Origin of the sequence: Paenibacillus sp. (genome assembly GCF_048976745.1) — a bacterium.
In the GTDB taxonomy this organism is placed as follows: domain Bacteria; phylum Bacillota; class Bacilli; order Paenibacillales; family Paenibacillaceae; genus Paenibacillus.
Genome location: NZ_JBHGUU010000011.1, coordinates 230686 through 288356 on the forward strand (window position 1 = coordinate 230686; position 57671 = coordinate 288356).

General features: G+C 47.5%; 49 protein-coding genes (2 of these 49 only partly in view). 19 read left to right on the plus strand and 30 right to left on the minus strand.

The annotated features are described in order from the left end of the window. The 4 genes from ACE3K2_RS18865 to ACE3K2_RS18880 form a co-directional block, all read right to left on the minus strand. Positions 1-1453, minus strand: partial view of a sensor histidine kinase gene (locus ACE3K2_RS18865; protein WP_421893507.1) — the 5' portion only. The gene continues 371 nt to the left of window position 1, outside the view; only the first 1453 of its 1824 coding nucleotides appear in the window; the start codon lies at positions 1451-1453; its stop codon lies off the left edge, out of view. A gap of 283 nt (positions 1454-1736) precedes the next feature. Then, the gene (locus ACE3K2_RS18870) at positions 1737-1925 is read right to left on the minus strand and encodes an aspartyl-phosphate phosphatase Spo0E family protein (RefSeq protein ID WP_282319606.1); all 189 of its coding nucleotides are present in this window, start codon (positions 1923-1925) and stop codon (positions 1737-1739) included. Between the two features lie 310 nt (positions 1926-2235). Further along, positions 2236-2760 (minus strand): pyruvate kinase, encoded by a 525-nt coding sequence (locus ACE3K2_RS18875; protein ID WP_421893511.1) that lies wholly within the window; start codon positions 2758-2760, stop codon positions 2236-2238. 212 nt (positions 2761-2972) lie between these two features. Further along, positions 2973-4364 (minus strand): helix-turn-helix domain-containing protein, encoded by a 1392-nt coding sequence (locus ACE3K2_RS18880; protein ID WP_421893514.1) that lies wholly within the window; start codon positions 4362-4364, stop codon positions 2973-2975. Between the two features lie 267 nt (positions 4365-4631). Between ACE3K2_RS18880 and ACE3K2_RS18885 the strand changes: the two genes are divergently transcribed. Continuing rightward, the gene (locus tag ACE3K2_RS18885; RefSeq protein WP_421893517.1) at positions 4632-5756 is read left to right on the plus strand and encodes an LLM class flavin-dependent oxidoreductase; all 1125 of its coding nucleotides are present in this window, start codon (positions 4632-4634) and stop codon (positions 5754-5756) included. A 109-nt stretch (positions 5757-5865) separates the two neighbouring features. Here ACE3K2_RS18885 and ACE3K2_RS18890 read toward each other — a convergent pair whose 3' ends face one another. Further along, positions 5866-6447 carry a TetR/AcrR family transcriptional regulator gene (locus tag ACE3K2_RS18890; RefSeq protein WP_421893520.1) on the minus strand — a complete coding sequence of 194 codons (582 nt, stop codon included), beginning with the start codon at positions 6445-6447 and terminating at the stop codon, positions 5866-5868. Between the two features lie 269 nt (positions 6448-6716). On the opposite strand from ACE3K2_RS18890, the gene ACE3K2_RS18895 reads away from it, so the two are divergent. After that, entirely contained in the window at positions 6717-7928 is a 1212-nt protein-coding gene (locus tag ACE3K2_RS18895; RefSeq protein ID WP_421893523.1) for an MFS transporter, read from the plus strand. 109 nt (positions 7929-8037) lie between these two features. On the opposite strand, the gene ACE3K2_RS18900 is transcribed toward ACE3K2_RS18895, so the two are convergent. After that, positions 8038-8448, minus strand: coding sequence for a DUF2000 family protein (locus tag ACE3K2_RS18900; RefSeq protein ID WP_047840412.1), 411 nt, complete (start codon positions 8446-8448; stop codon positions 8038-8040). Next, complete coding sequence (locus ACE3K2_RS18905) at positions 8445-9008, minus strand: hypothetical protein (protein ID WP_421893526.1); 564 nt, start codon at positions 9006-9008, stop codon at positions 8445-8447. Before ACE3K2_RS18905 ends, ACE3K2_RS18900 begins: the two co-directional genes overlap by 4 nt. 217 nt (positions 9009-9225) lie before the next feature. On the opposite strand from ACE3K2_RS18905, the gene ACE3K2_RS18910 reads away from it, so the two are divergent. Together ACE3K2_RS18910 and ACE3K2_RS18915 are read left to right on the plus strand one after the other, a co-directional pair. After that, on the plus strand, positions 9226-10467 hold the full coding sequence (locus tag ACE3K2_RS18910; RefSeq protein ID WP_421893529.1) for an ATP-grasp domain-containing protein: 1242 nt from the start codon (positions 9226-9228) through the stop codon (positions 10465-10467). A gap of 66 nt (positions 10468-10533) precedes the next feature. Then, positions 10534-11820: an MFS transporter gene (locus tag ACE3K2_RS18915; protein ID WP_421893532.1), complete on the plus strand. Its 1287-nt coding sequence runs from the start codon at positions 10534-10536 to the stop codon at positions 11818-11820. A gap of 41 nt (positions 11821-11861) precedes the next feature. Here the strand turns inward: ACE3K2_RS18915 and ACE3K2_RS18920 are convergent, their stop codons facing one another. Next, entirely contained in the window at positions 11862-12923 is a 1062-nt protein-coding gene (locus tag ACE3K2_RS18920) for an alkene reductase (protein ID WP_421893534.1), read from the minus strand. Between the two features lie 156 nt (positions 12924-13079). Between ACE3K2_RS18920 and ACE3K2_RS18925 the strand changes: the two genes are divergently transcribed. After that, positions 13080-13943 carry a LysR family transcriptional regulator gene (locus ACE3K2_RS18925; protein WP_421893537.1) on the plus strand — a complete coding sequence of 288 codons (864 nt, stop codon included), beginning with the start codon at positions 13080-13082 and terminating at the stop codon, positions 13941-13943. A 153-nt stretch (positions 13944-14096) separates the two neighbouring features. On the opposite strand, the gene ACE3K2_RS18930 is transcribed toward ACE3K2_RS18925, so the two are convergent. The 4 genes from ACE3K2_RS18930 to ACE3K2_RS18945 all read right to left on the minus strand — a co-directional run bounded on the left by ACE3K2_RS18930 (position 14097) and on the right by ACE3K2_RS18945 (position 20139). Next, positions 14097-16163 carry a methyl-accepting chemotaxis protein gene (locus tag ACE3K2_RS18930; RefSeq protein ID WP_421893540.1) on the minus strand — a complete coding sequence of 689 codons (2067 nt, stop codon included), beginning with the start codon at positions 16161-16163 and terminating at the stop codon, positions 14097-14099. Positions 16164-16388: 225 nt separating this feature from the next. Next, positions 16389-17495 (minus strand): Glu/Leu/Phe/Val family dehydrogenase, encoded by a 1107-nt coding sequence (locus ACE3K2_RS18935; protein ID WP_421893543.1) that lies wholly within the window; start codon positions 17493-17495, stop codon positions 16389-16391. Between the two features lie 286 nt (positions 17496-17781). Continuing rightward, positions 17782-18411 (minus strand): sporulation-specific diadenylate cyclase CdaS, encoded by a 630-nt coding sequence (gene cdaS, locus ACE3K2_RS18940; protein ID WP_421893546.1) that lies wholly within the window; start codon positions 18409-18411, stop codon positions 17782-17784. A 213-nt stretch (positions 18412-18624) separates the two neighbouring features. Next, entirely contained in the window at positions 18625-20139 is a 1515-nt protein-coding gene (locus ACE3K2_RS18945) for a DUF6359 domain-containing protein (RefSeq protein WP_421893697.1), read from the minus strand. A gap of 223 nt (positions 20140-20362) precedes the next feature. Between ACE3K2_RS18945 and ACE3K2_RS18950 the strand changes: the two genes are divergently transcribed. The 3 genes from ACE3K2_RS18950 (at position 20363) to ACE3K2_RS18960 (ending at position 21644) form a co-directional block, all read left to right on the plus strand. Continuing rightward, on the plus strand, positions 20363-20656 hold the full coding sequence (locus tag ACE3K2_RS18950) for a hypothetical protein (RefSeq protein ID WP_421893549.1): 294 nt from the start codon (positions 20363-20365) through the stop codon (positions 20654-20656). 153 nt (positions 20657-20809) lie between these two features. Beyond that, entirely contained in the window at positions 20810-20965 is a 156-nt protein-coding gene (locus tag ACE3K2_RS18955) for a hypothetical protein (protein ID WP_017691064.1), read from the plus strand. Between the two features lie 124 nt (positions 20966-21089). Next, positions 21090-21644, plus strand: coding sequence for a GNAT family N-acetyltransferase (locus ACE3K2_RS18960; RefSeq protein WP_421893554.1), 555 nt, complete (start codon positions 21090-21092; stop codon positions 21642-21644). 89 nt (positions 21645-21733) lie between these two features. Here ACE3K2_RS18960 and ACE3K2_RS18965 read toward each other — a convergent pair whose 3' ends face one another. After that, positions 21734-22510 carry a Crp/Fnr family transcriptional regulator gene (locus ACE3K2_RS18965; RefSeq protein WP_421893557.1) on the minus strand — a complete coding sequence of 259 codons (777 nt, stop codon included), beginning with the start codon at positions 22508-22510 and terminating at the stop codon, positions 21734-21736. A gap of 367 nt (positions 22511-22877) precedes the next feature. Between ACE3K2_RS18965 and ACE3K2_RS18970 the strand changes: the two genes are divergently transcribed. The 8 genes from ACE3K2_RS18970 (at position 22878) to ACE3K2_RS19005 (ending at position 30039) form a co-directional block, all read left to right on the plus strand. Then, entirely contained in the window at positions 22878-23309 is a 432-nt protein-coding gene (locus ACE3K2_RS18970; RefSeq protein ID WP_421893560.1) for a GAF domain-containing protein, read from the plus strand. A gap of 214 nt (positions 23310-23523) precedes the next feature. After that, entirely contained in the window at positions 23524-25134 is a 1611-nt protein-coding gene (locus tag ACE3K2_RS18975) for a helix-turn-helix domain-containing protein (RefSeq protein WP_421893563.1), read from the plus strand. Positions 25135-25251: 117 nt separating this feature from the next. Next, complete coding sequence (locus ACE3K2_RS18980; RefSeq protein ID WP_421893566.1) at positions 25252-26250, plus strand: ABC transporter substrate-binding protein; 999 nt, start codon at positions 25252-25254, stop codon at positions 26248-26250. Positions 26251-26369: 119 nt separating this feature from the next. Continuing rightward, entirely contained in the window at positions 26370-27020 is a 651-nt protein-coding gene (locus ACE3K2_RS18985; protein WP_017691068.1) for a response regulator, read from the plus strand. Continuing rightward, on the plus strand, positions 27013-28128 hold the full coding sequence (locus ACE3K2_RS18990) for a PAS domain-containing sensor histidine kinase (RefSeq protein WP_421893569.1): 1116 nt from the start codon (positions 27013-27015) through the stop codon (positions 28126-28128). The genes ACE3K2_RS18985 and ACE3K2_RS18990 overlap by 8 nt, the downstream gene beginning before the upstream one ends. Positions 28129-28396: 268 nt before the next feature. Then, the gene (locus tag ACE3K2_RS18995; protein WP_062837151.1) at positions 28397-28891 is read left to right on the plus strand and encodes an Lrp/AsnC family transcriptional regulator; all 495 of its coding nucleotides are present in this window, start codon (positions 28397-28399) and stop codon (positions 28889-28891) included. Between the two features lie 12 nt (positions 28892-28903). Then, the gene (locus tag ACE3K2_RS19000) at positions 28904-29491 is read left to right on the plus strand and encodes a chromate transporter (RefSeq protein WP_421893573.1); all 588 of its coding nucleotides are present in this window, start codon (positions 28904-28906) and stop codon (positions 29489-29491) included. A 2-nt stretch (positions 29492-29493) separates the two neighbouring features. Then, positions 29494-30039 carry a chromate transporter gene (locus ACE3K2_RS19005; protein WP_339239185.1) on the plus strand — a complete coding sequence of 182 codons (546 nt, stop codon included), beginning with the start codon at positions 29494-29496 and terminating at the stop codon, positions 30037-30039. Positions 30040-30200: 161 nt separating this feature from the next. Here the strand turns inward: ACE3K2_RS19005 and ACE3K2_RS19010 are convergent, their stop codons facing one another. Continuing rightward, on the minus strand, positions 30201-32576 hold the full coding sequence (locus ACE3K2_RS19010) for an Ig-like domain-containing protein (protein ID WP_421893577.1): 2376 nt from the start codon (positions 32574-32576) through the stop codon (positions 30201-30203). A gap of 208 nt (positions 32577-32784) precedes the next feature. On the opposite strand from ACE3K2_RS19010, the gene ACE3K2_RS19015 reads away from it, so the two are divergent. Further along, entirely contained in the window at positions 32785-33396 is a 612-nt protein-coding gene (locus ACE3K2_RS19015; RefSeq protein ID WP_421893580.1) for a methyltransferase, read from the plus strand. 133 nt (positions 33397-33529) lie between these two features. On the opposite strand, the gene ACE3K2_RS19020 is transcribed toward ACE3K2_RS19015, so the two are convergent. The 7 genes from ACE3K2_RS19020 to ACE3K2_RS19050 all read right to left on the minus strand — a co-directional run bounded on the left by ACE3K2_RS19020 (position 33530) and on the right by ACE3K2_RS19050 (position 41792). Beyond that, the gene (locus ACE3K2_RS19020) at positions 33530-34666 is read right to left on the minus strand and encodes a glycosyl hydrolase (protein ID WP_421893583.1); all 1137 of its coding nucleotides are present in this window, start codon (positions 34664-34666) and stop codon (positions 33530-33532) included. Between the two features lie 33 nt (positions 34667-34699). Next, on the minus strand, positions 34700-36688 hold the full coding sequence (locus ACE3K2_RS19025) for a glycosyl hydrolase (protein ID WP_421893585.1): 1989 nt from the start codon (positions 36686-36688) through the stop codon (positions 34700-34702). Continuing rightward, complete coding sequence (locus tag ACE3K2_RS19030; RefSeq protein WP_421893588.1) at positions 36681-38672, minus strand: hypothetical protein; 1992 nt, start codon at positions 38670-38672, stop codon at positions 36681-36683. The genes ACE3K2_RS19025 and ACE3K2_RS19030 overlap by 8 nt, the downstream gene beginning before the upstream one ends. A 230-nt stretch (positions 38673-38902) precedes the next feature. Next, positions 38903-39559, minus strand: a complete 657-nt coding sequence (locus ACE3K2_RS19035; RefSeq protein ID WP_421893591.1) for an SGNH/GDSL hydrolase family protein — start codon at positions 39557-39559, stop codon at positions 38903-38905. A 302-nt stretch (positions 39560-39861) separates the two neighbouring features. After that, on the minus strand, positions 39862-40659 hold the full coding sequence (locus tag ACE3K2_RS19040) for an NAD-dependent epimerase/dehydratase family protein (RefSeq protein ID WP_421893700.1): 798 nt from the start codon (positions 40657-40659) through the stop codon (positions 39862-39864). Between the two features lie 108 nt (positions 40660-40767). Further along, positions 40768-41097, minus strand: a complete 330-nt coding sequence (locus ACE3K2_RS19045) for an AzlD domain-containing protein (RefSeq protein ID WP_062837141.1) — start codon at positions 41095-41097, stop codon at positions 40768-40770. Next, positions 41088-41792 carry an AzlC family ABC transporter permease gene (locus ACE3K2_RS19050; protein WP_421893703.1) on the minus strand — a complete coding sequence of 235 codons (705 nt, stop codon included), beginning with the start codon at positions 41790-41792 and terminating at the stop codon, positions 41088-41090. Before ACE3K2_RS19050 ends, ACE3K2_RS19045 begins: the two co-directional genes overlap by 10 nt. A gap of 446 nt (positions 41793-42238) precedes the next feature. Between ACE3K2_RS19050 and ACE3K2_RS19055 the strand changes: the two genes are divergently transcribed. Beyond that, positions 42239-44239 (plus strand): methyl-accepting chemotaxis protein, encoded by a 2001-nt coding sequence (locus tag ACE3K2_RS19055; protein ID WP_421893593.1) that lies wholly within the window; start codon positions 42239-42241, stop codon positions 44237-44239. A gap of 191 nt (positions 44240-44430) precedes the next feature. Here the strand turns inward: ACE3K2_RS19055 and ACE3K2_RS19060 are convergent, their stop codons facing one another. Both ACE3K2_RS19060 and ACE3K2_RS19065 read right to left on the minus strand, forming a co-directional pair. Beyond that, positions 44431-45627 (minus strand): DUF2087 domain-containing protein, encoded by a 1197-nt coding sequence (locus ACE3K2_RS19060; RefSeq protein ID WP_421893595.1) that lies wholly within the window; start codon positions 45625-45627, stop codon positions 44431-44433. A 268-nt stretch (positions 45628-45895) separates the two neighbouring features. Beyond that, on the minus strand, positions 45896-47869 hold the full coding sequence (locus ACE3K2_RS19065) for a methyl-accepting chemotaxis protein (protein WP_421893597.1): 1974 nt from the start codon (positions 47867-47869) through the stop codon (positions 45896-45898). A gap of 233 nt (positions 47870-48102) precedes the next feature. Between ACE3K2_RS19065 and ACE3K2_RS19070 the strand changes: the two genes are divergently transcribed. Then, positions 48103-49536 carry a serine hydrolase gene (locus ACE3K2_RS19070; protein WP_421893600.1) on the plus strand — a complete coding sequence of 478 codons (1434 nt, stop codon included), beginning with the start codon at positions 48103-48105 and terminating at the stop codon, positions 49534-49536. A gap of 199 nt (positions 49537-49735) precedes the next feature. Here the strand turns inward: ACE3K2_RS19070 and nagZ are convergent, their stop codons facing one another. The 7 genes in view from nagZ to ACE3K2_RS19105 are tightly spaced (at most 54 nt apart) and all read right to left on the minus strand, a layout consistent with a single transcriptional unit that may run on beyond the window. After that, the gene (gene nagZ / locus ACE3K2_RS19075; RefSeq protein ID WP_421893603.1) at positions 49736-51424 is read right to left on the minus strand and encodes a beta-N-acetylhexosaminidase; all 1689 of its coding nucleotides are present in this window, start codon (positions 51422-51424) and stop codon (positions 49736-49738) included. Between the two features lie 31 nt (positions 51425-51455). Beyond that, positions 51456-52652: an exo-beta-N-acetylmuramidase NamZ family protein gene (locus ACE3K2_RS19080; protein ID WP_421893606.1), complete on the minus strand. Its 1197-nt coding sequence runs from the start codon at positions 52650-52652 to the stop codon at positions 51456-51458. Then, the gene (locus ACE3K2_RS19085; protein WP_421893609.1) at positions 52652-53365 is read right to left on the minus strand and encodes a hypothetical protein; all 714 of its coding nucleotides are present in this window, start codon (positions 53363-53365) and stop codon (positions 52652-52654) included. Before ACE3K2_RS19085 ends, ACE3K2_RS19080 begins: the two co-directional genes overlap by 1 nt. Positions 53366-53410: 45 nt before the next feature. Next, positions 53411-54520: an ABC transporter ATP-binding protein gene (locus ACE3K2_RS19090; RefSeq protein WP_421893612.1), complete on the minus strand. Its 1110-nt coding sequence runs from the start codon at positions 54518-54520 to the stop codon at positions 53411-53413. Positions 54521-54563: 43 nt separating this feature from the next. Further along, positions 54564-55397 carry a carbohydrate ABC transporter permease gene (locus ACE3K2_RS19095; protein ID WP_017691096.1) on the minus strand — a complete coding sequence of 278 codons (834 nt, stop codon included), beginning with the start codon at positions 55395-55397 and terminating at the stop codon, positions 54564-54566. 38 nt (positions 55398-55435) lie between these two features. Further along, positions 55436-56359, minus strand: coding sequence for a carbohydrate ABC transporter permease (locus ACE3K2_RS19100; RefSeq protein ID WP_421893615.1), 924 nt, complete (start codon positions 56357-56359; stop codon positions 55436-55438). A 54-nt stretch (positions 56360-56413) separates the two neighbouring features. Then, positions 56414-57671, minus strand: partial view of an ABC transporter substrate-binding protein gene (locus ACE3K2_RS19105; RefSeq protein ID WP_421893618.1) — the 3' portion only. It continues 95 nt past the right edge of the window; 1258 of the gene's 1353 nt are visible here — the last part of the coding sequence; its start codon lies off the right edge, out of view; it ends in the stop codon at positions 56414-56416.

The following is a 57671-nucleotide window of genomic DNA, read 5'->3' on the forward strand; positions in this document are numbered from 1 at the left end:
CCGTTATCCCTTCTTCGATGTCATAGATCATCTCCAACTTGCCATCGTAACGTACCTGCTGAATGCGTACATAGGATTGTACAAAAGCAAGTTCTTCTCCAAGTGGAACCATCCGGTCCACCTTATCAATCGTATAACGCAACAGCTTGCCAAGCGCCGTCACCATGTCCGATACCTCAGCATGCTTCTGTCGGATGGCCATCATGTTAATGGACTCCAGCGTGTTGTATATAAAATGGGGATTCATCTGGCTCTGTAATGCCGACAACTCTGCCTCCCGCTCTTGAATACCAAGCAGGAACACCTCATTGAACAGTCGATGAATCTCTTCCATCATGCGGTTAAAACCCCGGCTCATCTGTCCGAATTCATCACTGCTGATGTGTGCTACCCGCTGGCTGAAATCACCCTGCTCTACCCGAATCATGTGGTGCTTTAGTCGAATCAGTGGCCGAGTGATACGATAGGATAACAGAACCGCCAGAATCGCTATAGCCGCCATACACAACACAGCGAACCACATTGTGAAGGTGAGCATCTCACCCGACTCCTTTTGAATCACGGCAATAGGTGTTAGGCTGATCACCGAAAGCCCGGAATAGCTGGAATAGTGTTGCACATAGAGATAGGACTGCCCATCCAGAACAACTTTTTGGTTTCCCTCATAACTTTGAAGCTGTCCATGCAATAGCAACTGGTCGTACACAGACATCCCTCCGGTTGAGGTCCGTTCGAACAGAAGACGCTGCTTGCTGTCTACAATCATCAGGCTTGCCTCTTGCTCAACATTCAGATTGGATAACAGTTGGCCGAAAGCTTCCAGACGGATGTCAATCAGGATGTACCCCAATCGCCGGAGTGTACCCGGATCACGAAGCACTCTGCCCACCGATATATATGACTCTTTCTGTCCGCCCGTGTAATAGCCGGGTTCATGCGGAGGAAGCAGGCGCCATGTGCCTTCCGAGTCTTCGAGCTCTGCAAACCAGTCGTCCTGCCTGCTGTCCCATAGCGGCTTGACCGCCAGTGAATCGAGATTGGAGAACAGGATGCCGCTGTTGCTGATCAGATGAATTCCTCGAATTTCAGGTCGGTCATACGCTTGACCAGAGGTATACAGCTTCATTTTCAGATAATCCTCAGACCTCGCCCATGCGCCCGACCCCATTGACGCGTTGTATTTATCCAGAATGCCAAGCACCATCTGATCGTATAGCGGCAAGAGCGACAAACGCTCATAGTCCTTCAGCAGCCGGTTCAGATTGGCGTTAATCTGGCGAACCAGTTCAATGGTGAACTGCTCGGTCTTGCGATCCATCGTCTGCGAGAAATGCCTGTAATTCATCACTCCCTGCAAGCTTAGTGGCAGTAACGTTAGCCCAAGAAACAACAGGAGCAACTTGGTGCGCAGGTTTACATTTTTCCTTAAATAGCCTTGTACCTTGTCCATCATTGCCGTTCATCCCTCCCTCTCCCGATCATTGTATGAGCCCCCTTCACAGATCAATCTGGATATAACTGGGGTCATCATATCCAGTTTTAAGGATCATTCGCTATCCTGCCAACTCTGGAATGGGTACGGAATTTCAAGTTATCCGCATGGGTTTCAGGCTGAACGCAAAAAAGCCGACTGTATCGCTACAGTCGACTACGCTTTTTCTATAGAACACATCTGCCGAGTTAATCTAGCAACACAATCGGACAATCGGTTGAATAGGACCAAAAAACCGACTGCATTATGCAATCGGTTGTCTGTTCCTGAGATGGCTTTTATATTTGAATCGATTATATTCATTAATTAACTCGTCCAGTACCATGGACTGTCGGAGGACTTTGTTGTCCTGCATGCCATGATTCTCCGCCAAACGACTTAACTCATGCCTATTTCGTTCGATTTTATCTTTGATCTGCTTCGGTTCACTCATAGCATGCACCCCCTCTTTGTATAACATTTTAGGATACATTGCCAAAAAATTCATATTATATTCCTTTGCAGAATAAAATATTTATTTACATTGAGATACTTTCAACATCAAGCATTTTGCATAGAGATATGATGTCTCTCTTTTTCTACAAGATGTGGGCAAAGATATATGTAGCATATCTACATATCGTATTCTAGAATTTTCGAATCCTTAAGGTTAAAACTGATTCATGGACATATTATGCATTTTACCCCAAGTATTTTTGCACCTTTTTCCCGTAAAAAGTTAATAACCTTATCCGACAGCATATTTATTCGTATAGATAATTATCATCACCATTCTGCATGCCAAAATAACGAAGTCTGTAACCCTCTCGATAACGAGCACATAATGGACCAATGAAGGAGTCATTCTCAAATTCAATGTAACCTGTTAAATAAAGTAGGATCAGATATTCCTCAAAACGTGGATTGCCAAGAGTTATCTCACTCTCTTCCATTCCGTAAAATACTTCGATTTCCAGAATTAACAGAAGCGAAAATCCTCGCACCGTGGAATTGATGATCCATGCAAACTCCAATGGCTCATGGATATCCTCAGCCTTATTCAAGCTAATTAATTGCTTGGTTCCTCTCTCATCATTGAATACATAAGCGGCAATCGCCTGATCAAACCCTGCATGGGGGTCGTTGCGCAAGTCGGAAAACTCCTCTAAATCTACCTTCTCAGCGTAGAATTTCTGTGTTAGTCGATCATGAATCTGCTCTAAAGTAAATGGATTAGGAATGTCCAATGTTATATATTTGTCGTAAAGCTTCTGAATATCAATCTGCAATGATAAATCCTCTTTTCGTTATGATTAAACTAATTTTCAGCTACGTTATTAATACAAAAAGGCTTACTTCCAACTAGGAAATAAACCATTTTAAACTCAGTATACTTCAATTCTGAATCAATTAGACTCCACCGCCGCCATGTGTATGTGTACTATACAACACTGGAGTGTCTGCACTAGGTTGAGGGTACAGAGTAAACAATAAAACAGCACTAAACAATACTACTATTAAAGCTGCTTTTTTTCTCATAATTACTATAGACCTCCTCGATTAAGTTACTATAATTGTTCTTCATTTCAATTGAAGCTCTATCTCTAAATCGCTCAAATAAGCCTACACATTGTATAACCACAGATTCGCTTTTCATATTTTTAGCAGAAGCTAAACAATGTAATAAATGCTGAAACCCTTGCTCAAATCTGCCTTTATCTAATTGATAGATCGTTAATTCTTTAAGAAATTGAATGTATCTGCCATTCGTTATAAGTTCATTATAACTACCAACATAACCATAAGTATTAGAATACATCATTATATATGGATCAAATCTATCAAGAACAAAATCAACATCAATATCGTGGTTATTAGCTGCCTCCATTATTTTGACCAACGCAGGCAAAATTTCAGCTTCGTCTTTCTCAATGTTCTGAACATACGGATAGATTACATCTTTATCCCCCATCATAAGGCGATATAGATAATTGTTGACCTGAGCCCATCCATTAAATTTATCAATAAATTTAAGATCCTCGTCACTTGGATTATCAATTTGAGTTAATTTTGAATATGCTTCTGTATATCGAAGAGCTTCAGGATATTCTTCCCGTCCATCACATGCTGCTGCCCTCAGCAAATTGGAATACGCGGAGTATACGAAGGTAGGATAAGTGCTAATCCTTTGAATTTCCGATTTTCTTTTTTTATAAGAATTAAGAAAGTTAGTTTTCTGCTCCAGATCTTCAGCCAAAGTGAATACCTTGTCCCAGTATCTTAGAGCCAAGTATGTATTCGCCAGGTCTTTAATCGCATCCAGTTGCCGTTCCTCATCCAGCCGATTAATATACGGTTCAAAATGTACGGCTGCACGCAGATTCTCGTGTTGGTCCTGACCGAGAGATAACGTGAAGATGCGATACTGGCAAAGAGCGAGACGTTCCGAATGTTGGTATTTCTCACACTCCGCCACACATTCGTACAACATCCGTGCAGCCTTCGTCTGTCCACGTTCCAGCATGCCTTCCGCCATCTCGAACAACTCCGAGATATACGAGCGATCATCGGTCACTTCCTGGATAACCCTCTGAATACAGTCCAGCTTGTCCAATTCAGCACAGCGTTGCAGGAATGGTTCCAGTCTTCTCCAATGGGGTGCCGATTCCACGAAACATTCAGCCCCATAGATCTCGTAGAAATACCCCTCTTCCAGCTTCATGCCTTGGGTAATCAGATCCAGTTGCGCCATAGCGATGGGCCGAGTCCCCTTAATAATTGCACTAAGCGTTCCGGCGTTAACTCCCGATATATCGGCAAAATACTGCAGGGTGTACCCCTGTTTCCTGATGTAGTCCTCAATATATGAGCGTATCGTAGTTGTAGGTTCCATGTATCCCACCTCCACAATGAAAATCCATAATTTTGAATTTATATGATAAGCACAATTTTAATCCTAAATTTTACAGCGGTCAATAAAAATCGTGGCAATTTCCTTCACATCTGTGCAAGGAAGCCTGAATGGAATTTTTGCTTATAGAAAAAATCCATTAGAACAATCTGCGAGAACGTGATACATTTAATTCAACTTACATATCCTACTATTTCAATAGGATTATACGACACAGATACGATTAATTCAGTTCAAGGAGAAGGTCAGATGAAATTTGCCTTGTTTAGTCTCATGATGAATCTCCCTAATGCCGTAACCGGGGAAGCTCTGACGACTCAGCAGAAATTCCACAATATATTAGAGCAGGCGAAGCTGGCTGAACGACTGGGATTCGATGCCTATGGGATCGGTGAACGACACGGTGCACCTTTTCTATCTTCCTCGCCACCTGTCGTATTAACCGCAATAGCCGCAGCAACCACACGCATTCGGTTACTAACCACCGTCACTGTTCTCAGTATACTTGATCCCGTCCGGGTTGCCGAGGATTATGCCACGCTCGATCAATTATCAGGTGGACGGCTGGAGATGATCATCGGGAAAGGCAATGACCCTCGACACTATCCGCTGTTTGGCATAAGCGAAGAGGAACAATGGGACTCACTCGATGAACGGTATCATTTGCTAAAACGGTTGTGGTCTGAAGAGAATGTCACCTGGCAGGGAACGTATCGCCCTCCGCTTGAGGGAGTGACTACGTGGCCCAGACCGCTTCAGCAGTCCATCCCCATCTGGCATGGTAGCGCGTCCAGCACGGTCTCAACCGAACTCGCTGCCAAATATGGCGAGCCGCTCTTCACGTCGAATTCTTTTCACCCTCAGGCCAAATACAAAGCGTTAATTGATCATTATCGGGAGCGCCTCGATTATTATGGTCATGATCCGCAGCAAGCCGTGATTGGCTCTGGTGCTGGCAGTCTGTATCTTGCCGATACGGGTGAAGAAGCCATTCGTCGCTATAAGCCCTATTATGAAGCGTTCCATGCTACCGCCGCCGCACAGCATAACCAGTCGCCCTTCACCGATCTGGAGGATAACATTGCACGAGGTCCTGCGTTAATCGGCAGTCCGGAGCAGGTCATTGAGAAAATTCTGGACTACCATGCCGCTTACGGACATCAGGTGCTGAGTATCAGCGTAGATGGATTGACGCATAGCGAGCAGTTGGAGCAAGTGGAGCGTTTTGCCAAGGAAGTGGCCCCTGTATTACGCCGTGAACTGCCAAGTTCGGTATGGAATGAACCCCCGGTGTTAACCCAGCACTCCTCCTTCCGGTCCTCTAATGCTACAGACACATGGCCCACAGCCATCTCACCCATATTCCAGGTATAAGTGTTCTTCCACGCACAATATGCCACACGTCTTCTCTCCAGGGTGATTCCTATGAATCGCCCTCTTCCCTCATTCTCCGCTTCCGCCCGGTTATAGCGCCGCTCTCCTTCTACTTATTGAACTGAATGCCTTCAAACAATGAACGGAGCAGTACATCTATAAACGTATCATCCATCGCTTCACCGGTCACCAACATGCGATAGAATACCGGCCCATAGATCAGATCAATGTACAGTCCAATGTCCATCCCACTCTTTAATTCGCCGCGTTCCACACCCTTCTCCAGAATTCCCCGAGCTTCACGCCGACGTGGTTGGATATATCTTGTGCGGTATTCTTCGGCAAGCCCTTCATCCGATTGCCCTTCTCCGATAATCTGTGTTATCACTTTTCCTTCCCGACTGGTCAAAAAACGAACCAGATTACTCGCATGTATGCGTATATCTTCCAATACCGAACCTGTATCCGGTACAGGTAATCTTGCCGTTGCGGCAGACATATATCCGTCCATGATGACAGCGCCCTTGTTCGGCCACCATTTGTAGATGGTCGCTTTGCTCACCTGTGCACGTTCAGCAATCTTCTCGATTGTTACTGCCCCGAATCCGTGCTCCAACAACAACTCATATGATGCTGTAAGAATGGCATTCTGGGTTTCCATGTTACGTGGACGTCCTCTTTTGGCAGTCATCTTGAGCCCTCCTAGATGTAAAAAATATATGTAATCATCACTAATATTCATAAAAACGATACGTTCATTATACTAAAATGCAATGAGTACACACAATTCCATCCTCCGCCCTCTTTTTCATTCCATGAAAAATTGTAATGCCTATTTACAATACTAAACGTTTAGTTTATTATATGTTTGTAATTAGTGAACACGACGTTTAGTAATTGACGCTTTTAATATGAACCCCTTATTGCGAATACCATTTAGAACTGTGGAGGATGATGAAGATGGATATAACACAACAAGTGAAGAAGGCTCCTGTACCCACCTGGATTATTTTTTTGCTAGCCTCAGCTTGTGGATTAATCGTGGCAAACCTGTATTATGCTCAGACCGTTATTGGACCGATTAGCGTGACAACAGGGCTGTCTTCTGCTGCTGCCGGATTAATTGTAACGTTGACACAGATTGGCTATGTCATTGGTTTGTTGTTCATCGTGCCGCTCAGTGACATTACCGAGAATCGACGTCTCGTCGTGCTTTTCCTAATTGTACTGGTCGGCGCCCTGATTGCTGCGGCTTTCTCGCCCACGGCTGTTGTATTTCTGACTGCTTCTCTATTCATTGGTATTGGCTCTGTTGTCGCTCAGATTCTGGTACCCTATGCAACATATCTTACTTCCGAGGAACAACGCGGGCAGGTTGTCGGCAATGTCATGAGCGGTCTGCTGTTGGGCATCATGCTGGCTCGTCCTGTCGCAAGCTTCATCACCAGTCTCTTTGGATGGCAGACGGTGTTTGTATTCTCGGCTGTTGTCATCGTCCTTCTGATGCTGCTTCTATCCCGTGCTCTGCCTGCTCGCCAGCCTGAACCCAACTTGAAATACGGACAATTAATCATGTCCTTGGGCACACTGTTCAGAACGATGCCTCTTCTGCGCCGCCGGGCGTTCTATCAGGCCAGTCTCTTTGGTGCATTCAGCTTGTTCTGGACCACGGTTCCGCTCAGGCTGGCTAACGATTTTGGCATGTCACAGCAAGGCATTGCCTGGTTTGCACTGGCTGGTGTCGGAGGCGCTATAGCCGCTCCCATTGCCGGGAGACTGGCCGATCGCGGACTAACACGTATTCTGACGGGTGCTGCCATGGTGATCGCTGCGGCTTCATTCGGTCTTGCCTATGTGTTCCAGAGCCAATCCACGTTTGCATTGATCCTGCTTGTGATCGTGGCAATCACACTGGATATGGCTGTCTCAGGAAATCTGGTGCTGGGTCAACGCATTATTTACTCCTTAGGAAGTGAAGCGAGGGGGCGTGTGAATGGCATATTCATGTCGATCTTTTTTGTCGGCGGTGCGATTGGTTCCTCTCTTGGAGGCTGGTCTTATGCCTATGGAGGTTGGAGACTCACTACGCTGATTGGCCTGATTATGCCACTGCTTGCTTTGGTGTATTACTTTACGGAAAAGAAAACGGTAGTCGTCAGTAATCATCTATAAGTACGTGTTCATAAAGGGCTGTTTTAATACCTTAAACAACCTATATAACGATTCTTTTATATGTAAAGAAGGGCAGAGTGATCTCTAAGATCAGCTTCTGCCCTTTCCCTTATTTCATGACACTGAATTTTTTGGTCGCTGCCCTAACTTGATCATCCTCGCCCCATACAATGACACCTACCACTTTGGTAGCTTCCAATTCCATCGAAGCAATCTCAACTGCATATTGTTCAAAGGCATTGTTGAGCGACTGGCCTGTCTGTGAAAAAACAACATGGCTCAGTCCCCCGCTGTCATCTGAGCAGAGTTTGGCCAGATTGATCAGTTGATTCTCACCAGCCTTCAGAATGACAGTGCTATATCGGATGCCCGCGTGCTGAACGCCGCTATGATCCAGCACAGGTTGATCAGAATATAACCCCGGCTCATTCAGAGCTGCTTGTCCCATTAGCAGGGCAGCCACATTGGCGGCGGCGCCAGGTTCCAGATTTTTATCGAGTATAATAGCAATTCTTTTCATATGACTGCATTCACCCTCTGTGTATTTTGTGTAAAACATACCCATGGCATATTGATTCCTTCACGCAACACCTTGTAGGTCACAAGTCCGTAATGATCAGCGCATAGCTGATTCGTGAGCGCAATGGAATTCCCCTTGTTGTGCATGACCTTCCTGCAAGCTTCAGGGTTGGATGATACGGTGCTGTTCTCTCTATAGGTTGTATCAAGTTCAGATAACAAGTATGTGGTTGCTGGATGATGATAGATAATATCGATCTGATCGGGACATACCGCATGGCAGCCGGATAGAACCAGCGCAGGAATTTTCTCCACAAAGCTCTCAGACACCGCTAGTGCAGAATCCATGATGAAGCTGTTGAGCTTGGGATACGCCCCGGGGACCAGTAAGCAGGATATGATCCCTGATCTCAAGTCTTCCGCAGCCGCTTCAAATTCAGGGTATGGCTTGATACGTTCCGAGTTGCCTAACTTCTTCGCGATATGCATGCTGCAAGTCAGAAATCCTTCATCGTCTCCCAGCGTTCCCAGTATGGCATATTTCTCTTTAACGATCTCCATTTATTTCTATTTCCTCCTTTTTATTTCTAATCCGCTAAAGATCGTATACCAAAAAATCCCTATTGTCAATTAACACTTTAACGCAACATAAATATGTATTTTAGTTCATATTTTTAACTAAAAGGTGTATTCAAAATGGAAAATATTGAGCTATAATGTTATGAAATGAATTTTTACTATTTTTAGTATTTTGTTGAAAGGGGCTATACGAGAACGTATGAAAACAATTGTATACATATCTGATTTCAGGCTTCCAACTGGATTAAACTTCATTAGACCTATGCAGAAATTGGCGGATCACAAGAAAATTCTGATTATTGAACGGCATAATTTGCATCATGATGAGGTGCTCAGAGATTTCTTTGATGAAATTAGGTATGTTGATCATCTTGAATCTGTGGATGCCATTAGGGAGCATATGATCGAGATTCGTGAATCCCATTCCATCTCTGCTTTGTTAACGCCGGGTGAGAATGCGATTGAAATTGGCGGTCAACTCCGTTCCGAGTTCGGTATCCCCGGTATGCAGCGCAATCAGGCTGAGGCTGTTCGCAACAAATGGATTATGAAACAAATGCTGCATCAACGCGGAATTCGGACATCCGAAATTGCAATTGCCTTACATGAACAGGACTACATTCGTTTCACTGCTATACACGGCTTCCCGATTATTGTGAAGCCACTCAGCGGATATGGAAGTATCAATACGTTCAAATTATCCAGCATGGATGAGCTGGTGCAATATCTAAACCATACAAGACAAGCACAGCAAAGGGATTTGCTGGAGGAATTCATCCACGGTACGGAGTTTCATTGTGATTCCATTGTGTCCAAGGGTAAGGTTGTATTTGCATCCGTTTCCCAATACCTGTATAACTGTCTGGATATTGCGACGAAGCAGAAACCTCCGGCCAGTATTACTTTCCCTGAAGGCAAGGAAGCTGATTTTATCCATCACATCAAAGAACTCAATGAACGGGTCATTGCTGCCTTGGGTATCAATCAATCCGTAACACATGCCGAACTTTTTCTGACTCCGGAAGGAGAAGTGGTGTTTGGAGAAATTGGTGCAAGAATCGGGGGATCACATGTTATGCCTCCTTGTATCAAGAACACCCATGGCGTTGATTTCTTCGAAGCCGTCACTGATCTGGAAGTTGGAATATATGAATTTAAGCAACAGGAGACAAGCCAGAAATTCACAGGCATGATCTGCTTCCCTTCACGCGCCGGGGTAATTCAACACATATCCGGGATAGAGGATTATGCGGATATCCCTGGCATCGTTGAGTTCAATGTATCCTATCAAGTGGGACAACGCGCCGGGGACGTAAACGATACTATGACCCGATCGGGGTATGCTATCGTGGAGGGTGATTCGTTCGAGGAATTGCGTCAAACCCTGCTGGATATGTACGATCGCTTCAAGATTGAAGTGACGGTTGCTGAAACCGTATAAGATGTAGGGATGATCCTCACTGTTTTTGATCTGGAGTGACGGTTGTCTTGGGGAGGGCTGGAATTATTGTCGTTATTCAAAACCTACGCGGGTCTGAGCCGCGATATCTATTATCTCTGTTTAGCCAGAACGATTAACAGCACGGGAGATTTTGTATTCTCCCTGATTACCTTGGTGCTTACGTTGCAGATGGGCATGAATGCGGTCAGTGCAGGGATCTTTGTGTCCATGGCAGCTCTGATTAGTGGACCCGGTGTACTTCTCGGCGGCTATTTAAGCGATGTTATGGGCAAAAAAACAATTATCGTCATCGGGCAACTGTTGTCTGCCATCATGATTATAAGCTGCTCTTTTTGGTCAGGCACCATTACCGTTGGTTATCTTCTGATTGCAGTCATGTTCTTCATCAGTATTACCCGACCTGCTTATAATGCACTGATTATTCAACTGTGTACGGAGGAGAAAGAGCGCAAGTCCGCCTTTTCCCTCATGTATCTGGGGGCCAATCTGGGTATAGCCATCGGACCACTGGTCGCCGGTTTTTTTATCAAGGATCACGTCAACATTGTCTTTATAAGTATCGGTACGGTGTTTCTCATATCTACCTTTATTATCATCAACCAGGTTAAGATCGGCACACGCAAGGAATTGGCATCAACAAGCAGCGAACATGCTGGACAACAACAAGAACAACATGTATCGAGCCAACCACCTTCGCCGTTATTCAGACTACTGCTGAAAAATCCACTTGTTGCCTTCTTCATCGTTGTCTCATTTCTTAACTATTTTATCTATATGCAATACTCATTTAGCCTCCCACTCCAGATGAATCACTCGTTTGGCGAGAACGGGGCAGCCTATTACGGCTCTGTCATGACCATCAATGCCATTAGCGTCATTATTCTTACCACCGTGATCCTGTCCGCTACACGCAAATTAACTGCCCTAAACTCCATAGCCACAGGCGCACTCTTCTATGGAATCGGATTTGGAGCCTTGAACCTGCTCGGAACCTTCCCCCATTTTTCCATCGTCGCCTTATCCACGGTGCTGTGGACCATTGGAGAGATTCTCGTGCAGACGAATATTAATCTGTATATTGCTTCGCGTGTACCCGATACACATCAGGGGCGGTTTAATGGCTTGCTGTTATTCGTAGGTTGCTTGGGTTATACACTTAGTCCATATTTGACAGGCATCTTCATCAGAAGCATGGACATGGAAAGTGTATGGATCATTATTCTGGCTTTCAGTCTGTTCTATGCGTTGTCTATGATCATCCTCTGGTATATCGAAAAAAGCTCAACAAGAAGAAACGAAATGAAACCGCTGGATCACTCAAAAAGTATCTGAAACTCAGGGCAGCCTATTCTGCCCTTTTTTTCACTTTATTTTCACACCAAAATAGGCAAATGTATATTCGCATCATACTCAATCAATTGCTGACCCGCATGCAATCTCTGTACCAGATCGGGGTTGGAGATAAACGGTCTGCCGAACGCAGCCAGATCTATGCTCCCCTTGCCAATCGCATGCTCTGCGGTCTGAACATCCAGATTCCCCACACCAATGATGATGCCATCCCACTGACTTCGAATTCGCTCGTGAAAGGACTGCCCATCATCCCACGCTTTTGCATAATGATCTGTTGAGGGATGCAAGATCGTAATTCCCGTCTCGTGGAACAAGTTCAGGTATGCATCGATCATTGCAGCTTTGTCTGCCCATGCATAGGATGCATCATCATCCTTCTTCTCGGAAAATCGTACCGATATGCGATCTGCACAGATCTCTTTTTTCACAGCCACAATAATATCCCGCAGGAACCGCAATCTGCCCGCCGTGTCTCCTCCGTATTCGTCTGTTCTATGGTTGGTCTTCTCATTGATAAACTGGTCGATCAGATACCCGTGCGCAGCATGAAGCTCGATCCCGTCAAACCCTGCCAGAACCGCATTGCGGGCGGCCGTCTGAAAATACTGAATCGTATCCGCTATATCCTGTGCACTCATCGCCTGGGGAACCTGGTACGGCTTATGCAGCTTATGCACTCTTCCCTCTGCCGCAAGGCTGGAAGGTGCCAGTGGAGCGGTTCCGATCAGATCGGAGTGGGACAATCTGCCGACATGCCATAGTTGAGCAATAATGGTACCGCCATGTCTGTGCACAGCAGCCGTTACCCTTTTCCAAGACGTCGTCTGTTCATCTGTATATAAACCGGGGATGCCATAAGTGCCTTTGCCTGCCAGGTTGGGGTTAATGCCCTCGGTAATGATCAGTCCCACGCCATCTCGTGCACGCTGCTCATAATACGCCACCATCTCATCCGTCACCGTCCCCTCCTGATCATCCGCAAATCCTCGGGTCAACGGAGCCATCACAATTCGGTTTCTTAACCTCCATTGATGAATCGTTACCGGGCTTAATAATGTTGAACGTGTATTCATGTTATCCATGTTATATCCCTACTCTCTTCGTCATTAAGGATATTGTAAGGCGACCCCGATATATCGTAAAATGATTGAAATATATAGATATATCTCTCAGAGAGATACCTAACATCAACATCTGCCGAAGCAATGTAAGATAATTCACGTTCAGGAGGATATAGCATGGAACTTTCCGATATCGATATTGTTCTCGCCGTGGCACGTTCAGGCAAAATCTCACAGGCTGCCAAAGAACTGAATTACGCACAATCCAACGTCACGACACGCATCAAAAAATTGGAGCAGGAATATCAGATCCAGTTGTTCAACCGATTTCCCAAAGGTGTTGTGCTGACTTCCAAAGGTGAGCAGTTTGTTGAGTACGCCACACGCATTCACAACCTTTTGCACGATCTGAAGCAGGAGATGACCGATCCCGGTGAACCTTCCGGTACGCTGAAAATCGGCATTGTAGAAACGGCGGCATCCAGTCGCTTTATGGAGATTCTGAATGAATATCAAATAACCTACCCGAAGGTGTCCATTTCACTTGTTAACGCCACTTCACCCAAAGTACTGCGCAAGAAAATACAGAACTATGAGATTGATGGTGCTTTTATCAGCGGGGCTTGTGTGAAAGAAGGTCTGAAGGTGGAATATGAGATGCAGGACACGGTTCATATCATCTCCAAGCGGATGGATACACCACCCGAAAGCCTGTGCCAAGTATCATGGGTTGTTTTCCCCGAGGGCTGCCCGTATCGTGAAATGACCGAAGAATTTTTGCAGGAAGAGGGGTTGTCCGCACGTAATATCATCGAAGTGAGTACGATGGAAAACCTGCTCAGCTGTGTGGAATCTGGAATTGCTTTTACCATTATGCCATGCAGTGTTATTCACAAGAAACCAAATGATTTCTCCGTATTTGATCTCGCAGATCGTTATACTCATACCACGACAACCTTTGTTCGCGGTGAGGATCGGTATGTCAGTAGTGCGCTGGATCAATTCATGAAGCTGCTGAATCAGAAATGTATTACTTTTTAAAGATGAAGACCATAACACAACACACACGGAACATTGCCCTTATTCAGGCATTACTTGGATGGGACAAGGGTGCTGGTTGCAAAACCAAAAAACACTCCGAAGAGTGTTTTTGGGGTCGTTACTTTTTCTCTCTATACCATATACAACAAACTCTTACTCCACCTTGAATCTCGCAGCCGATTCGGCCAGCTTTTGCGTCAATTGATCGATCGTATCGACCATGTTGGCCAACTGCTGTACCGTGGAAGACTGCTCCATCATGGTTGCTGTGACCTCTTCAACCGAAGCAGATACCTGCTCTCCTGAAGCCGACAAACTATGGACTGACTCCAGTACAACATCCTTGTTCTGCAACATCTCTTGCATCTGTCCTGCCATTGTAGCGATCTGTTGATTAATGACAGATACCTTCTCCAAAATCACATCAAACGCCTGACGAGTCTGCAAGACAAGCTCATCCTGTCTGGACGAGATGGTGTGAATCTCTGCAACACTTTGGTTGTTCTCGGCGACATCGGCCAGATTCTGCTCGATAATGCTGGAGATTTCCTTGGACTGGCGGGAACTCTGCTCTGCCAGATTGCGAATCTCCTCGGCCACAACCGCAAATCCTCGGCCATGCTCCCCCGCCCGTGATGCTTCAATTGAAGCATTCAATGCAAGCAGATTGGTCTGCTTCGCAATCTGGCTGATGGCTTCCGTGATCTGACTAATACTACCCGAACTCGTTTGAAGTTTGACGGTAATCTCAGAGATTTTCTCCACTTCCCGTTCGTTCACTTCATTAATACGCATCAGTTCATTCACGACTTCATTCCCGTTGTGGAATACCGTTTCGATCTCATCCGCTCTTGCCTTCACATCCTGTGCACTACTGTTCATGGCAGCCACTTTATCGCCAAAGCTGTTGAATTTGCTTGCAATCTGCTCGGTATCTTCCGATTGAGCCTCCATCGCCTTTGCAATCCCCATGGACGTCGCCGAGGTCTCATCAATGGATCTTGCCGTCTGTTTGGATGTCTCCTCCAATTCCTGAGTGCTGTCCTGAAGAACATGAATCGAATTATTCATATCGGTAATCAGGTTCCTGTTCTGCTCCACCATACCATTGAAGCTCTCAGCCAGATCCTTGAATTCACTGTTATATCTGCCATTGGCCATAACGGTCAGATCCCCTTGAGCAAGCTGTTTGAACAGCCCAATCAGACGAATGATAGGTCTTGTAATACTACGAGAAATCAACAATCCTACGCCAATAGCCAGAGCAACTCCAATCAAGGTCACGATAAGCATCTGGCGCTGTATATCCTCTACTGGGCGCTTAATATCATCATAATCGTCAATAATGACCACGGAGAGATCTGCACCAGGAATCTGATTGATACGATAGTAGGTATCATCTCGATCCATCGAAGTGATTTTCACTTTGTCAGTGGCTCTGGCCTCCATAAGTTCCATGGCTTCCTTGTCCTCTTCCAGCGTTTGTCCCACAATGGAAGGGTCCAATGAATCATACATAATGATGCCACTCCGGCTCAATACTTCAACTCTGCCTTGACCATTGATCTGGATGTCCCCGAGTTGACCCAGGAAAAAGCTGCTGTCCACCGACATGGCGAACACACCCAGGATATTACCCTCTTCATCCATAATGGGCTCCGAGAATGCAATAATCAGCTTCTTGCTGTTCTTCGAGACGATCGCATCACTGATGAAGGATTTCCCCTGTATGGACTCCTGGAAATATTCCCGATCTCCCCGTGACTGTCCAATCACTTCCGGCATGGTTCCCGCCACCATGATTCCTTCCTTATCAAACACGAACAGATCTGGCTTGCTTCCTTCCGTGTCAGATATACTGTCGGTCAAGATCGTATTGGCCTTATTGAAATCTGGGTTCTCATCCGAGAAAAATTCTTCATCCGTCATGTCAGTTGTATTACGCAGCTCCAAGAGTTCCTTGAAGGTATTGTGTACGGATATCGCATGACTCAATTGTTGCTGAAGTTGCATTGCTGTCCAAAGCCCTTCCCCAAGGCGGTCAGCCATCACATTAATCTCATCTTTGCTTTTCCTGACCACAACATCAGATGAGATCATATAACTTGTGGTCGTTGCACCAAGCAGAACCAAAACAACCAATACACTGATCATGAAAGGCAGTTTGATTTTAAGCGACATATTTTTGATCCTATGCCCTAACCCTTTTCTTTTCCCCATTTCCCACTTCTCCCCATTTCCCTGAACCATATGCATCTGAACGATGTACATACATTATCGGAAAAATCCATAGTAGAATTGATCATTTAGGGAGATATTGCCACTGTTTTCTTTTTTTCTGATCGCAACATAAAAAATGGCCTGTCAGATCGATTATCCATCTTTGAAATGGATATTGCCGTTACCTGACAGACCGTTTTAAATTTGGTAATGATTCAATGACATTTACTTGCGCAATCTCCGGGAACTCAGTGCATGGTGACCATTCTGCAAGAATGTACTGCGCGTATTCTTCATCTGTTCGATCCGTCGTTCAGCCAGTCGATCTGCGGCAACATAGGTTGCGATGCCCTCGGTACGCGAGCTTTCGAATATTTTCTCCAGAGTGGAATAGATCTCTCCGATTTTGCTCCATGCCCGATCCGCGTTATACCCGTTAAGCTCATCCGCAATGTTAATTACGCCACCTGCATTGATAACATAATCAGGCGCATATACAATGCCCATATCATACAGCTGATCCCCATGACGGGTCTCCAGCAGCTGATTATTGGCACAACCGGCTACAACCTTCGCCTTGAGCGTCTTGAGCGTATCGTCATTAATCGTACCGCCCAGTGCACATGGTGCATAGATATCGCAATCCACACTCGTAATGTCTGCGGGATCAACAGCTGTCGCGCCGAAGCGATCCACAGCCTGTTTCACCGAGTCCTTATGGATATCCGTAACGATCAGATGTGCACCTTCCTCATACAGATATTTGCACAGATGCATCGCCACGTTGCCGACACCTTGGACCGCTATCGTTTTACCCTCCAGCAGATCGGTACCAAATGCTTCTTTGGCTGCTGCCTTGATCCCCCGATATACACCCCAAGCGGTTGCAGGTGATGGGTTACCGGATGATCCATAGCTCGGTGAGATGCCTGTCACATAATCGGTTTCCTGATAGATCAGGTTCATGTCCTCTTCCGTTGTTCCCACATCTTCGGCTGTGATATAACGTCCGTTCAACCCTTGAATATATCGTCCAAATGCCCGAAACATGGCTTCGTTTTTGTCCCGCCTTGGATCTCCGATAATAACGGTTTTGCCGCCGCCCAGATTCAGGCCGGATACCGCATTTTTATATGTCATACCACGGGCAAGGCGCAGGGCATCTTCAATGGCTGCTTCTTCTGAAGCGTAAGTCCACATCCGTGTGCCTCCTAGCGCAGGGCCGAGTGTTGTGTCGTGTATGGCGATAATTGCTTTTAACCCTGAATTTCGATCCTGGCATAGAACCAGTTCCTCATAATCGTGATGCTCCATTGCTTCAAACCAACTCATGTGCTAACCGTCTCCTCCAACCATTTTTGCGATCAAATCACATTGTTCTCTATTCATTGACCATCCTCTATTGTACCCATGAATACCCAGTTTGTGCAAAATCACATCGCAATGTTAGAGAAGCATCTAATGATGTTTCTCATATGGCAGGAGCAAAGCTGTCGAATTTCAGATAATAATTGTAAGGCCTATCCGTAGAAAAACCTCTCTCCCTTACAGGAGAAAGGTACAATTCCCTTAGCTACATCAGCATAAACGCCCCAAGTAGGCCACTTAATCGCTCACATTATGGGAGCGTTTCGACCACATTAATTGGATGCAGATCGCCACCAACGGCGAATGAGGCCTGTCCCGTCTCCTCGGAAACAACCAACACAACTGCATCCGTCAATTCACTGAGTCCCAGTGCAGCCCGATGACGAGTGCCTATTTTTCGTTCATGCACTTCCGCTTGCGACAACGGCAGCACATTACCAGCGGATACGATCTGATTTCCCCGAATTAGCACAGCCCCGTCATGCAGAGGCGCACCGGGAATGAACAGCGATTCCAGCAGCGCATGTGTCACTCTCGCATCCACCACCACTCCTGAATGAATGATTGACTCCAACGGAATCTCCCGTTCAATCACAATCAACGCACCATATCTCCGGTCAGATAGGTGCTGTACGCTCGATGTTAATTCGGCAAACTTCTCGGTAAAGGGCGACAGATAACAATCCAGATAAAACGAAGAGGCGAGCACCTCGATCTGCTTGATCTCCGCTCGAATCTCCGCAAATTGACCCAGCAGACAGGCACTGTCATTGTCAAACCGGGATAACGTCAGATTCATACGTTCTGCTACACGATGGAGGTCTGCCTTGAGCTTCTGTCTCATCGAAGAACTGTCACAGTCTGCTTGCCGTTTCATCATATGTCGCCTCCTCCTTTGATTCGATTAATGCCTCGCACATATCCTGAATACCCATACCTTCCCCTCAAGAGCAAGTATATATACAATGACAGGGCGGTAAGAGCTGATCATGGTCGTGATTGCAACTTGTACAACAAGCCAAAAAGAGCCTGCCCGCGTAACGAACGTACACGGTCAGACCCTATTTGCATGATGATCGGATGTCTATTTCACTTATTGAGCTTTTCCGTATGAACCTGCCTTAAATGTAGTCGGATCATACCATTTGTACCCTGCCGCGGGTGTAGCCCATGGTTCAAGTTGCGGCTCGGTGGACGCAGCCGGAGCTTCGATAGGAAGCAGGCTTGTAGCTGTATCCAATGTCAGTCCTGGCACTTGTGCCAGACTGGTATAACTCTCTTTGACCGCCAGCCATTTCACGGTATTCACAAGGAACGTGGCATCGTCCACTTCTTTGAATCCATCATAGGTCTTCTTGGTCGCACCGGTTTCTTCACGCAAATATTTCGGAGTAGCATCTTCCACAGGTGAAGAGTCGCCGATAAATGCGGCTTTGCCCGCACCAATCTTGGCAATGGCAGCATAGGCCCCTTCAGCTCGTCCACCACCGTTATATACGCCCTGATCAACAGCATTGCCCCACTTGGACACACCACTTGGTACATACACCAAGCCTTTGGCCTTGTTAGGGTCTATAATCGCAACGGTTGATCCCGCATGCATGGCTACAGAATTAACACCAGCCGTAATGCCGAAGGATTGAGCAGGTGCAACGATATCCGATGCATTTACATCTCCAAGAGCATTGTAGCGGAAACGGACACCAAAGTTCGTCGCCAGCCAGTCAGAACTCGTTACACTCTGCATAGCAGGTGATTCGGCCTCAGCCGAAGACATGCCTTTGGCGGGATTCAGGAAGGCACCGCGGCGATACCCGTTGAATACTTCGGAAGAATCCCAGCGGTTTTTGTTGCGGTCGGCATTATAGTGGTCAGAGATGAAGAAAACACTTCCTCCGTTCTGCACATACTGCACCAGCGCAGCCTGCTCTGTTGCCTTGAACGGCACGTTGGCTTCGCCAATGACAAAGACGTCGTAATCTTTCAATTTATTATAGGTGATGGCTTGCTCACCGAATGTATACGGAATGCTGCGTTCCAGCTGATTCACGACAAAGCCTGCGTTTCGCAAACCATTGGCAAAATCCGAAAATGCGCCGTCAATAATCCAGTCTGCAGCACCTGCTGTCTGGGCGTGGGTATTATCAAATAATACTTTCTTGCCGGTACCGTCCGGCAGTGTTGTGCCCGGGTTTGGTTCTGGATCAGGATTGGTTGTTCCGGAGGAAAATGTAATGGACGTTGGGTTTTTGACTCCTGCATAGCTGTTGTAGGCACCGAGGGTTCCGGTTACGATGATCTTTTTGCCTACAAGACTCGGATTGGAAGCCAGTCCATATTGCGAACGGAAAGATGAGGGAATCTGCACATCCAATAATCTGGCGTTGGTTCGCTCTGACGCTGAATCGGCAATCAGAACATTAAAATCATTGGCATACGGAGATGTAAACTTCGCGGTAAGTGACCCGGTAGCATGTCCAACAATGATTCCTTCAACCGTTGCTGTTCCTCCACCGCTCTGGGCAGCGATGGCCTGAGATACCGTAAGGGGTGATGCAGCTTGTACCGGACTTTGCGAACCCGGCCCCAGCAGTGCGGTTGCCATCATGATAAAGACCAGGAATGCCCCGATCCAATGCTGCCATAACGCCTTCTTCATATTTCCTTTCTCCTCCTCCATATTACCTGATAATGGGTTATCCTCCTTTATTTTAATTGTTCATATGATGAATTCCTCTTTCTTTTTGTAAAATTGTTGAAAAAGTTTTGAGATGGCATCCCTTTGCCCATACTGATGATCATTAGAATTTCATATTCCGAAGGAGTAAACAATGATGAAATTGGTATTTTTGATACTCTTGTTGATTGTTCCGCTAATTATGGCTTATGTTGCACTTCGTTCCCGAATGCTCACGAGGCTATTTCATATCCTTGCGCTGCTCTGCTTCTACAGTGCTGCAACCGTCATCGCTGGTGATGTGTATGCGACGAATGCCCATATGACCACGTTCACCACCGAGATTCACCATTTTCTGCTGAATGGCTGGTTTCTGTATCCGTCTGCATATCTCGGTGTATACATTCCCTATGTGATGTGGAGGAGCCTATTTTCAGAAAAAAGTTAAATTCGTTGCGGACTTGGGATTGCATTTTGCCAGCGTTCATTGCATAATGAATATATAAACGTGATAATGATTATCATTCTTGAACTTGTCTCAATGTACTTTTCTACTGTATATGATTTTACGATTTTATAGATAAAGGGGAACGAACATCGCATGAATACAACTCTGCAAAAGGCTGATCTGCAGCTTGACGATTATTTGGATCTTCTGAACCTGGCAACCAATCTGGGTGATACGAGATGGCAAAAGGAAATTATCCGCAAGCTGGCTTATACTTATCCCGCAGTTCAATGTAAACAACCACAATAGCATTCGACATACATCATAGATCTACATTATGGCTCATGACCGATTCATTCGTTGAATCTGTTATGGGCTATTTTTGTTGTACAATGTACAGTAAGTTATTCAAATATGAAGGAAGTGGACAACGATGCAGCTGGAGACCGAACGACTCATCATCAGGGATATTTTGGAGACAGACTGGGAAAGTATACATAGCTACACATCCATGACAGAAGTTACTCAGCATACGGCGTGGGGACCGAATACGGAAGAAGATACGCGAGAGTACGTGCAGTTTGTGTTGGACATGCAGCAGGCAGAACCACGAGAAGGCTTTGAACTGGCGATATGTTTGAAAAAGGAGGGCATCCTGATCGGCGGTGTTGGCCTTCACATCGAAAACACGAACGCTGAGATCGGTTATGTGCTCAATCCCGTTTATCAGGGAAAAGGGTATGCTGCCGAAGCAGCCAAAGCCATGCTTGGCTTTGGCTTTAATACACTTGGCGTACACCGAATTTATGCGAAATGCCGCCCGAACAACAAGGCTTCAGAGAACGTTATGCAGAAGATCGGTATGCAGCGTGAAGGTCTGATGCGAGAGCATTGGTATTACAAAGGGGAATATCATGATTCGTGTCTATATTCGATTCTTGCACAGGAATATGCACATGAACAATTTCACGGAAACTCAAAAAGCTGACTCCCATATATGGGACGCCAGCTTTTCTTTTCTTTTTCTCCGTAACGACCCCAATCGCCAATGGAGGTGAAGCCTCTGAACAAACTAATTTACAGTCGGCACAGCTCTACCGGACAGCTCGGGAATGTAGGACATCCACACATACAACGCAAGGCTGCCAGATCCCGAATCATCAGTTTGCCGTCCATCATATCCAGCGTACCTTGTTCCTTCCATGCCCCCAGCATCCGCGTTACGCTCTCCCGGGTAGCTCCAATCATCTCGGCAAGATCGGTATGGTTCAGCTTCATGTCCAGCACAATACCATCCGGTGTTACCCTGCCATACGAATTGCTGGCACGAATCAGTGTCGAAGCGAGCGCACCCGCCTTGCCATAGAGCAGCAAATCACGGAATCTCGACTGGGTGATCCGCTGCGACAGCGCCATCCACTGCAAGAATTTCAAAGCAAGGTCGCCATGTTTGCTGAGTATACTTTCCAGATCGCTAAGCGAGATAATGGCCAGTTCCCCTTTTTCCGCCATCTCTGCACTGTAGCTATGATTCAATCCACCAATGCCGCCGAATTCACCGATGAGATCGCCGCTTTGCTGAATGGATAAAATAATCTCCTTACCATCCTCCGTCGACTTGGTCATTTTCACTCGTCCCGAACGAATGTAGTACAGATATCCGGCTTCATCGCCTTCGAGAAAGAGACTATATCCCGACTTCACCCGTTTGGGTTGCATTCTTGCTTCAATCAGGTCCCATTGCTCAGGTGTAACAAACGAAAGGATTCCGCCTGTTTCTCGTGTCATTTTGTCCGCCTCCGTTTGTTTCTGCTCTGTTCTCTGGGTTGTTCTTTCTACAAATACTGTACCCATAACCTTCGTCCCCCTCGGTGATTCCTTATGTATACATCATATCGCGAAAGTAGCTCCAGGGTTATCGGGGGATTACCTGATCCTTGACGAGAAACTCCCTGAATTTGCTGTGAGAAAAGTCACATTTCACCGATATGCCTCATCCATCGCATCACTTCAATCCCTTGGTGTACCTGATTCAGGAGACCTTCCATGCCCAGGTTCAGTAAATTACAGAACGGAAATAGGGGTTTTCCCTGAATTACAATGACCGATAAAGGGTCTACAATAGAACTAACATTGTAATACCCTTACTTTAAGATGATCCTTTCCAAAGGTTAATGATAATACGTACGTTATATTCCGAAAAAAAAGGAAGTGTCCTCTCATGCATGATGAACTGCCATCCGGCATTCAGGAGATGATCGACGGCCTGCGCCTGAATACTGCCAGCGATTTCTGCGGACTTGCCTGTCTTAACGGGACGATGCTGCGTTGGAAGTACACCTCCGGCGCCAGTAATGAACGGGTGAAACGTATGGAAATGCGCCCCGGACAAGATCTGGTAGGCACAGCCCTGCGGACTGGACGCACAGCCCGATCTGATGCACAATCCACCGGGGATCATACACCCGGTCGTTGCCCGTTAATGCTTGCTGAACGGCTGGTAAGTGCCATAGCAGTACCTGTGTTCCAGGAAGGAAGCATGCCTGGTGCCGTGCTGCTCGTTGGCAGCAGACTGCCCTGCACCTTTTCACTGAACATGGTCCTACAGACGGAGCAAGTCGCTCTGCATCTTCAGACAAAGGTGTTTGGATAACGACATCTGTCTTTCATATGGAAGAAGTCTTGTTATTTCCTTAGGGAACTATCAAGGCTTTTTTATTATAGTTATTCGCAGCGGAGCAAGCCTTAGTCTGTTCACCTGTCTTCGCTCATCTGTATACATCGACGTCACTCACACAGATTGATATAATCGAGTCCATACATCCATATGTTCATAGATAGTATATACAGCTAAGGAGGCCACAGATATGTTTGTACTGACAAATGCCAGTGTTATTCCATGGGAATCCACACAGCACAACAGTGCCATTTCCATAAAAACGCCTTCGTTGGTTACCTGCACATCGACGGTGAACTATAGATATGGTAATGAACATGGTGTTTTACATAAAGGGCAGTTACTTTTTCTACATTCCCAGTGCTCCCTGGAGCTGATACATATCCCGCCTTCTGCCTTCACCCTATATCATATCGGTTTCCAGGATTATGCATTAACAGAAGTGAGTCCTGACAAGCGTATTTATCAGCTTACATCAGTGAACTTGCCCTCACATGGTTCGAAGACCGGAGCAAGTCCACAGGTTCTGCGAATGCTGGCAATCATCCAGGAACTTTCCGAAAAAAGGACAGGAAGTGTCCAGACCGAAGAAGCCAGATCCCATTATCTGCTGAGTGAATTGCTTGAATTATTCAAGTTGGCGATTAAACCTTCTACAGAGATGGTAGACAGTATAATTCGTGAAGCACTTCGCTATATTAACCATCACTATGACAGTCATCTCACCCGTGAAGAACTCGCCAGATTAACCGGGTTTAATGCGAGTTACTTCTCCAGGTTCTTTCAAAAACAGGTTGGACGCAGCTTCCAGGCTCACTTGACCCGAGTTCGTATGGACAAGACGAAGCAATATCTGTTGTCCACGCAGGCCACCTTGAATGAAATTGCGCTGCTTGTGGGATACTCCGACGGCTTATACTTAAGTCGAAAATTTAAGCAGTTTACTGGGATTAGTCCAAGTGAATACCGACTACAGCCCCGCGCAAGACGAATTGCTACTGTACAGTACACAGGAGATCTGTTAGCCTTAGGCGTTCAACCCATTGCCGCCTCATTCCTACCCTGGGCGATGTCACCGCTGATCCAAGACGAGTTGCATAATGTACTGGATTTGGATCAATATGGTGTGGAAGAAATCCTCCGAACGGAACCACCTGATCTGATCATTGCGCCAGATTATCTATACTATTTGCCCCATAAGCTCGAACAACTGGAACAGATTGCTCCGGTTATGGTCCTGCCATGGGACCAGTTAAATCGACTGGAGACCGTTCAACTCATCGGACGAATCATAGGTCGAGAGCAGGCTGCCGAAGACTGGATAGAGCATTACACCGCACTGGTCAGCAGTGAAGCTGAACGACTTGGGGCTGCAATCCAGCCGGATGAAACCGTTGGGTTATATGAACTCTGGGAAGATGGCACAATCTGTATCTGGAATGTAACCGCCAGAGCGGCATACAACGTATATTACGGACTCAATCTTACACCTGCCCCCAATATCCTGCGTGACGTTCTGGAATCCCACAATCATCAGTTTATCCAGGAAGATCAATTGACGGATTATGCGGCAAACCATATGTTTCTCGTGCTTCCCTCACATGAAGGCGGTCTGTATCATGATGCACAAGTCAAACTCAGGGAACGACCATACTGGAACAAAATTATGAATAACGGAAATAGCCGGATATATCCGCTCAAGCTGGAACAATTCTGGTGTAATGATGCGCTGGCTCTGGAAAAGCAGCTTCAGCTTATGGTAGATATCCTGATTCGGGAGAATGGTGAAAAAAACAGGTAACCATTGTCCATGCTCAATAGGTCACATTTTGAGATGGACGATACTTGTATCCAAAAGCTACGATACTAAGGAGGTTTTATTGAGAAAGATAATCATTATTGATTGGGGAGAAGCAGAATGACAGGGGTTAAATCAAAATGGTGGACTGGGCTTATGTTTCTGGTACTGGTGATTGGAATTATTGGCTGCTCAAGCCAAGCGGATGAAACAAGAGAAAATAAGCCTTCCTCACCTGTTACTACAGAAGAACAAACGGCAGACAGCGCCGCAGAAACGCAGACTATATCCACGGTTAATGGAGACGTTGAAATACCCACGAACCCGCAGCGTATTGTGACGCAGGGTTACCTCGCTGATTTTCTCGCACTTGGCGTCAAGCCAGTAGGCGCACCGGATTATGAGCTGGAAAGCCCTTATGTGCTTGATCTGATTGAAGGCGTAGCAGACATTGGTCGTATCGACGGCGGTTCAGTCGAAAAAATTCTTTCGCTTGAGCCCGACCTGATCGTCACTGTAGGTGGGGATGAGAAGCTGAATGAGCAATATCGCAAAATCGCACCAACCCTCATCATCCCTTATGGTACATACGACAATGTGCATGAAGAAATCACTGCCTTTGGGGAAATCCTAAACAAACAAAAGGAAGCTGCAGACTGGTTGTCCCAATTCGAAGTAAAAGTGAAGTCAGCCAAGGACTCCATTCAAGGGCTGGTCAAGGAAGGTACGACCTTTTCCAACTTCAGTCTCTTTGGTAAGGATTGGTACATCAACGGAGATGGTGTCAACCGCGGTGGACAAGCCATCTACCAACAGCTCGGACTGAAAGCACCAGACATTGTGCAAAAGGAACTGATTGATCAGGATAAAGATACTGTAACTGTATCCGAGGAGAAACTGGCGGATTATGCTGGTGATTATATTTTCCTCGATTTGTCCAATGGAGGTTCGCTGGATGAAACATCACCCGTCTGGTCATCCCTGGACGCTGTGAAGAACAATCGAGTGTTTAAGCTGGATGGAGAACGGTTCTGGCCTTATGATCCTCTTGCTGTAGAGGCACAGGTTCAGGAAATTGCCAATATGATTCAGGAACGGTTTGGTCAAACAGAACATTAAGGTATAATGTTTCTATACCACACGTTGAGTGAGAGAAGCGATTCAGAGAATTAACCTCTGATCGCTTCTTTTTTTGTTATGATATAGATAGAACTGTGAAGCGGACAGGGGGAAATGATGTGATTCAACTATTAGTTGTAGACGACCATGTTGTCGTGCGTTCCGGGCTGATCGCCTTACTTGAAGGAAAGAATGATATACATATCGTTGGAGATGCCGCAGATGGCGATGAAGCCATTGCCAAGGCTCAAGAGTTGAAGCCTGATGTGGTCTTGATGGATTTCAGCATGCCACCAGGCAAAGACGGTCTAACCGCTACCGCTGAATTGAAGAAATTGATGCCAGATGTCTCCATTTTGATATTGACCATGCATGATGATGAAGAATATCTGTTCCGTGCCATTCACGCGGGAGCATCCGGATATATTCTCAAAAGTGCGCCGCATGAGGAATTGCTTGCCGCAATCCGTTCCGTAGCAGAGGGCAGCGCCTATCTGTACCCCAGTGCGACCAAGCGGCTGATGAGTGAGTACCTGGACAAAGCCAAGCAGGAAAACGCCGGACCATACGACACGTTATCCGAGCGGGAGAAAGAGATTTTGTCCTGGATTGCCAAAGGCTACGCCAACAAGGAAATTGCCGAACATTTAATTATCAGTGTCAAAACGGTCGAATCCCACAAAAGCAATCTGATGGAGAAACTAGGCCTGCGTACACGACCGGAACTGGTGAAGTTCGCCATGAAAAAGGGGTTGCTGAACTTTGAGTAGTGCACGCAAGAACAGATTAAGTGGACTCGCAGACCAGCCCGTACGTCTCCTGCTGAACGAAATCGATAATCATATTACGGATAATGAATTTCGCAGCAGGTTAAAGGGTTCCCTGCATCAACTGAGTGATCTGAAATTTGCCCTGGATGAATCCTCCATTGTAGCCCTGACAGACCGCAAGGGGAAAATCCAGTATGTGAATGATAAATTCTGTGAAATCTCACAGTATGAGCGCGAGGAACTGATCGGTAAGGATCATCGCATCATTAATTCCGGATACCATGGCAAAAGCTTTATGAAAAACCTTTGGGACACGATATCCTCAGGCAAGGTATGGAACGGGGAAATCCGCAATCGTGCCAGGGATGGCAGTCATTATTGGGTCAACACCACCATCGTGCCTTTCCTTGATAACGACGGCGAGCCATATCAATACCTGGCTGTACGTAGTGAGGTCACCAAGCTGAAATCCGTTGAAGCCGAATTGCAGAAGATGATGTCCCAGGTCATGAATATTCAGGAGGAGGAACGACGCCGGATCTCGCGTGAACTGCATGACGGGATTGGACAGAGTCTCTTCTCTCTGGTGATTCAGATGGACCGACTGCTGGCAGACCAGCCTCACCCCGGAGTTGAAGCACTTCGCAAGCAGGTCACGGGTATTATGGAAGATGTACGCGGTATGGCATGGGAACTGAGACCATCCGTTCTGGATGACCTGGGTGTTGTTCCGGCGATTCGTACGTATATTGAGAATTACACCCGTCATTACGGAATTGAGGTCGATCTGGAATGTAATCTGCGCAAACGGCTGGAGATGAATCGGGAGATCGCCATCTACCGGATTATTCAGGAAGCCTTAACGAATGTCGCGAAGTATGCCGATGTTGCCGAGGCACGTGTTACTGTAGAAGATGCTGAGGACATGACGATGGTTATCATTGAAGACCATGGTGCCGGATTCAGCGAAGCAACTGCTGGCAATGGGGTTGGATTGTTCAGCATGGAAGAGCGTGCCCGTGGTGCAGGAGGAATGTTAAGAGTTTCTTCCGAGCCTGGCGAAGGGACGACTGTTACCCTTTTACTGCCCAAGACAGTTCAAGCATAACCGGATCTCTTCGTATCGTGCTTTTGCGCACTACTCCAGTTCTATCTATTCACCGGCTGCTCGCAATTGGACTGTGCGAGTGGCCTTTTTCTGATCGATTGGTCGAAATGACAAAATGAAGGCTCAAAATCGTTTAAATTCAATACTTACGATAAATAGATTGACTCCAGTTACGATTCGTCATTAAACTATGAATGCCACATACACATTGTATGTTCAGTAAAACTTCATTGTTCATTTCATATAGCGAGAGAAAAGGATGGTCAACATGTCAGAGAAACGCTCCTCCAAAGGAGGAGAAATTCCACAAATGTATAATCTCGACGAGATGGATCGCAAAATCATCGCCGCGCTTCACAAGAATAGCCGGATATCCTATACGGATCTGGGTACACAGATCGGGTTGTCGCGTGTAGCTGTTCAGGCGCGCATTAATGCGTTATCCGAAAAAGGCATCATCGAACGCTTCACCGTGGTGATCAACCCTGGCAAGGTTGGGCTTCAGGTCTCCGCCTTTTTCAATGTTGATGTCGAACCGCCCTTCCTGGATGAAGTCGCGGAGAAACTGGACGAAGAGCCAGCCGTCACCAGCCTTTATCATATGACCGGCCCGAGTACCCTGCACATGCATGGTATTTTTGCAGATATGGAAGAGATGGAGCAGTTCTTGCTGGAGAAGCTTTACAAGATGCCAGGCATCGTCAAAGTGGAATCACAGCTGTTGTTGAAACGTTATAAAAGCCGGATGGGCATGAGACTCTAGGAGGAAATCAGCATGGGTTGGAAAGATTACAACGGTCTCGTCATCGGAATGGTACGAACCGGAATTCTCGGATATGGCGGCGGCCCTTCGGTGATCCCGTTGATCCGTTATGAAGCCGTTACACGTTACAAATGGGTCAGTGATGAGGAGTTCGGTGAGATTTTGGCTATCGCCAACGCCCTGCCGGGTCCCATCGCGACCAAAATGGCCGCATATCTCGGTTATAAAACCAAAGGTGTAATGGGCGCGATTGTGTCCGTACTCGCTCATATTTTACCGACAAGCATTGCCATTATTGCTCTGCTCGGTTCCATGTACGCGCTGCGCGAGTCAAAAGTGGTTGCAGGCATGGTAGCCGCTGTTCGACCGGTTATTTTTGTCATGCTGGGCATGATGGCTTATGAATTTGCCATGAAAGCCTGGAAGGGGCTCGGCAAAGTTTTTGCCGCCCTATTCGGGGTGATTGCCTTTGTATCGTTACAGCTGCTGAACATCCATCCAGGGATTGTAATCGCGGTTTTCCTTGGATATGGTGTCTTCCATCTGGATCTGGTCCAGCGCTTCAAATCCAAAGGCAAGTCCGATAAGGGGGTGTCCTAAGGATGCTCCAGACATGGTGGGAATTATTTTGGGGATTTTTCGTAGCAAACATCTTGGGATATGGGGGCGGCCCGGCGTCCATTCCGCTAATGCAGGAAGAGATTGTTAACCATTACCATTGGATGACCACAGAGCAATTCGGGGATGTGTTGGCGATTGGTAACGCCCTTCCCGGCCCGATTGCAACCAAAATTGCTGCATTCGTCGGATATCATGTGGCGGGATGGTTTGGGGCATTTATCGCAACTTTTGCCACAATCGTGCCTTCCGCAACCGCATTGATTTTATTACTTCGTCTATTGAACAAACATCGCACGTCACCGAAAGTCAAAGGCATGACTCTACTCGTGCAGCCGGTTATCGCTGTACTCATGATTCTGCTCACATGGGAATTCGGACAGCTATCCACCGATTCCATCGGTATCTGGCAGACGTTAATCATTGCAGGCATCTCACTCTGGGTCATGACCAAGACCAAGCTGCATCCGGCCATTCTGATCGTGATCGCTTTTGCCTATGGTGCACTGGTGCTGTCTCACACAATGTAGTAGTAGAACATACAGGGAACGATCCCTGAATAAGACGTTTCAGATTCGTTAGGGCTTGAAGACCACACTCTAGTTTATAAACAAAAAACGGTGATACCGGCTATTCGCTGGTATCACCGTTTTTATTTGCGGGTTTCACGCTCACACATTTGGAAAAGCAATTACTTCGCTTCAACCACTACCGTGACTTTGGTTTTCATACCTGCAAATGTCACCGTAATCGTTGCTTTACCTTTACCATTCGCCTGGATAACGCCATCTTTCACCGATGCTGTTGCAATACGGGAAGATTTCCAGAGAGCCGGTTTGGATACATTGGCTTCACTGCCATCGGCATACGTTGCAGTTGCCGCCACAGTTACCTTTTCACCAGGTTTCATGGTCAACGTTACTTTATCCGTCTGCAAATATTTCAGTGTATCCACATCTACCGCAATTGTGACAGACTTGCTGCCGTATTTGGCTGTGATTTTGGCTTTACCTGAACCTGTAGCTTTGACTTTACCTTTGGTCACTTGAGCTACTTTGTAACTGTTCGTTTTCCACTCAGCTTTATCCGTAACATCACGCTCGCTACCATCGCTCAGGATCGCAGTTACCGTCAGATCAGCTGTATCGCCTGATTTCAGGGACAGAGCCGGTTCTGAAGCTTCAATACGTGAGATGACATCGACTTCAACTTGGATCGTCACTTTTTTGGAGCCGTATTCTGCTGTGATGTTGGCTTTACCACTGCTGTTACCCGTGATCACGCCTTTTTTCACATCTGCTACACGTGCGTTGCTGGATTTCCAGGTTGCTTCGGATGTAACATCCAGTGTGTTGCCGTCCTCATCCGTTCCTGTTAGAAGGATGTTCTGTGTTTCTTTGGCAGACAATACAACGAAGTTCACATCGGCTTCCAGACCACTAGCCATACCTACTTCAACAGGCATAGTCAGCGTTTTGCCTTCAATCTTCGCGGTAATGGTTACCTTACCTGTGGCAACACCTGTGATAACCCCTTTGCTATCTACCTCAGCGATTTTGTCGCTGCTGCTGCTCCAGGTTGCGTCTTCGGATACATCTTTGGATGTTTCACCATACAATGCCAGTACTTTGGCAGAAGTCGTTCCACCAACAGCTACGGATGCTTTTTTCTTATCCATTTCATACTTGTCCGGAACGTCAACATTTACTGTAAACTTAGCTGTTTTACCGCCATAAGTTACAGAGATCGTAGCCGTACCGGATTTGTATGCGATCAGATCGCCGTTGGATACATATACAACATCTGCATTGCTTGAAGTCCACGTTGCTTTGGATGTTACAACTTCTGTGCTTCCATCAATATATTCTGCATTGGCTACCAATGTTTTGGACTTGTTATCACCCGTAACACTCATGGCGATTTTGTCATTTACATCTTTGATATCCAAATATCTTGCCGTATCTACATCCACAGCAATTTCTACAGTTTTGCCACTATAGGTTGCCTTGATCGTTGTTGAACCTGCACTAATGGCTGTGATCTGTCCCTTAAATACCGTAGCAACCTTCTCGTTGCTCGATGTCCAAGTCGCTTGATCCGTTACATTCACATCACTGCTGTTTGGATAAGAAGCCGTTACAACGACATTAGCCGTTTTGGATGTCTCACTCAAACGGAAAAAGATGCTCTGTTTCTCCACACTCAGCTTGCTGGTCAGATCTACATCCACGTCAACGGATACGGACTTCGTACCGTATTTGGCTGTGATCTTGGCAGAACCGGCCGAGTAACCTGTAATTTCGCCTTTGAGAACGTCTGCGACCTTCTCATTGCTGGATGTCCACTCCGCCAGATCGGTTACATCTTTGGTTGTACCATCTGGATATGTGGCCGTCACTTTTACACTTTCACTTTTGTTCAACAACAGGTTAACCTGCTGTTTATCTACATCTACACGTTTAACCACTTCAACATTAACATCCACCGTCACGCTTTGGCTGCCAACTTTGGCTGTGATCACAGCTGTACCCGCGCTTTGTCCAGTTACTTTACCATTCACCACGGTAGCAACCTTCTCATCACTGGTAGACCATTCTGCGGTACTTGCTGCTGCATTATTTGTTTCATTATCACTATACGTTGCTGTCAAAATAATTTCTTTTGTATCTCCCGTGCGCAAATCCAGACTTTGCACGTTTTTCGAAAGGGCTTTGACCTTCTTCGTTACTTTCACTTGAACGGTCTGGGTCTGACCCTGGTACGCTGCTGTAATCGTAGCTGTACCTTCTTTTTTGGCTGTAATTGCACCATTATATACAGTTGCTATCGAAGTATCACTGGTACTCCAGGATGAGCTGATCGTTACGTTTGCCGACGTATTATCAGAGTATACCCCTGTTACCGTAACAGAACTGGAGTCACCAACTTCGAGCGACATTTCATTCTTGGAAACCACAATTTTGGACAGTTCTTTATCTGCCGCAGCGGCCAAGCCTACGTTGGATATACTCAGTATCAACACCAGCATCATCACCATGTACTTGGTCAATCTTGGCTTTAACATCATTTCCCCCCGATTATCATCATTTTTTTCCTTATGTTTTATGTCGGCAAGTCCTTTCCAGATGTTTAGACTTTCAGGAAATTTTCAGGGAATTCTATGGAAATTAATTCATCTCCTATTCCTGTTTCAACCGATCATACCTGCGAATATTACGCATAATCTATGTATAGTGACTGTCTTGGACTTCTTTTAACAGGATTGGGGGAAGCATATGCATCAGCCTTTTGATTACATCGGATATTGGGAGCAAACATATCGTTCAGGTGAAACTTCCGGGAGGGGTTCATACGGGGTATTGGCTGAATTCAAGGCCGAAGTTGTGAATGGACTGATTCAACGTGAAGGCATTCATCGTGTCATTGAGTTTGGATGTGGGGATGGCAACCAGTTACAATACATGAATTATGAGGACTACCTGGGCGTTGATGTCGCTCCTTCTTCGATAAAACGTTGTGCTTCCCAGTTTGCCAAAGATTCGTCCAAAAGCTTCATGCTGTATACACCAGGTCTATGGATTAACCGTGGTTTCCTGCAAGCCGATCTGACGGTCTGTCTGGATGTGTTATATCACATTACGGATGAAACCGATTTTCGCAATACCCTTTATGATGTCCTGCACTCTTCAACAGCATGGGTGGTGCTTTACACCCGTTTGCATGAAAACGGCAACCCGGGGATTGATACCATCCAGGACCGTAATCTGTTCGATTATCTCTTCGACTACCCTGATTTCAAAGTTCATGAGATTATTCCGCAGCGATACCCGGATCAGTCTTCTGCCGACTTTGTTATCCTGAGACGTACACCTTCCGTAGTGAGATGAATTCTATTCAATAAAACATAGTACACATCATTTGCCTGTCCGCGGCCTCCAATAGAAGGGATATCGTTTCTGATACTGGAGACAGCCGCACGCGGACAGGTGATGATGGTTTGTTAATGTTCTTATTTCCTCTTTAAAATAAACCCGCACGTCCACGCAGCTTCGCCAGCGCTTCCATATAGAAATAATCGCCGTATATAATCGGCACATTCAGCCCTCGCCCTTCCGGGTAATGCACCGTTCCCTGCATGATCAGACCTTCTTCCGCTGCCGAGTCGCCGGAGCTATAGTTCTCATGCAAGCCGCGGACGATACGCTCTCCCGCGGCGGCATAGGTTTCCCCGCGTGGCGACAGCTTCGCCAGCTCCAGCAACCCGCTCGCGGCAATCGCCGCAGCGGACGAGTCCCACGCCACCTGATGCTCCGCAGGTGCGCGGAAATCCCACACCGGCACGATCTCTTCGCCAAGCATGGCGAGGAAGAAATCGGCCGCACGCTCCGCTGTCTCCAGATATCGGGCTTCGCCCGTATGCCGGAAAGACAGCGCAAACCCGTGCAGCGCCCAGGCGGTACCCCGCGCCCAGGCGGAACCTGGAGCATGGCCCTGTCCGCCATGCTCTCGCAACTTCTGCCCCGTGTGTGGATCAAACTCCACCACGTGGCAGATGGACCCGTCAGCGCGGATGAATTCGCGCGCCACGGTGTCCGCATGTGCTTCCGCCAGCCAGCGGAAGCGCGGATCGCCGCTCTGCTCGGATGCCCAGTAGAGCAGCGGCAGGTTCATCATGCTGTCAATGATGGCTACGCCGCGCGTATCCATTGCTGACGAGCTGAAGTTCCAGGCGCGGATGAACTCACCGCGCACGTGGAACCGGGCAGCGAGCAGGTTGGCGGCAAGCATGCCGCGCCGCCGTCCATCCATGCTGCCCGTCTGGCGGTAGTTGGCTACGCCACTAAGCAGCCAGATGAACCCCAGATCGTGATCCACCGATTCGGGATCACGCAGACAACCTTCCAGTTGCCGCTCACAGCTTTCGGCAATGCGATGTAGCGGAGCGACCGCTTCACTTTCTGGCGCATCCCCATAGACCAGCCATAACAATCCAGGCCAGAAACCTGCTGTCCACCATTCCGGATCATTCCGATCATACGTCCCTTGCGGGGCAATGTGCGGAAATGTATCCTTGATCCGCTTTGCGTTCCGAATCGTTTTGGCAGCACCCTGTTGCCACGCTTCCTCGAGCCATTTTACCGATGTTGATGTGTTCATGAACATATCCCTCCTCGATTCAATACCAGACACCTATGTTTGATGCTCCAACTCAACCTGAACACCTTCATGTATAACCTCGCCCAATCGGATCGTAAAGGACAGACTATGTGCTCCGTTCACTTCAATCCGCGCTTCTTTCAGCAACCCATTACGGGAAGCCACGGCCTGCTCCTCCAGATGAATAATGGCACCCTGATCCAGCGCTGTAGATTCTACATATGCCCCGCGATACTCCGTTCGCACACGATGATCCGTGTGGGTAATCACCGCCTGTTCACGACCATCATGGAACATCAACGGAATGAGTGCACCTGCCGCCGCGATCTCACCTTCGAATTCATACGTTATGGTCAGCAAGTCTTCCTGCTGCACATAATGAGTACGCAATGTTTCAATTCCGGGCAATGGACCAACCCATGTCACGGCAAAAGAGTTCGCCACGATATTTTCACCATCTTCTGCGACTCTTTCCGCAACATGCTGCTCCACTTGATTCCGCATATCATGGCCCACTTTCTCATATACTATTGACCCTCCTCCCTGAGCAGGGTCTAAACCAACATCCCGATCATATGCGCCCCCCGATGGAATGCCCTCTGCAAGGCTATGCCATACTCCATCTGGTGTCTTCCAGGCAGGACAGTAACTGAGAGGAAGAACCACCCCTTCGGCAAATTCCGTGAATCCGGCCTGCACATGGCTGGCAGCAGACGGACCAATCAGACCAGGTAACCCGGTCTGCTGAATCCGTACCAAACCAGGAATCGTATACGGATCATTCATCGCCGTGTGTAATACCAGTTGCTGACCAGGTACGGATGCAATCACGGTTTCGAACCACCCATCGGTCTGCAACACTCGGCTGCCCAGTTCGGAAGGAAGGTAGACTTCGCCTACATCCTCTCCCGGATCACTGAGACAAGCATGGGCCAGCGCTGCTGCCGTCCACAGGTTGTAACAGGTATGGTTGGTATAGATTTCATACCCATGGCGATCTTCTGGCGCATATTCATTGCGCACAATTTTCAGACGACCATCATCCATTTTCCAGCGCTCTACAGCAGCAAAACATTGATTAGCCGCACGGACAAAAGCACCCGCCATTACCGAATCTCCCGCCTCCAGAGCCTGCGTTGCATGTGTAGAACATACATAAGCTGCGGCCGCTTCATTCCACTGGTGCTGGGAGCTGCGACCACGCGGTGGAATCTCACCTAGTGGCGAGAGCGTCAGTAGCGAGCTGAAGGCACCATAGCGCAGCTGCTCACGTAACCTATCGGCAGTGGCTCCCTCGTAACCCGCCTCAAGCATCACGCCCAGATGATAACGGGTGGCAATATCATAGGAAAATGGACAATTCGGACGGTCCAGCGGTCCATCCTGATACAAACCAAGTGCCGTAAATCGGGGCAGATGATAGGCTTCCAGATAACGATCCATCCACGCTGTATCTTCACCCGCCAGCTGTTCACGCCACCGCAGATATTCGCCAGAGATCATAATGGCGTTCCAGTTAATCATGCGATTGGGATTGTTCATGTTGCTCATCGTAAATACATAATCTTGTTCAGGATCGATCGTTTTGAGTGCCTCAGCCCAGATCTTTGCTTGTTCAGGCAGATGTGACTTCAACAACATATAAGCTCTCATCATAAGTACTGGAAAAAAATCAGGGTGATTGTCAGGTGCACTACGTTTGACCACGGCATCAATGCTCTGTGATAGGGCTGCCGCTGCGGATTGGAGCAGATCCGTACGCCCCGCCTCAACCAGAACCGCCGCAGCCATCGCATAGGCTGGTGTAGAATAATATCGCTCCACACCCGAGAACGGATCAATAATTGCACCCTGGCTGTCCTGATATGGCGTGTAAGCGCGAACAACACTTTCAACAAGTGCCAACTTGCGCTCCCTATTCCAGCCGTCTGCCGGAGGGGGGCCCGCTTGTTCTGCCAATGTGCGGTAATGTTCCAGTTCGTCTTTCCATGGATACGTGGACGCGGATGTATATTTACTCACGCATGCTCACCTCGAATTCTCCCATTTTCGGTTCAATGATGAAGCGTACCTCACATACCGTTTCAAGCGCATTAGGGCGTTCTATCCGAACATCCATCGCATCAAGCACACCTGTCCATGAGAGTGAGGTTCGATAGAATGTGACTGGAACATTGTTATGATCAACTGTGTCTATTGCCTCCGTAAAGACTTGCCAGTGATTCGCATCATACGTCATATGAACCGTTCCATGTACACCTTGCCAACAAAGGTTGCCACTCTTCACCACTTCAGGCTGCACTTTGCTCATCCATCGCTCCACAATGCTTGAATATCCTACATCTGAATCCCCCTCCGAAGAGAATGGTTCAGCCAAAGACACCATCCTGCTCTTCCATTGAAAACGGTCAATGAGACGCAATTCCGCTCTATTCCTGTTATCGCCAGAAGCCATCTTCCAATGAAATTGGCGCGTATAACAAGCCAGTGAAGCAGCCCCAGGGTATGCGGATGTCAGATCCAACGTTGTATTCAGCTCACCGCCATCCTCTGCCAGCTTTGCCTCTAATACATGAGCTTGTGCTTGCAAGCCTGAGCTTTGCTCCTGACCTTCAATGAGCGGAACGTTATGCCCGGATGACGAGATGTGGAACAACTGCTCTCTGCCAGGCGCAAAATACGCTTGGGTATACAACCCCGCTCCTGGATCACACAGAATATTCTCACCACCGCAATGGATAATGAACTGCCCGAGATCATTATGGTTGTGAGGTTCATCGTTATGCCCGCCTTTGACGGAAATCGCCACCTGAAGAGGATCGCCGTTTGTACATTTTGTATCCGGAGTATCGAGTGATCCTTTTGCAATCATCCAGCCCAGATTTTGAAAAATAAATCCCCGTTCAGCCTGCTTAAAGGCTCCTTCATCACCGTACACTGCCGGATCGCTCCACATCACGTTCCGCAACAGATGGGCCCAGCGATGACAGGGATCATCGGTGAACAGTGGAATATGAAACGGCAGATCCACCTGCAACCCGAAACGGGATGCGAGCAGGGAGAGTAATCCAGAAGGAATCTCTTCCTGCTCGGCACTGTCCGAATAATTCACATATGTGCCACCCGACAGATGAACTCTCAGCGGGAAGGCTGCGATGGCTGCTATTTTGGAATCCGTCAGCAGATTTGATTCACCGTCACTATACTCACGAAGCATCTCGGCATAATAGGTGTAATAACCAAAGCCATATACCCAATAGCCAATACCTTCGGCACAGCCGCCATCCTCGCCATATCCGCTCAAGAATGCGTTCATACAGCTTACCGTATGGGAGATCGATTCCCGTAGTGTGGACTCATCCTTGAGCAGCAACAATGCGGCCATACCACAGCACCCACCACAGACCGCCGACCAGTTGTGATCCGCCGTCTGCCAGTGGAACTTCTGCTGATCTCGGTAAAGCGGGGTGAAGATTCGCCGCTCTGCTTCGAACCTGACCCGTTCTATGACAAGGCGGTCCAGTCGCTCGGCGTGAATGGTCACAATCTCGGCAAGCATATGTACCGTCTCTGCGGCGAACAGATCGATGTTTCCAGCCACTTGGTCGACCTCGCCCGTACCCAGATGTGCGGGCAAACACCACGTATACTCACCACACACGTCCCATAACATTTCTTCCAACGCTTGCAGTGCATCCGAATTAGTCGTGTCCAAAGCGAGCATCGCCACAGCAGCAAGTCTGCCCCTTCGATCAAAATAAGCCTGCTCATAGGCTTTCCGCTCCCCCGTATCGCCGAACTGGCGATATAGACGGAACGGTAAGGTAGGCAAGGGTTCGTTCAAGGCGCGTTCACCATATGCCTTCAAGTCTGTGTATAATGTAGCCAATTCAGGCTGGAACAACTTCTCTAAGAGTCTGTCGGCACTTAGATAGCTGACTGCGTTACACTCATTTCCACGTTGGTTTATGTTTTCATTTTCGACCTCGTGAATGGAATCTTCCACTGGATTCACCACTCTTGGTTAATGGATTGTCATACTCATATTACAATGTAATCGATTTCATATTACCGGATATGATAGCACTTTTGAAGGATTATCCATTAGAACCCTTTCCACAACGTTACGCCCTTCTCCTTCCCAACCCAAAAAAACGAAGAACCTTCGTCAGGTCCTCCGTTGCATTCTGCCTGTCACCACAGGCTTTTTATGGCTACCTCATATGTCCGCTGTTGTTACACAATTGCAAGCGGAGAATTCTGTACAACAGACAACCACTGACGTGCAATTAGCTCATGACCTGCTGCGGTTGGATGTACGCCATCCCATAACCAGTACGCTGCGTCCGCCTTCTCCAGAGCGTCATTAAACGTCTGCTGCAATGGCACCCACACCGCTCCGAATTCTTCAGCAAGACCTTGGGCCAATTTCTGATATTGACCGATATACTCTTCCCAAGCTTCCCATTTCTCCGCCGTCGCTCCGGTATTCAAGATAAACGGCTCCATCAAAACCAGCCCCGTATCCGGCATTACTTCCCGTGTTTCTTCAAGCAAATGGCGATACGCTCGTCCGAAACGATCCGTTACCCCGCTAGGTTCACCATTCATCGTGCGCCAGGCATCATTAACCCCAATCAGGATGCTGATCAGGTCCGGTTTCAGACTAATGGTATCCTCGTTCCAGCGTGCGTACAGATCGGATGCCCGATCCCCGCTGATGCCCCTGTTATAGAATGTTTTATGTTTGCCCGCCAGTTCCATACCCAGTTTGCTGGAGATCAGATACGCATATCCGTGTCCGAGAAAATGATTCGGATCATCATTGCGTGATCTTCCCCCATCTGTAATCGAGTCTCCCTGAAACAATATAACGGATGGACTTGTACTCATGATTGAAATCGTTCCTTCCTCTTGTGCAAAATGGAAACACTGAACACCTCAGTCTCCATTTTATCCCTTTCGGTCACAATAGAAAATAGCGTTTTCATCACTGTATAAGTTGAACTACTATATTTACACTGACACTACGATGACAGAACAACCTTCCAATCGCTGTTATCCCCAGATTTTTTTGATTCCCTTTTTCTGAAGGGAAAAATCCGAGGATAAAGGCGAACGCTTCGCTTTTTCAGGTTTTTTCTGCCCTCTCCGTTATCGTGTAGATGATTAATTCATCTTATATAGATACCCATCTATGAAGATTCCGGTTCTTTCTCCACATGGCCTCCGCCCTGAAAGGCTGTCTCATCCTGTTTATCGGGTACGCCCCTAAGTTTTGCTTCTTCCCACAACTCCGCTGCATCATCCTGTGGAATGTATCCAATCTTCTCCGCCAAGTAGCCAATATCATAGTAATTGTCTGTATTCGCTGAAGTGCCATACAGATTCAGATACTTCATATCCGAATCCGCCTCAATACAACACTCGGCGAGCTGGACCATGTCTCTTGGCGAGATCCAGATGTGGGCCGAGCGCTCCGAGTGCGGGTATGTATCACCTGAGAAGTTTCCGATCCGAATGTTGAATGAGGACAGGTCATATTTGTCGACGTAATAACGTCCCAGCAGTTCGATATAACATTTGCTGAGTCCATAGAAGCTGTCTGGTCGGTATGGATCATCCACTTCAATATCCTTACCTGTAGGATAGAACCCAGTCGCATGGTTGGAACTTGCGAAGATCACCCGTTGAACACCGTTCAACCGTGCCGCTTCATACACATGGTAGGCTCCGGTTACGTTGATAGGCAGAACTTTGCCCAGAAAATCTTCCTCATCCTTGGCCCATGCGATGTGCAGAACAGTATGAACCCCCTGCATCAGTTCTTTCAGGCGTTCCCGATCCGTCACGTCCATAGCTACAATGCCAGCTTCCTTATCCTCACGCAGATCCGCTGCAACGATGTCATACGTACCCTTGGCTCTCAGCCCCTCCAGCAGACTGCGACCAATGACTCCGGCAGCTCCTGTAATTAACAGCTTACGCTTCAGTTCACTCATGAATCCAGCTCCCTTCGCTCAGATAGGTTATCTGTCCTTATAAAACAGTATTAACCGATCAGGCGAAGGAATTACCGGATATTACAATACAACCTGCAACTATCCGATCCAATATCGCAAAATCATCATAGCCACAATACCAACCAATACGGTTCCAAGCAGACTGCGTGTCCAAATGGCGACTGCGATCGTAGGCAGGGATGCCCACAGCGCTGCATTGTGCGTAATCGGCACCAACTGGTTGTCCGACATGAACAGTTCCTGACCAATCAGTGCTGCCATGACCGCTACGGGTACATACTCCAGCCAGCGTAACAACCACATTGGAATCTGTATCTTGCTGAACAGCATCAGTGGCAGTACACGCGGGATAAATGTTAACAGTGCCGAACCCATAATAATCCAGAATACATCCCATCTTACTTCCATCGTTCCATGAACACTCCCATCGTTGCCGCAATGACCGCAGCCACAATGACACTCATGCTGCCAAGTGAAGCCATGCTGGCGAAGATTACACAGACAACGGCGATAATAGCCACATTAATGTGTATTTTTTTGTTTTTACGATGCACCAACTGGAGTACAACCAGTCCAATAAACATCGCAGGCAGGGCATAATCCAGACCCAGCCGTTCCGGGTTGGTAATCCATCGTCCAAAGTACGCTCCCGCCATATTAGCCACGAACCAGTTCAAGTAAGCCGTGATATTCAGACCGTGCATCCACCGTTCACTGAGTCTTTCTCTGCCAATCGCACGTGTCATCGCTACGCCAAAAGACTCATCCGTAAGCAATGAACCAAGCCACATATTTTTAAGCGGGGTCAGATGCCGAAAATACGGCGATACAGCTGCGCTGAGCAGCAAATGACGAAGATTCACAAAAAATATGGTGAACATGATCGCTACTGCTGATCCATTGGATGCGAGCATGCCTGCTGCAATGAACTGAGCCGATCCTGCATATAAAATCAGGCTGAGCAGAGCCGTTTCCGCCAGACTCAGACCGGCGGTCATTTCAATGACACCCGCTGCAAAACCAATACTCAAATAACCAAGCAGGGTTGGAACACAATCTTTGACCCCCTGCATGAATGTAGCCTGATCCTGGACCTCTTCCATGTCCTCCTGTCCAGATATCTGTAGTGTACTTTGATCCAACTGCGGTACAACCCCTCTCCAATTTCTGTCTCCATAAACCGATATATATGGATGTAGAGCCATTCAGGTCCATTCCTCATGAAAACAACTTCATTTTATATTCCACATGAACAGGTACATGCCTTATGGATTTCGCAATTTGCAAAATTCACTTCACATTAACTCAGAAATATACCACAAGATGTGCACTAATGGAGAGACAGATTATTTTTTATAGAACAGATGTAATCCTAAATACCTATAAAACCAAAAAATATTTTCGTAAAACTCATAAATAATGTTGAATAAACTCGAATTTTGTCATACGATAGCACCAGAAACATCTGGAAATGATGGAATGAACTATCTTTTACCAGATTGACTTGTCCATCTGACATAGGGATGGGTTACACAGAGGGGGAATGTGTATGAAGAAGATTCGTAAACAAGGGGCCAAGAGAACGATGCAGATGAGAGAGAAACTGATTTTGTCATTCGCAATCGTGCTGCTCATTCCAACAATCAGTCTGGGCATTATTTCGTTCCAAACAGCAGAGGCCAAGGTCGAAGAGAAAATGTATGAGAACGCAATTAGCAATGTTACTGTGCTCAACCAGACCATTGATCAGATCATTGGCGCAACACGCAAAAATGTGGATTTTCTGGCAAGTCAGCTAGATGCAGGCAATGTCGGACCTAACCAAGGTGACGAGACGGATACCATCCGTACCTTGCTCGACGCGTATAAGGAAACCCATGATGACGTGGAACTTGCCTCCATCGGCACGGATCAGGGCGTGTATATTAACTCCCCTGTAACTGCGGTGAACAAAGCAGGATATGACCCGCGCGAACGCCCATGGTATCAGGCTGCTACACAGAACAAAGATGTCCCTACTGTAATCACCCCTTACATATCAAGCAATACCGGCAATGTTGTTGCTTCGGTAGCTCAGACCTCTGCAGATGGCCATGGTGTCGTCTCTGTCAGCCTGTCGCTTGAAGCCCTCTCGAAGACCGTTAATTCCACAAAGATTGGTGAGAAGGGTTATGTCTATATCATTGATAATGCCAACAAAATCATTGTACATCCTACCGAAAAACCGGGGACCGAAGGAACCATGGCACCCTATAAAGATATTTTTGCACAGAAAAACGGAAGTCTGACTTATACGCTAAACGGAAACCAGGAACACGCCTTTTTCTCCACCAATGAAACAACGGGCTGGACCGTTGTCGGTGTCATTGATAGTGGTGAGGTAACGGCATCTGTCCGGCCGATCCTGTACACCACACTTATCGTTATTGCGATAGCGATCGCTGTAAGCTCCATCATTATTTTCTGGATTGTGCAATCCATCACCAAACCGCTGAACCGCTTGGTGAAGGCATCTGACGATATCAGTAATGGTAATCTGTCCATCGAGGTTGCTGTATTGGGACAGGATGAATTCGGCAAGCTGAGCACCAGCTTCAATAAAATGAGTGAATCCTTGCGAACCGTTATTCAGGACGTGCGACACACAGCTGATGAGTTAACCGCCTCTTCCACACAGTTGGCAGTCAACTCATCGGAGACAACCAAAGCAACAGAGCAAGTTGCCCTGATCACCGAAGAGTCTGCGGCTGGACTTGAGAAACAAGCGACCAGCCTGAAGCATACTGCACAGCAGATGAATGAACTGGCTGGCGGTGTCGGACAGGTAACGAACAGCACACAGCAAGTATCCGAAGCTGCCATGCAAGCAAGTGAAATCGCGGATAAAGGGAATGCTACCATGCAGACAGCCGTATCCGAGATGGATTCCGTCAGTCGCTTTGTACAGGGTATGGCAGATACCGCCGGAAGACTTGAACAGCATTCCACATCCATTGGCGAGATGGTATCTGTTATTACAGACATCGCAGCACAGACCAATCTGCTTGCGCTTAATGCTTCTATAGAAGCAGCACGTGCAGGTGAGCATGGACGTGGCTTCTCCGTTGTTGCCAGTGAAGTTCGCAAGCTCGCGGAGCAATCCAGCCTGTCCGGCCAGAAGATTGTAGAGATGGTTGGAGCGATTCAACAGGAGATCTCAATGGCCAATCAGAATGTACAGATCGGGCAACAAGATGTAAGCAATGGCATTCGCGCTGTTCAGTTCGCAGATGAAGCTTTTGCCCAGATTAGTCAGGCTGTCGGGGTCGTTAATCATCAGCTTGAGAACATTGCAGCTTCCTCACAACAGATGTCTGCAAGTACAGCCGAAGTGGTGCAATCCATTGATCAGATCCACGCCATATCGGAAACCAATGCCGATGGAACGGAGAACATCTCTGCTGCTACGGAGGAGCAAGTGGCTTCCATGCAGGAGATATCATCCTCTGCTGATTCCCTTGCCCATCTGGCTCACAAGCTGCAGAAGCTGGTGGAACAATTCAAGCTGTAATCGTTGGACTAAAGATTGTTTACACTAACACTACGATGACAGAATAACCTTCCAATCGCTGTTATCGTGTAAAAGATTAGTTCAACTTATATAATAAGTAGTCTGTAACACTCAAAGCCCCTTTGCCATCATATTGGCAAAGGGGCTTTAGGTTATAAAGGTCAGGCATTTTAGAGAGGAAAATGTCCCGCTTATTCAGCAGATTGCTTTTTATCTCCGTGGTATCCTTGATCTCCATACGGCTCTAACTTTTCAAACCAGCGGTTCAGACATTTGGCGAGTGACTCTTTGGGGTCGTAATACGGGTTATCATCCGGCTTCAATGTCTCCAACACTTCAATCACGAAGGCATTCTCCCCATATTCATTCCATTCAGCCTGCAACCTCCGATTCAGATGACTACCCATCTGTAACATAAACCGTTGTCCGTTAATGGTTTTCAGGTTAAGTGTGCTGTCGATATAGACTTTGTTATTACGTTCATTCCGAATTTGGTAGACGCCTGCTTCCGTTTTGACTTCCTTCGCCTGTTCCTGCAATTCTTTGCGACGATTCATCTTCTCCTGCTCCCCCTTTTCTTTGCGTTCCTGTTTTCCATCTGCGACGCTCTGTTGATCTGCGCGGCTTCCCATCCAATACTGACTGCCGTCTGACTCACGTTTGAGCAAACCATAGTCGATGAGATACCTCCGTATTTCCACGTAATCCTCATGAACTTCCTTCAGCAACTCATTGACCTGTTTTTCGGAATATTGACGCTCTGGATCGAATCGTTTGGCTATCTCGGTGAGCACGATATATTTATGCTTTTGCTGCATATGAAACGTCATCAGTGGACCGCCAGTACCCTCCGGAAAATATTTATTCAGCACCTTCTGCCGATCCTGTTCTGTAATATCAAATGAGCCAGGATGGATCGTATGCTCATGTCTTGTCACCGGTGATACCCATTCGGCTGGAGCCTGGGTATCCTTACTCTTGAGAAGCTCCATTAATGCCAGGAATACCTTGGCCTGCCGTTCCTTCTCCTTCAATACAAACCGATGATTCCGGATCGTGGAAGCACTCCCAATACCCAGGGCCTTCTGTACTTCAGCATCCTTCTTCCCTTCATAAAACTGGGCCAGCAAGCCACGCTGGACATCAGACAATCCGGTTACGCTTTTATCCAGCTCCAGCAAGTACTCAAATACCGATCCATGAACTTTCTCAATATGCACTCGCATGTAGCGGGCTGCCTCATAGAGCACCCCTTCTTCAGGGTAGATAATCCCCGTTTCCGTCCTGTATCCACAGCAGACGCATACATAGACGTGACCTTCCTCCAGATAACCACGCTTGATCTCTTCCAATGAAGCGGTTTGCAACCAGCTTTCCGATGATTTCATGGTAAAACTCCTCTTATTGTTATGGTCATTTTAACCGAAAAATATTTAACTTAATATATTAATGTTTGTCTATTTATAGATATATTATTATTTTGTTTGTAATATGTCAACTTAACTGAAAAGAAAGCTGTGTTTAAGGACATCACGGTCACCCCTTGTTTAACAAAAAAAGACCGCAGGGTCGTAACCCTGCAGTCTCATCGCAGAAAGGGCATTTCAGCACCTTCCCTAAACATGTATCCTCATCATTGGCTCACTTCAATCACAATTACAACTTAAACCGTTCAATCATGCTTTGCAGATCTTCAGCCATACGTGACAATGCTGCCGAAGATGCTGCAACCTCTTCCATGGTGGCCAGTTGCTCTTGAGCTGCCGCCGATCCATCTTCCGTTCCAGAGGCAATTCTGTCTGACAGAACCATCGTATCATTTACTGCCTTGTTGATATGACCCATGCCTCCATCAATCTGACGGGAAGCGGCGGATACTTCTCCAGCTTGTGCAGCAACCAACTGTACAGCAGTACGAATAGTCTGGAAGGCTTCGCCCGCTTCCGTAACCATCTGCGAACTCTTCACCATACCTTCTCCCGTACGGGCAAAGGTCGATTGCACCGCATTGGTTTTCTCCTGCATCTCATGCATAAGCTCATTAATTCGCTCGGCTGAAGCGCCTGAACTGTGAGCCAGTGTCTTCACTTCGTTGGCTACAACTGCGAATCCTCGCCCTTGCTCGCCAGCTCTCGAAGCTTCAATGGATGCATTCAATGCGAGGATGTTCGTCTGCTTGGCAATGGCCGTAATCTCGGCCACAATCACAAGAATCTCTTCATTTTTCGCGCGCAGATCTTCAATCACCACAGACATGGCTTTGCTCTCGTCATTCACCTGCTGAATATGGGTAACCGCTTCTTCCACTGTAACCATACCCGCTTCCGACTTGGTGGAAGCATCAAGAGCGATACGAGCGGTGTCTTCAGCACTGGATGAGATCTCTTTGACTCCAATGGACATTTCGCCCACGAGTTGGCCTGTAGCAGCGAGACTATTGTTTTGCAAAGTCGTTCCTGCCGCTGCATCCTGCATCAGTTCAGCCACCTGTTCTGTCGCTTTGGATGTCTGCTCGGAACTTGCCATGAGCTCTTCAGAAGATGCAGCCAACTGGCTTGAAGTATCATGTACTTCTCCAAGCACACTACGTAGTGAAGTCGTCATCATATCGAAGCTTTCTCCAAGCTGTCCGAACTCATCCTTACGCTGCAAGCCTACACGAACGGTTAGATCACCTGCACTCACTTGGGATGCTGCCTGCGTTAATTGCAGTAATGGCCGGTGAATGCTGCGGATAATGAAAATAAGCAGAATTAACCCAATAACCAATGAAGATGCCACAATTGTAATTGAACGGATCAAAATAGGCATAACGGCTTCAGTTGCTTCAGAAGGAACCATCTCCCCAACAATTTTCCAACCTGTCACCGGATTGGTGAAATACACTGCTTCCACTTCATGACCATCATATGTATACTTCACGATACCACTTTCCTGCGTATACATCTCATTAATATAGCTTTCATCCGATTGTGTACCGGATTCAATATTGTAGTGGAACAGGAATTTACCCCCGTTATCCAGCATGTACAGTTTTCCCTCTTTACCAATGCGAATCTGATCAACGGATTCTTTCAGATGATTGAGACTCACATTGGCTCCGAATACTCCTTTGCCGTCAGCCAGCTTGACCGCTGCGGTCACAACCCATTCACCCGTCGAAGCCGACTGGAACGTATCCGAGATTACAGGTTCATCCTGAGACATGCCCATCTTATACCATGAACGTTCACGAGGGTCATAATTCTGTTCCTCGGATTGTGGGGATTTCATCCAGCTGCCATCTTCCGCACCTGCGGTGAGTACACCCAATTCCTTATGATTCTGAGACATCCGATCCATCTGCCTTTGCAGCGCAGGAGATTTGTTAATAATATCGTTTGAAGTCATACCCGCCGCCATCTGCGCTGCGTTATCCTTCTCCATATCCAGCATTTGATTTATCTGCAGACTAAGCATTTCTGTTTTGGCCTGTGCGGAACGAATAATTTCCATCCTAACCTGGTCAGCAGCTTTTTGATAAGACAACCAACCAACGGTAATGCTCGGTACAATCAGGAACAGGAGTAATGCAGCGACCAGGCGTTTTTTTACGGTTAAAGTAAACCAGTTTCGAATCCTTTTCTTCATCTAACTATCCCCCATCATAATCTTCACCCATCCTTTTATCGGACAATCGCTGTAAAAATATTATGTATATATACTAAATTGGTACAAATTTAATCTAAATCCTCTGATCAGATGATATGAATTATATCCGTTAATCGTTTTGACCCTCCAGGCGAGATCGTTTACAATGCTCATAAGTTGTCTATTCATGAAACGATTGGAAGGGGAGGATTCACATCTTACGTAAGTCACACATGCAACAACCTGTTTCCACGGTATATTCATCCATGTTTCGTATCCTGTTAGCGTTCATCCTGTGCGCAGGCCCGATTCTGGGACAAGCCGCTATCACGGCAGCCGCAGCCCAGACAACGCAAGCAGTTCACATTGAAGTGAATGGTGAGCAGCAATCCTGGAAGAACGCACCACTTATCATCAAAGGCTCAACTTTTGTTCCATTGCGGGATGTCGTCACATCCGTTAAAGGCACCTTGAAATGGGATAATCACACCAAGACAGCTACCATTACCGTTGGCAGAGACAAGCTGGTGCATCAGGCTGGCAGTAATTCCATTAGGGTAAATCAGGTTAATCTTGCTACAGGTGTGAATTCACGTACCATTAACGGTACGTTGATGGTGCCTGTCCGGGCCATGGCTAATGCAATCAAGGCAGACATTAAGGTCCAACGAACAGCCACGGGTCAGATGAGTGTGAATATGGTCACGGATCAAGTCAGCCTGCTGAACAGTGAAGTTGCCAGCGTAGATACGTATCTGCGAGAGATCAACTATCCAGGTATGGCGCTGATTGCCCGCGATGGTGAAGTCCTGTTAAGACAAGGCTACGGCCTTGCCGATGAACAGACGCTGAATCGTCCGGATCAGAAGACCCGAATCGCATCGCTGAGCAAATCCTTCACGGCCGCGTCCATTTTGAGTCTCGTGGAGGAAGGTAAGATTCAGGTGCAAGATCCAATCTCCAAGTATATCTCAGGCATTCCTAAGGGAGATCAGATCACACTGCATATGCTGTTATCCCAGACTTCAGGTCTGCCATCCGCATTTGGTCGGAGTGAAGGAACTTCCATGGAAGAGACTGTAGAAGAGATTCGCCACAAAACGCTGAAGTTTGAACCAGGGAGTGCTTATCTATACAGCAACAGCGGGTATGTTTTGCTTGCATACGTCGTTGAACAGGTGTCCGGCATGAGTTATGCCGATTACGTGCAGCAGACGATACTGAAGCCACTTGGCATGAAAAATTCGGGAGAGGCTTCCCGTAAAGTGCATACGATTAGTGGTTTTGTTCAAAAAGATAACGCCTGGGTAACTGCCCCTTATTATGTTTCTCAATCCGGATCAGGAACCATCTATTCCACGGTGGACGATATGCTGAAATGGGATCGTGCACTGTATACGGACCAGATTCTAAGCCAGGATACGATTGAACAGATGTATGAGCCCTACTCCGATAAAAATTATGGCTATGCCTGGATTCTCAAAGAGAATGGCGCCAACCGAACCGTCTTCCACAACGGTAGTGGCGGAGGGTTTGCCACAGCCTTTTCACGTAATCTGTCCGATGATATCACGATTATCCTGCTCGGCAACCACGCAGGCATGGACATGACTTCACTTTTGGATGAAGTTGAGGCCAAAACAGCCAAAGCACTGCAATTGCAATAATTTATAATGATTCATTTATACAGAGCAAAGAGACGGTCCTATGGAGGATCGTCTCTTTGCTCTGTATATGTCTTCAATTTTACCGCTCATACTACTATACTTCGCTCAACCAATATTCATTTCTTCTTCATCCTGCAAAAGGCAGAGTAGCTCATATTCTCATCACTGCCTAGTCACCATCCGTTCTTTCATCATCCATCTAGCTTATCGTCACAGGAAGTTTCCCCGCAAAAGGAATACGCCCCATCAGCGCCTGAGCGACGCTATCCATGGCAAGTGGCCGGCTCTCGTAAGCCGCTACATAGACTTGGGCATCCGGAATCGCAAGCAGGTCATAGGGGCTTCGCAGTGCCACAACTGCCAATGGTTTGCCCAAGTCCTGTATCCAACCAATCAGCCTACACTGTGGATCGCCGGAGGAGCTTCCCGCATTATAGGTTCCTACCACGATCTGCCGAATGTCATCCTCTTCCGCCGCCTGAAGCAGACGTGCGGAACGAATAGCGACTTCCTCGGGCGTTACCGTCAGATCGACAACATCCAGACCATAATTGGATAAGGCTGAGCCCAAAGTGAACTTCTGAGTCAGCTGTTCGTCGGCAATTGTCGTCACAGACGTGGCAACCGTTATGACCAGCGTGCGTTCCTGCTTCAACGGCAACATATTCAGCTGATCGCGTACCCGTGTGATACTATTCTCGCTAATACGTCGGGCAACCTCTCGGTGTAAAGAACTGTTGCGCTCAGAACCGCTCGAATCTGAAAGATCCTTTGAGGAATCAGGGAAGGGCTCATTTGAGATCTTACTATTCACTTCATCATCACCTGCACCGTGCATTCCATTCTCCAGCAAACCACGTTTCGCCTTGTACATCAGCAAGCGGGTTACCGATTCATCGATACGACTCTCGCTGATTCGTCCGCTCTCCACAGCTGCCAGCAGCGCTTCAAATGCCTCTGCCTGAAGTTTGGCCGTATGGCTAATTAACACCAGATCCGCTCCGGCCTCTACCGCCATCACAGCTGCATCGACCGTGCCATAGTTCACGGCAATGGCATCCATCTCCATGCAATCTGTCACGATCATGCCCTCATAACCCAGTTCCTGGCGAAGCAAACCACTTAATATGGTTTGCGATAACGTTACGGGCAGGCGCTCAGACTCCAGTGCAGGGAAATAAATATGCGCCGACATCATGGCATCGACACCTTCGGCGATGGCTGCTCGGAACGGAATCAACTCCAGGCGCTCTACCCGATCACGATCATGAGTGATGATCGGCAGGTCCAGATGAGAATCGGTATCCGTATCCCCATGCCCCGGGAAGTGCTTGGCTGTCGCTGCAATCCCGGCGTCCTGCATTCCCGCAATGGTTCTGGCCCCATATTCTGCAACCGATTGTGGAGATTCACCGAATGATCGTACACCGATGACCGGATTGGCTGCGTTATTGTTCACATCCAATACCGGAGCAAAGTTCATGTTAATACCCATGGATTTTAGCTCCAACCCACTGATATATGCCGCCTGATATGCATCGTCAATGGAACCGGCAGCAGCAATGGCCATTGGTCCAGGCATCAGAGCGATTCCTTCAGTAATTCGCGCAACCATGCCGCCCTCCTGATCAATGGATATCCAGAGCGGCACATTACCGCTGCTTTTGGCAATCTGTTGCAGCCCTGACGATAACCGCTCTACCTGCTCTGGTGACTCAATGTTGCGCGTAAAATAGATTACGCCACCGATTGGATACTTTCGGAGAAAGGGTTCCACATCGCCAGCAGCTTCAGTGCCATGAAAGCCACAAAGCAGCATTTGCCCGACTTTCTCACGCAAAGTCATCTGTTTCAGCTTCAACTGGTATAACTCTTTTTGCCCACTCATTTCATACCTCCCTCCGATGACAAACATCCGTTCATGGATATAACAAAAATGGCTTTCGCCGCTCCTTCCATTCCGCTGCCTGTACATTCCACGTTTCCATTAAACGAACGAACTCCGTGCGGTCATGAATGGTTTCTCTGACGGCCTTTCCCCCTGCCAGCAGGTCGATAAAATACCTTGAACCCGGCTCTGGTGGCTCCAGCCAGCAGAACTGTTCCGGATAAAGTGTCAGCAGTTCATGCAAAAGTACCAGCCCTGTCTCTACCGCCCGGAATTTCCTGCTGTCCGTTACCAAAATCCTTACACCACCACACAGCTCACCTGCATGTTTGGAGAATGTTGGGGACATGTACACTGGATGCACATGCACACCTTCCAGCTTGTATTCTCGAAATCGTTCCGCCAAACGCTGCCCCTCAACCCACGGGGCTCCAATCCACTCGAATGGGCGGGTCGTGCCCCTGCCCTCCGATACATTCGTGCCTTCGAACAGGCACGTACCCGCATATACCCGCACACTGTCCAGCGTAGGCATATTGGGAGAGGGTAGCATCCAAGGAAGCCCACAATCCGCAAACTCCATGGCGCGCTGCCATCCTTCCATGGCAACCACGTCCAATTCGCAAGGTACCTCCATCTCGCTGTTAACCATCAGGGCGAGTTCACCTATCGTCAATCCGGTACGCACAGGGACACGCCAAGCGCCAACGAGTGATTCATACCCCGCGTTCAGCACACCGCCTTCCACAACGTTTCCCCCCAGAGGGTTGGGACGGTCCAGAATCAACATGCGTTTGCCTGCTCCAGCACAGGCTTCCATCATATGGAACAAGGTTGAGGCATACGTGTAATAACGGACGCCCACATCCTGAATGTCAAACAGGACCGTATCTACTCCAGTCAGCATTGCGGGTGTAGGTTTTTTGTAATCTCCATATAAGCTGAACACCGGAATGCCCAGACGCGGATGAAGCATGTCTCCGAATCTGACGCCAGCCTGAAGCTCTCCTTCCAATCCGTGCTCACAGGCATAGAGCGCTGTAAGCTCGGCATTAGCCATTCCGGCGCACACCTCTATTGTCGATACAAAATCCGCTGTAATACCCGTCGGGTTGGTCATTAGACCGATTCGATTACCCGTAATCCATGGATGCGATAACCCTCCGGACAGAAGATCAACTCCCGTTTGTATAGCCGGCATCTGCTCGGTTCCATTCAACTGGGCCATCACACATTCCCCTGGCTGATCCAACCCGTATGTTGATGATCGTTACCGCCGGTCACGACAGGTTCCTCTTCAGGCTCCAGCACATTTTGAGCTACCTTATGCTGATAGATGGCAAACATGCCTCCAAACAGCGCTCCGAAACCAACAACAGTCAGCATCAGCAAAGCAGTCAGGCACATGGCCTGAAAACAGGCGCTCATCGTGTATCCCGGGTGACGGAAGAACAGCTTTACACTTTCCCCCATCGCCTGAAGGATGCCCATGTTTTTTTGTAAAACGAGCTGCCAGGTATAGAACTGTGACATCAGCGCCATGAGAACAAAGAACGTCTGGAATACACCCACTGCTGTACCTGTAATTCCCCCCTGTCCACCGTAATACCACCAGGTTGACCACAGAATGAACCCAAGCACCGCAAAAAGCACACCCACCGATCCTCCCGGGATCATTCCCTTCATCGTTCCGATCCAGATATCCTTAAGTCCATTGCGCCGTTCCTTACGCTCCAGCCTGTGGTGCATGGCATAACAGACCCCGAACAGGATGGGCATATATATCAGGGCCAGAAGCAGCACCGCGATCGGCAGCGGAGCAAACATCAGAATGGGAACCAATACGATGGAGCTAATGACACTGTACAAGGCCACCGGAATAATATCCCGATAAATTTCTGCGCCCGACTTGATCAATACTTCACTCAACTTACGCATCATCACCCTCCCCTTTCTCACCGTTTCTTCTTCACCAGGCCACGTCTTTTACTCCCGTCCAATCGCAAGCTCCGTCTCTGGATCGAAAAAGTGTGCCTTACGCAAGTCCAGGACAAAATTTTTGTCCATTCCTACATAAGCATGTGTTTCCGGGTGAACCTTGGCCGTAACAGTTCGGGCACCGGAATGGAAATACACCAAATTCTCGGAGCCCAGATGCTCTACAACCTGAACTCGCGCCTGCAGCATATGGTCTGTCGGGATATTCGGAGCGACATCATCACCAAAAATATGTTCTGGACGCAGACCCATAATCACCGGCTTGCCTTGATGACTCTGAAGACGAGCGAGTACATCTGCTGGCAAGGTGAATGATGCCCCATCAATGATAACCTGCGTGCCTTCAATCCGTGCATCAATGAAGTTCATCGCCGGTGAACCAATAAATCCGGCAACAAACATATTCCGCGGACTCGCATACAGCTCTTTCGGTGAAGCCACCTGCTGAATGTCTCCATGATTCATGACCACGATACGTTCCCCAAGTGTCATAGCCTCCACCTGATCATGTGTCACGTACACAATCGTTGCACCAAGACGTTTATGCAGCTCTCCCAACTCCACCCGCATCTGCACCCGCAACTTGGCATCCAGATTGGACAGTGGTTCGTCGAATAAAAACACCTGCGGATCACGGACGATCGCCCGTCCCACCGCAACACGCTGACGCTGACCACCAGACAGCTCCCGCGGTTTCCGCTCCAGCATCGCTTCCAGTCCAAGAATGGAGGCCGCATTCTGCACCTGTTCATCAATATAGGACTTTGGCTTTTTCAGATTTTTCAGGCCAAAGGAAAGATTCTCACGAATGGTCATATGCGGATAAAGTGCATAATCCTGAAACACCATCGCGATATCCCGATCCTTCGGATGCAGATCGTTAACAAGCCGATCACCGATCACAATATCACCGCTCGTTTGTTTTTCAAGTCCGGCAATCATTCGCAGTGACGTTGTCTTACCACAGCCCGAAGGACCCACAAACACTACGAATTCCTTATCTTCTATAACAAAGTCCGAACCGGCCACAGCCGTGAACGTTCCTTTATGATCGTCTTTGAATTCTTTGCGCACTTGGCGAAACTCCACGCGTGCCATAGGTAGATCCCCCTTTACGTTGTCGCATATCCTGAACTAACAGTTAACCTTTAACCGCACCGATCGTAATGCCCTGCAGGAAGTAACGTTGCAGTGAGAAAAACAGAATAATCATGGGCAGCGCACCTATTGTTGCCCCGGCCATCATCGCGCCGAAATCCGTTGATTCGGCAAATACAAACGAGGCCAGCCCCACCTGAATGGTACGCATCTCGTTGGAATTGGTAATCAGAAACGGCCAGAAAAATTCATTCCACGAAGCGACGAACGTGAAAATCGCCAGCACTGCAATTCCCGGCTTTGCCATCGGCAGAATGACTTTCCAGAAGATGCCAAACTCGCTGCATGCATCGATACGCGCCGCATGGATCAGCGATGTGGGCAGTGTGGACATGAACTGTTTCATCAGAAATATGTTCCCTACGCTAACGGCAGCAGGCAGAATAATGGCTGTATAGGTGTCCCCCAGGTCAAATACATTAACCATCAGAATATATAGAGGAATTAATGTCACCTGCGCCGGAATCATCATGGTCCCGAGCAGGGTCCAGAACACCGCCTGACTACCTGGAAACTTCAGTTTGGCAAATGCATATCCCGCCAGGGAGGCGAAGAATACATTGGTTACGGTCAGAATGATCGAGATGAGCAGCGAATTGTACAGCCAGCGCCAGGCATCCGTTTTGGCAAAAAAGCGCTCATACGGTGACAACGACAATTGCTCCGGAATCATCTGTGGTTTAAACGAAGCGGACATTGCGCTATCCTGCACCGAACCGACGAGCATCCAATACATCGGGATGACCGTCACCAACGCCCAGACCACCAGCAGAATGGATGCAACCACGAGCAGTATCTTTTTCTGTGTTGATTTCATGAATTTTATTCACCCCCGGATGCTTAATGGAACTCCCTCTAATACTCAATATCGCTGGAGAAATATTTGAACTGTATGACGGAGATGACTATGATGATAATCGCCAATATGAACGACTGTGCCGAAGCCAATCCGAATTCATAGAACTTAAATGCCGTCTCGTAGATCAGATAAGCGATTGTAGTTGTCGCAAAGTTTGGTCCACCCTGTGTCATCAGATATACCGAGATAAACACCTGGAAGGATGTAATAACACCCGTGACGAGCAGATACAGCGTTGTTGGTTTGAGTAGCGGCCATGTAATCTTGCTGAACTGGGTCCAGCCGCTGGCATGATCAATATCCGCCGCTTCGTATAGCGATTTTGGAATACCGCCCATGGCTGCCAGGTACAGAATAATGCCCGCCCCGTGTGATCCGAGCCAGTTCATAAGAATGAGGGAAAAGAGTGCCGTTCCCGACTGGCCGAGCCAGATCACCGGATCAAGGCCAAACAAGCCGAGAAAACGGTTGAGTAGCCCCGAATCCGTCGGGTCAAAGATCGCCAACCATACAATGGAGATGGTTACCCCGGAGGCTACCGCAGGCAGATACATGGTAGCTTTGAAAAAAGTCTGCCATTTGCTTTTCATCTGATAGATAAAATAGGACAGTACAAATGTAATGAGAATATTGACCGGGACTGTGCCAACAGTGAAAATCACCGTATTTTTGATTGACTTCCAGAACGTCTCATCTTTCACCAGTCGCTCGTAGTTGTCCAATCCAACCCACGTCGAATTCATAATGTTGTATTTCTGGAAGCTCATAATAAGAGCCGTAAGTACTGGATACAGCGTAAAAATGAGAAACAGCAGGACAGGCGCCAAAATGAACAAATACGCCCACCCGTAATCCCGCCAAAACCGGGCAACCCGGGAAGTCCGGGGTACGGACGGTTTTGGCGCAAGGGCGGTCTGCATGGCGAATCCTCCTCTCCTAATCAGTGTGTTTTGCGTTATGTTTTATGGTCCGAGTTATTGTCCAAACATCTGCTGGCCTTTGCTCTTGAAGTCTTCTGCGATCTGCTCAGGTGTTTTCTCACCCGAGAACAGCGCCTGAATGTTTGGCTTCACAACCTGTTCCTTGAATTGTTTTTGCTGAGCTGCTTTGTCGATATCCAGTTCAAGCACTACCGGCATAGCGATATTCTCTGCCATCACTTTCGCAGCAGCCAGATTATCCGGTTGACCAAGCTCTTTTCCTTTAAACAGATCCACTTGGGATTGTCTTACGAATGGGAGCGCCAGTTCATTGGCTGAGTTTCCTGCTTTGGCACTACTGAGCGCCTCCATCACCAGGAACGTATTTTTGGCATGTTGTTCACCTTTGTCCTTCTTCTGTTTGAAGGCTACATACCCTTCGCCGCCCATTGTTGTGGCCGCAGGTTGATCATCATTATGCGGTACAGGCAACAGGACAAAATCAATCTTCTCTCCCTGCACCTTGCCATCATCGATGTCCTTGTTGCGGTTCTGAATCATCACATCATAATAAGGAATCGCTTTGGAGATGATCGCCGTTTCCCCTGCGTAGAACATATCCGTCCGTTTCGCTGGAGCGAGAGCCGCCGTTTCCTTCGGCATATACCCTTGATCCATCAGATTTTTGATAAAAGAGAGGGTATCCAGAATGCGACCATCATTCCATTGGAACGTGCCGTCTTTGTCAAGAACATCAATCATCCCGTTGTTCCGGGATAACATCTCAATGAAGTCGAGCGAAGTACCATCCGTAACCAACGCATACTGCTTAGCCCCGCCATCGAGCGTTTTGGTCAACTTGGCCGCGGCATCGTTGAATTCGGACCAGGTCCAGCCATTTTGCTGAATCGATTTCCAATCAATGCCCGCTTCCTCCAGAATGCGTTTGTTACCACCCCAAGCCCATTGGAATTGATATAAAGGCAGTCCATACTGTTTCCCCTGAATCTGGCCTAATTCAAGCGTACCTGGCAGGTAGTCGTCCTTGATCTCAGGTGTCATGTAACTGTCCAGTTCAAGCCCCAGCCCCGTATTCACATACGTACCATCTACACTGTGGAAATACAGATCCGGCGGGTTCCCGGCATTCAGAGCGACATCGAATTTTTTGGGGCCTTCCGCCCAGGAGAGCATTTCCGTCTTTACGGTAATGTTCGGGTGTTCTTTATTGAAATCAGAGATTAGATCCTTCAGTTCATCTTCATATGTGCCATGTACAGGATAGGTCCATACCGTTACCGTATCGTCAGCA

Bases quoted from the DNA above. Each gene is read 5' to 3' on its own strand.
- ACE3K2_RS18970 (WP_421893560.1), top strand. From the start codon at position 22,878: ATGCATGATGAACTGCCATCCGGCATTCAGGAGATGATCGACGGCCTG.
- cdaS (WP_421893546.1), bottom strand. From the start codon at position 18,411: ATGATGAAACGGCAAGCAGACTGTGACAGTTCTTCGATGAGACAGAAG.
- ACE3K2_RS18905 (WP_421893526.1), bottom strand. From the start codon at position 9,008: ATGGAGATCGTTAAAGAGAAATATGCCATACTGGGAACGCTGGGAGAC.
- ACE3K2_RS19010 (WP_421893577.1), bottom strand. From the start codon at position 32,576: ATGATGTTAAAGCCAAGATTGACCAAGTACATGGTGATGATGCTGGTG.
- ACE3K2_RS19060 (WP_421893595.1), bottom strand. From the start codon at position 45,627: ATGAAATCATCGGAAAGCTGGTTGCAAACCGCTTCATTGGAAGAGATC.
- ACE3K2_RS18935 (WP_421893543.1), bottom strand. From the start codon at position 17,495: ATGAGTTGGTTTGAAGCAATGGAGCATCACGATTATGAGGAACTGGTT.
- ACE3K2_RS18910 (WP_421893529.1), top strand. From the start codon at position 9,226: ATGAAAACAATTGTATACATATCTGATTTCAGGCTTCCAACTGGATTA.
- nagZ (WP_421893603.1), bottom strand. From the start codon at position 51,424: ATGAGTGGGCAAAAAGAGTTATACCAGTTGAAGCTGAAACAGATGACT.
- ACE3K2_RS18895 (WP_421893523.1), top strand. From the start codon at position 6,717: ATGGATATAACACAACAAGTGAAGAAGGCTCCTGTACCCACCTGGATT.
- ACE3K2_RS18965 (WP_421893557.1), bottom strand. From the start codon at position 22,510: ATGGGTACAGTATTTGTAGAAAGAACAACCCAGAGAACAGAGCAGAAA.
- ACE3K2_RS18880 (WP_421893514.1), bottom strand. From the start codon at position 4,364: ATGGAACCTACAACTACGATACGCTCATATATTGAGGACTACATCAGG.
- ACE3K2_RS18960 (WP_421893554.1), top strand. From the start codon at position 21,090: ATGCAGCTGGAGACCGAACGACTCATCATCAGGGATATTTTGGAGACA.
- ACE3K2_RS19095 (WP_017691096.1), bottom strand. From the start codon at position 55,397: ATGAAATCAACACAGAAAAAGATACTGCTCGTGGTTGCATCCATTCTG.
- ACE3K2_RS18870 (WP_282319606.1), bottom strand. From the start codon at position 1,925: ATGAGTGAACCGAAGCAGATCAAAGATAAAATCGAACGAAATAGGCAT.
- ACE3K2_RS18920 (WP_421893534.1), bottom strand. From the start codon at position 12,923: ATGGATAACATGAATACACGTTCAACATTATTAAGCCCGGTAACGATT.
- ACE3K2_RS19065 (WP_421893597.1), bottom strand. From the start codon at position 47,869: ATGAAGAAAAGGATTCGAAACTGGTTTACTTTAACCGTAAAAAAACGC.
- ACE3K2_RS18925 (WP_421893537.1), top strand. From the start codon at position 13,080: ATGGAACTTTCCGATATCGATATTGTTCTCGCCGTGGCACGTTCAGGC.
- ACE3K2_RS19090 (WP_421893612.1), bottom strand. From the start codon at position 54,520: ATGGCACGCGTGGAGTTTCGCCAAGTGCGCAAAGAATTCAAAGACGAT.
- ACE3K2_RS18995 (WP_062837151.1), top strand. From the start codon at position 28,397: ATGTCAGAGAAACGCTCCTCCAAAGGAGGAGAAATTCCACAAATGTAT.
- ACE3K2_RS18885 (WP_421893517.1), top strand. From the start codon at position 4,632: ATGAAATTTGCCTTGTTTAGTCTCATGATGAATCTCCCTAATGCCGTA.
- ACE3K2_RS19035 (WP_421893591.1), bottom strand. From the start codon at position 39,559: ATGAGTACAAGTCCATCCGTTATATTGTTTCAGGGAGACTCGATTACA.
- ACE3K2_RS19020 (WP_421893583.1), bottom strand. From the start codon at position 34,666: ATGAACACATCAACATCGGTAAAATGGCTCGAGGAAGCGTGGCAACAG.
- ACE3K2_RS18950 (WP_421893549.1), top strand. From the start codon at position 20,363: ATGATGAAATTGGTATTTTTGATACTCTTGTTGATTGTTCCGCTAATT.
- ACE3K2_RS19070 (WP_421893600.1), top strand. From the start codon at position 48,103: ATGCAACAACCTGTTTCCACGGTATATTCATCCATGTTTCGTATCCTG.
- ACE3K2_RS18930 (WP_421893540.1), bottom strand. From the start codon at position 16,163: ATGGGGAAAAGAAAAGGGTTAGGGCATAGGATCAAAAATATGTCGCTT.
- ACE3K2_RS18955 (WP_017691064.1), top strand. From the start codon at position 20,810: ATGAATACAACTCTGCAAAAGGCTGATCTGCAGCTTGACGATTATTTG.
- ACE3K2_RS19080 (WP_421893606.1), bottom strand. From the start codon at position 52,652: ATGGCCCAGTTGAATGGAACCGAGCAGATGCCGGCTATACAAACGGGA.
- ACE3K2_RS19055 (WP_421893593.1), top strand. From the start codon at position 42,239: ATGAAGAAGATTCGTAAACAAGGGGCCAAGAGAACGATGCAGATGAGA.
- ACE3K2_RS19005 (WP_339239185.1), top strand. From the start codon at position 29,494: ATGCTCCAGACATGGTGGGAATTATTTTGGGGATTTTTCGTAGCAAAC.
- ACE3K2_RS19000 (WP_421893573.1), top strand. From the start codon at position 28,904: ATGGGTTGGAAAGATTACAACGGTCTCGTCATCGGAATGGTACGAACC.
- ACE3K2_RS18890 (WP_421893520.1), bottom strand. From the start codon at position 6,447: ATGACTGCCAAAAGAGGACGTCCACGTAACATGGAAACCCAGAATGCC.
- ACE3K2_RS18900 (WP_047840412.1), bottom strand. From the start codon at position 8,448: ATGAAAAGAATTGCTATTATACTCGATAAAAATCTGGAACCTGGCGCC.
- ACE3K2_RS19085 (WP_421893609.1), bottom strand. From the start codon at position 53,365: ATGATGCGTAAGTTGAGTGAAGTATTGATCAAGTCGGGCGCAGAAATT.
- ACE3K2_RS19100 (WP_421893615.1), bottom strand. From the start codon at position 56,359: ATGCAGACCGCCCTTGCGCCAAAACCGTCCGTACCCCGGACTTCCCGG.
- ACE3K2_RS18975 (WP_421893563.1), top strand. From the start codon at position 23,524: ATGTTTGTACTGACAAATGCCAGTGTTATTCCATGGGAATCCACACAG.
- ACE3K2_RS19045 (WP_062837141.1), bottom strand. From the start codon at position 41,097: ATGGAAGTAAGATGGGATGTATTCTGGATTATTATGGGTTCGGCACTG.
- ACE3K2_RS18980 (WP_421893566.1), top strand. From the start codon at position 25,252: ATGACAGGGGTTAAATCAAAATGGTGGACTGGGCTTATGTTTCTGGTA.
- ACE3K2_RS19015 (WP_421893580.1), top strand. From the start codon at position 32,785: ATGCATCAGCCTTTTGATTACATCGGATATTGGGAGCAAACATATCGT.
- ACE3K2_RS19050 (WP_421893703.1), bottom strand. From the start codon at position 41,792: ATGGAAGAGGTCCAGGATCAGGCTACATTCATGCAGGGGGTCAAAGAT.
- ACE3K2_RS18945 (WP_421893697.1), bottom strand. From the start codon at position 20,139: ATGATGGCAACCGCACTGCTGGGGCCGGGTTCGCAAAGTCCGGTACAA.